This window comes from Corynebacterium sp. HMSC064E08, from assembly GCF_001811805.1.
Taxonomy (GTDB): domain Bacteria; phylum Actinomycetota; class Actinomycetes; order Mycobacteriales; family Mycobacteriaceae; genus Corynebacterium; species Corynebacterium jeikeium_D.
The window spans coordinates 114,271-171,652 of the sequence record NZ_KV806691.1; the positions used below are offsets into that span (position 1 = coordinate 114,271).

Annotated in this window: 49 protein-coding genes and 2 pseudogenes (2 of these 51 running past the window's edge); 27 read left to right on the plus strand and 24 right to left on the minus strand. The window is 58.0% G+C overall.

Annotated features, from left to right (window positions below; translation table 11 throughout):
* A protein-coding gene (locus tag HMPREF2820_RS00530) for a glutamate synthase subunit beta (RefSeq protein ID WP_070602212.1) crosses the window boundary here: on the plus strand, positions 1-366 show its end. Its footprint begins 1,176 nt before the window's first position; 366 of the gene's 1,542 nt are visible here — the last part of the coding sequence; its start codon lies beyond the left edge, outside the window; the stop codon is at positions 364-366.
* An 8-nt stretch (positions 367-374) separates the two neighbouring features.
* On the opposite strand, the gene HMPREF2820_RS00535 is transcribed toward HMPREF2820_RS00530, so the two are convergent.
* Positions 375-2,942: a multicopper oxidase domain-containing protein gene (locus HMPREF2820_RS00535; protein WP_070602214.1), complete on the minus strand. Its 2,568-nt coding sequence runs from the start codon at positions 2,940-2,942 to the stop codon at positions 375-377.
* Between the two features lie 132 nt (positions 2,943-3,074).
* The gene (locus HMPREF2820_RS10885; protein ID WP_155877870.1) at positions 3,075-3,227 is read right to left on the minus strand and encodes a hypothetical protein; all 153 of its coding nucleotides are present in this window, start codon (positions 3,225-3,227) and stop codon (positions 3,075-3,077) included.
* Between the two features lie 366 nt (positions 3,228-3,593).
* Between HMPREF2820_RS10885 and HMPREF2820_RS00540 the strand changes: the two genes are divergently transcribed.
* Genes HMPREF2820_RS00540 through HMPREF2820_RS00565 form a run of 6 tightly spaced genes read left to right on the plus strand, consistent with a single transcriptional unit; the run spans position 3,594 to position 11,326 of the window.
* Complete coding sequence (locus HMPREF2820_RS00540; protein ID WP_070602216.1) at positions 3,594-5,471, plus strand: polysaccharide biosynthesis protein; 1,878 nt, start codon at positions 3,594-3,596, stop codon at positions 5,469-5,471.
* A gap of 18 nt (positions 5,472-5,489) precedes the next feature.
* Positions 5,490-6,734, plus strand: a complete 1,245-nt coding sequence (locus HMPREF2820_RS00545; protein WP_070602217.1) for a lipopolysaccharide biosynthesis protein — start codon at positions 5,490-5,492, stop codon at positions 6,732-6,734.
* 3 nt (positions 6,735-6,737) lie between these two features.
* On the plus strand, positions 6,738-7,928 hold the full coding sequence (locus HMPREF2820_RS00550; protein ID WP_070602219.1) for a glycosyltransferase family 4 protein: 1,191 nt from the start codon (positions 6,738-6,740) through the stop codon (positions 7,926-7,928).
* Positions 7,928-9,106, plus strand: a complete 1,179-nt coding sequence (locus HMPREF2820_RS00555) for a DegT/DnrJ/EryC1/StrS family aminotransferase (protein WP_070602221.1) — start codon at positions 7,928-7,930, stop codon at positions 9,104-9,106. The genes HMPREF2820_RS00550 and HMPREF2820_RS00555 overlap by 1 nt, the downstream gene beginning before the upstream one ends.
* Positions 9,103-10,665, plus strand: coding sequence for an O-antigen ligase family protein (locus HMPREF2820_RS00560; RefSeq protein ID WP_070602223.1), 1,563 nt, complete (start codon positions 9,103-9,105; stop codon positions 10,663-10,665). Before HMPREF2820_RS00555 ends, HMPREF2820_RS00560 begins: the two co-directional genes overlap by 4 nt.
* Positions 10,666-10,675: 10 nt before the next feature.
* Positions 10,676-11,326, plus strand: coding sequence for a sugar transferase (locus tag HMPREF2820_RS00565; protein ID WP_049189802.1), 651 nt, complete (start codon positions 10,676-10,678; stop codon positions 11,324-11,326).
* Here the strand turns inward: HMPREF2820_RS00565 and HMPREF2820_RS00570 are convergent.
* Positions 11,310-12,005, minus strand: a complete 696-nt coding sequence (locus HMPREF2820_RS00570; RefSeq protein ID WP_049189859.1) for an acetyltransferase — start codon at positions 12,003-12,005, stop codon at positions 11,310-11,312. The two genes, HMPREF2820_RS00565 and HMPREF2820_RS00570, sit on opposite strands and share 17 nt — an antisense overlap.
* A 58-nt stretch (positions 12,006-12,063) precedes the next feature.
* Positions 12,064-12,591, minus strand: coding sequence for an HPP family protein (locus HMPREF2820_RS00575; RefSeq protein ID WP_049189801.1), 528 nt, complete (start codon positions 12,589-12,591; stop codon positions 12,064-12,066).
* A 164-nt stretch (positions 12,592-12,755) separates the two neighbouring features.
* Between HMPREF2820_RS00575 and HMPREF2820_RS00580 the strand changes: the two genes are divergently transcribed.
* From HMPREF2820_RS00580 to HMPREF2820_RS10605, 4 genes are all read left to right on the plus strand, one after another.
* Entirely contained in the window at positions 12,756-13,049 is a 294-nt protein-coding gene (locus HMPREF2820_RS00580; protein ID WP_005510922.1) for an RNA-binding S4 domain-containing protein, read from the plus strand.
* Between the two features lie 3 nt (positions 13,050-13,052).
* Entirely contained in the window at positions 13,053-13,934 is an 882-nt protein-coding gene (locus tag HMPREF2820_RS00585; RefSeq protein ID WP_070602225.1) for a VOC family protein, read from the plus strand.
* A gap of 116 nt (positions 13,935-14,050) precedes the next feature.
* Entirely contained in the window at positions 14,051-15,244 is a 1,194-nt protein-coding gene (locus HMPREF2820_RS10600) for a DNA cytosine methyltransferase (RefSeq protein WP_083308384.1), read from the plus strand.
* Positions 15,241-15,852 (plus strand): Eco29kI family restriction endonuclease, encoded by a 612-nt coding sequence (locus HMPREF2820_RS10605; RefSeq protein ID WP_083308385.1) that lies wholly within the window; start codon positions 15,241-15,243, stop codon positions 15,850-15,852. Before HMPREF2820_RS10600 ends, HMPREF2820_RS10605 begins: the two co-directional genes overlap by 4 nt.
* A gap of 131 nt (positions 15,853-15,983) precedes the next feature.
* Here the strand turns inward: HMPREF2820_RS10605 and HMPREF2820_RS00595 are convergent, their stop codons facing one another.
* Complete coding sequence (locus HMPREF2820_RS00595; RefSeq protein WP_049189799.1) at positions 15,984-17,168, minus strand: isocitrate/isopropylmalate family dehydrogenase; 1,185 nt, start codon at positions 17,166-17,168, stop codon at positions 15,984-15,986.
* A gap of 44 nt (positions 17,169-17,212) precedes the next feature.
* Positions 17,213-17,761, minus strand: coding sequence for a neocarzinostatin apoprotein domain-containing protein (locus HMPREF2820_RS00600; RefSeq protein WP_049189798.1), 549 nt, complete (start codon positions 17,759-17,761; stop codon positions 17,213-17,215).
* Positions 17,762-17,964: 203 nt separating this feature from the next.
* Between HMPREF2820_RS00600 and HMPREF2820_RS00605 the strand changes: the two genes are divergently transcribed.
* The 4 genes from HMPREF2820_RS00605 to HMPREF2820_RS00620 are packed head-to-tail and all read left to right on the plus strand — an operon-like array spanning position 17,965 to position 21,665.
* Complete coding sequence (locus HMPREF2820_RS00605; RefSeq protein ID WP_070602229.1) at positions 17,965-19,074, plus strand: heme/hemin ABC transporter substrate-binding protein; 1,110 nt, start codon at positions 17,965-17,967, stop codon at positions 19,072-19,074.
* Positions 19,075-19,085: 11 nt separating this feature from the next.
* A complete protein-coding gene (locus HMPREF2820_RS00610; RefSeq protein ID WP_016421808.1) occupies positions 19,086-20,165 on the plus strand; it encodes a FecCD family ABC transporter permease in 1,080 nt (359 codons plus the stop codon).
* On the plus strand, positions 20,165-20,986 hold the full coding sequence (locus HMPREF2820_RS00615; protein WP_070602231.1) for a heme ABC transporter ATP-binding protein: 822 nt from the start codon (positions 20,165-20,167) through the stop codon (positions 20,984-20,986). The genes HMPREF2820_RS00610 and HMPREF2820_RS00615 overlap by 1 nt, the downstream gene beginning before the upstream one ends.
* Positions 20,979-21,665 (plus strand): biliverdin-producing heme oxygenase, encoded by a 687-nt coding sequence (locus HMPREF2820_RS00620; protein WP_070429107.1) that lies wholly within the window; start codon positions 20,979-20,981, stop codon positions 21,663-21,665. The genes HMPREF2820_RS00615 and HMPREF2820_RS00620 overlap by 8 nt, the downstream gene beginning before the upstream one ends.
* A 44-nt stretch (positions 21,666-21,709) precedes the next feature.
* Here the strand turns inward: HMPREF2820_RS00620 and HMPREF2820_RS00625 are convergent, their stop codons facing one another.
* From HMPREF2820_RS00625 to HMPREF2820_RS00640, 4 genes are all read right to left on the minus strand, one after another.
* Positions 21,710-22,183: a hypothetical protein gene (locus HMPREF2820_RS00625; RefSeq protein WP_242458691.1), complete on the minus strand. Its 474-nt coding sequence runs from the start codon at positions 22,181-22,183 to the stop codon at positions 21,710-21,712.
* A gap of 636 nt (positions 22,184-22,819) precedes the next feature.
* A complete protein-coding gene (locus HMPREF2820_RS00630; protein ID WP_070602234.1) occupies positions 22,820-24,583 on the minus strand; it encodes a phospho-sugar mutase in 1,764 nt (587 codons plus the stop codon).
* 10 nt (positions 24,584-24,593) lie between these two features.
* Positions 24,594-25,244 (minus strand): deoxyribose-phosphate aldolase, encoded by a 651-nt coding sequence (gene deoC, locus HMPREF2820_RS00635; protein ID WP_016421813.1) that lies wholly within the window; start codon positions 25,242-25,244, stop codon positions 24,594-24,596.
* Between the two features lie 105 nt (positions 25,245-25,349).
* A complete protein-coding gene (locus HMPREF2820_RS00640; RefSeq protein WP_070549373.1) occupies positions 25,350-26,636 on the minus strand; it encodes a thymidine phosphorylase in 1,287 nt (428 codons plus the stop codon).
* A gap of 169 nt (positions 26,637-26,805) precedes the next feature.
* Here HMPREF2820_RS00640 and HMPREF2820_RS00645 point away from each other — a divergent pair, with 169 nt between their 5' ends.
* Both HMPREF2820_RS00645 and HMPREF2820_RS00650 read left to right on the plus strand, forming a co-directional pair.
* The gene (locus tag HMPREF2820_RS00645) at positions 26,806-27,225 is read left to right on the plus strand and encodes a cytidine deaminase (RefSeq protein WP_049189792.1); all 420 of its coding nucleotides are present in this window, start codon (positions 26,806-26,808) and stop codon (positions 27,223-27,225) included.
* A gap of 45 nt (positions 27,226-27,270) precedes the next feature.
* Entirely contained in the window at positions 27,271-28,488 is a 1,218-nt protein-coding gene (locus HMPREF2820_RS00650; protein WP_048732023.1) for a NupC/NupG family nucleoside CNT transporter, read from the plus strand.
* Between the two features lie 35 nt (positions 28,489-28,523).
* Here HMPREF2820_RS00650 and HMPREF2820_RS00655 read toward each other — a convergent pair whose 3' ends face one another.
* The 3 genes from HMPREF2820_RS00655 to HMPREF2820_RS00665 form a co-directional block, all read right to left on the minus strand.
* The gene (locus HMPREF2820_RS00655; RefSeq protein ID WP_224783750.1) at positions 28,524-29,717 is read right to left on the minus strand and encodes a YihY/virulence factor BrkB family protein; all 1,194 of its coding nucleotides are present in this window, start codon (positions 29,715-29,717) and stop codon (positions 28,524-28,526) included.
* 143 nt (positions 29,718-29,860) lie between these two features.
* Positions 29,861-30,862, minus strand: coding sequence for a sugar-binding transcriptional regulator (locus HMPREF2820_RS00660; RefSeq protein WP_070602277.1), 1,002 nt, complete (start codon positions 30,860-30,862; stop codon positions 29,861-29,863).
* A gap of 240 nt (positions 30,863-31,102) precedes the next feature.
* Positions 31,103-33,136 carry a M13 family metallopeptidase gene (locus tag HMPREF2820_RS00665; protein ID WP_070602237.1) on the minus strand — a complete coding sequence of 678 codons (2,034 nt, stop codon included), beginning with the start codon at positions 33,134-33,136 and terminating at the stop codon, positions 31,103-31,105.
* 106 nt (positions 33,137-33,242) lie between these two features.
* Here HMPREF2820_RS00665 and HMPREF2820_RS00670 point away from each other — a divergent pair, with 106 nt between their 5' ends.
* The gene (locus HMPREF2820_RS00670) at positions 33,243-34,169 is read left to right on the plus strand and encodes a glycoside hydrolase family 25 protein (protein ID WP_070602239.1); all 927 of its coding nucleotides are present in this window, start codon (positions 33,243-33,245) and stop codon (positions 34,167-34,169) included.
* Positions 34,170-34,195: 26 nt separating this feature from the next.
* On the opposite strand, the gene HMPREF2820_RS00675 is transcribed toward HMPREF2820_RS00670, so the two are convergent.
* From HMPREF2820_RS00675 to HMPREF2820_RS00705, 8 genes are all read right to left on the minus strand, one after another.
* On the minus strand, positions 34,196-35,224 hold the full coding sequence (locus HMPREF2820_RS00675) for a TIGR00730 family Rossman fold protein (protein ID WP_070602241.1): 1,029 nt from the start codon (positions 35,222-35,224) through the stop codon (positions 34,196-34,198).
* A 40-nt stretch (positions 35,225-35,264) separates the two neighbouring features.
* Entirely contained in the window at positions 35,265-38,663 is a 3,399-nt protein-coding gene (locus tag HMPREF2820_RS00680) for an arabinosyltransferase domain-containing protein (RefSeq protein ID WP_070602243.1), read from the minus strand.
* A gap of 118 nt (positions 38,664-38,781) precedes the next feature.
* Complete coding sequence (locus HMPREF2820_RS00685; RefSeq protein ID WP_070602245.1) at positions 38,782-40,815, minus strand: galactan 5-O-arabinofuranosyltransferase; 2,034 nt, start codon at positions 40,813-40,815, stop codon at positions 38,782-38,784.
* A 74-nt stretch (positions 40,816-40,889) separates the two neighbouring features.
* A complete protein-coding gene (locus HMPREF2820_RS00690; RefSeq protein ID WP_070602246.1) occupies positions 40,890-42,344 on the minus strand; it encodes an MATE family efflux transporter in 1,455 nt (484 codons plus the stop codon).
* Complete coding sequence (locus HMPREF2820_RS00695) at positions 42,326-43,387, minus strand: PLP-dependent cysteine synthase family protein (protein WP_070602248.1); 1,062 nt, start codon at positions 43,385-43,387, stop codon at positions 42,326-42,328. Before HMPREF2820_RS00695 ends, HMPREF2820_RS00690 begins: the two co-directional genes overlap by 19 nt.
* A gap of 18 nt (positions 43,388-43,405) precedes the next feature.
* On the minus strand, positions 43,406-44,794 hold the full coding sequence (locus HMPREF2820_RS10610; RefSeq protein WP_076772194.1) for an alanine racemase: 1,389 nt from the start codon (positions 44,792-44,794) through the stop codon (positions 43,406-43,408).
* Positions 44,788-45,780: an ornithine cyclodeaminase gene (locus HMPREF2820_RS00700; RefSeq protein WP_070429116.1), complete on the minus strand. Its 993-nt coding sequence runs from the start codon at positions 45,778-45,780 to the stop codon at positions 44,788-44,790. Before HMPREF2820_RS00700 ends, HMPREF2820_RS10610 begins: the two co-directional genes overlap by 7 nt.
* The gene (locus HMPREF2820_RS00705; RefSeq protein ID WP_070602250.1) at positions 45,777-46,745 is read right to left on the minus strand and encodes a TauD/TfdA family dioxygenase; all 969 of its coding nucleotides are present in this window, start codon (positions 46,743-46,745) and stop codon (positions 45,777-45,779) included. Before HMPREF2820_RS00705 ends, HMPREF2820_RS00700 begins: the two co-directional genes overlap by 4 nt.
* 164 nt (positions 46,746-46,909) lie before the next feature.
* On the opposite strand from HMPREF2820_RS00705, the gene HMPREF2820_RS00710 reads away from it, so the two are divergent.
* The 5 genes and pseudogenes from HMPREF2820_RS00710 to HMPREF2820_RS11110 all read left to right on the plus strand — a co-directional run.
* On the plus strand, positions 46,910-48,442 hold the full coding sequence (locus HMPREF2820_RS00710; RefSeq protein ID WP_035010183.1) for an ABC transporter substrate-binding protein: 1,533 nt from the start codon (positions 46,910-46,912) through the stop codon (positions 48,440-48,442).
* 1 nt (position 48,443) lies between these two features.
* A complete protein-coding gene (locus HMPREF2820_RS00715; RefSeq protein ID WP_070602252.1) occupies positions 48,444-49,391 on the plus strand; it encodes an ABC transporter permease in 948 nt (315 codons plus the stop codon).
* Entirely contained in the window at positions 49,388-50,179 is a 792-nt protein-coding gene (locus HMPREF2820_RS00720) for an ABC transporter permease subunit (RefSeq protein ID WP_070429118.1), read from the plus strand. Before HMPREF2820_RS00715 ends, HMPREF2820_RS00720 begins: the two co-directional genes overlap by 4 nt.
* A gap of 20 nt (positions 50,180-50,199) precedes the next feature.
* Positions 50,200-50,686 (plus strand): annotated as a pseudogene (locus HMPREF2820_RS11105) (ATP-binding cassette domain-containing protein); the annotation flags it as partial.
* A gap of 365 nt (positions 50,687-51,051) precedes the next feature.
* A pseudogene (locus HMPREF2820_RS11110) lies at positions 51,052-51,642 on the plus strand (ABC transporter ATP-binding protein); the annotation flags it as partial.
* A gap of 200 nt (positions 51,643-51,842) precedes the next feature.
* Here HMPREF2820_RS11110 and HMPREF2820_RS00730 read toward each other — a convergent pair.
* The 3 genes from HMPREF2820_RS00730 to HMPREF2820_RS00740 form a co-directional block, all read right to left on the minus strand.
* Positions 51,843-52,604 carry a decaprenylphospho-beta-D-erythro-pentofuranosid-2-ulose 2-reductase gene (locus HMPREF2820_RS00730; protein ID WP_070602253.1) on the minus strand — a complete coding sequence of 254 codons (762 nt, stop codon included), beginning with the start codon at positions 52,602-52,604 and terminating at the stop codon, positions 51,843-51,845.
* Between the two features lie 25 nt (positions 52,605-52,629).
* The gene (locus HMPREF2820_RS00735; protein WP_070602256.1) at positions 52,630-54,099 is read right to left on the minus strand and encodes a decaprenylphosphoryl-beta-D-ribose oxidase; all 1,470 of its coding nucleotides are present in this window, start codon (positions 54,097-54,099) and stop codon (positions 52,630-52,632) included.
* A 113-nt stretch (positions 54,100-54,212) separates the two neighbouring features.
* Positions 54,213-54,440 (minus strand): hypothetical protein, encoded by a 228-nt coding sequence (locus HMPREF2820_RS00740; protein ID WP_048761551.1) that lies wholly within the window; start codon positions 54,438-54,440, stop codon positions 54,213-54,215.
* 52 nt (positions 54,441-54,492) lie between these two features.
* Here HMPREF2820_RS00740 and HMPREF2820_RS00745 point away from each other — a divergent pair, with 52 nt between their 5' ends.
* The 4 genes from HMPREF2820_RS00745 to HMPREF2820_RS00760 all read left to right on the plus strand — a co-directional run.
* Positions 54,493-55,113, plus strand: coding sequence for a hypothetical protein (locus HMPREF2820_RS00745; protein WP_070602259.1), 621 nt, complete (start codon positions 54,493-54,495; stop codon positions 55,111-55,113).
* Positions 55,114-55,164: 51 nt separating this feature from the next.
* Entirely contained in the window at positions 55,165-56,148 is a 984-nt protein-coding gene (locus tag HMPREF2820_RS00750) for a hypothetical protein (RefSeq protein ID WP_070602261.1), read from the plus strand.
* A gap of 78 nt (positions 56,149-56,226) precedes the next feature.
* The gene (locus HMPREF2820_RS00755) at positions 56,227-56,760 is read left to right on the plus strand and encodes a GtrA family protein (RefSeq protein WP_070547045.1); all 534 of its coding nucleotides are present in this window, start codon (positions 56,227-56,229) and stop codon (positions 56,758-56,760) included.
* A gap of 18 nt (positions 56,761-56,778) precedes the next feature.
* Positions 56,779-57,382 carry the beginning of a glycosyltransferase gene (locus tag HMPREF2820_RS00760; protein ID WP_070602264.1) on the plus strand. 1,319 nt of this gene lie beyond the right edge of the window, so the window shows 604 of its 1,923 coding nt (coding positions 1-604); the start codon lies at positions 56,779-56,781; the stop codon falls past the right edge of the window.

Here is a 57,382-nt window from a genome sequence, read left to right on the forward strand (position 1 = left end):
GAGGTCATCGATGGCAAGCGTGTGCCTATGGAGGATACGGATTTCGAACTCGATGCCGACCTAGTTCTCATCGCGCTGGGCTTCTCCGGTCCGGAGCGCGGTGGTCTGTCGCATGAGCTGGGGATTCAGTTCAACGATCGCGGTGTGATGATGCGTGACGACGACTACCTCGCCGTGCGCAGCGACATCGAGCAGAACTTCGACGGTCCGGTGTTCGTGGCCGGTGACAATGGCCGCGGGGCCAGTTTGATTGTGTGGGCTATCGCCGAAGGCCGCGCCTGCGCCGAGGCTGTGGACCAGTACTTGATGGGCGAGTCCAATCTGCCGCGCGCTGTCGAGCCGGAGGATGCTCCAATTAAGTTGTAAGCCCTGGTTTAGTTCACCACTATGTTGCCGCGTGCCCCCATTTCGGCATGCACCATCTGGTGGTCGACAAAGCGGTACGTGCCTGGCTCCGGGAATTCGGCCTCAACATAACCACCCTGCGCGGCACCGAGGTCAAGGGCTTGGGCACCGCCCACGCCGTCGTCAAGCAAAAGCGCGCCCTCCTTGTACACGCGATGGAACTGCGTGCCGACGATATGGAAGCTCGTGCCCTTGTTGGGGCCGGCGGCAAGTACCCAGAAACGTACCGTCTCACCTGCGCGAATGCGAATTGGGTGGGTGAGATACTGGTCGGGGTAGCCGTTGAACTTGTAGATATCGGGGTCCTCGGCCATGGTCTTGTCGGCGTCGGGGCTGTCCTCGCCCCAGTAGCTTTCCGACTGCACCAGAAGAACCTCGTGGTCAACATCAGTGAGATTCGGTGGGTCGATGATGACGGCACCGTGCATACCGGCAGCGATGTGCATGGACATGGGCATGGTTGCGCAGTGGTACATCCAGATGCCCGCGCGGTCAGCACGGAAGCGGTACTCAAGCTTCTCACCAGGGGCGATGTCGCGCATTGGCTCGTCCGGCGAAACAATGCCGGCGTGAAAGTCGATGGAGTGACTCATGGTGCCGTCATTAATGAGCGTGACGACGAACTCGTCGCCCACCTTGCCGCGCAGAGTTGGCCCCAGCGGTTTGCCGTTGTAGACCCAGTGCTGCTGCTCGACGCCAGGGGCAGCGTAGCCGGTGAACTCGCTGGCTCGCAGCGTGACGTGGTGAACCGTGGCGTCCTCGGCGGGTTCTAATAGCGGGTTGATGGTGGGGGAATCCGGGCCGGGTAGCTCGCCGACATTCCCGAGTGCGCCTGGCGTTGCGAGGTCGGAGTGGCTGCTGTTCCCAGTGTGGTGTGAATGATTCGAACCACCTGCATTAACTGTGAGCGTCATGCCCATCTGGCGGTGGCCAGCAATGGTGCACCAACCGTCAATGTCGCCAGGGACGACCGGCACTTCGATGGTGGCGGAGTCGCCGGGGGAGACTCGGCCGGTGTCCTCGCCGGTGGCCAAGCGCAGATCGTGGACTTGGGAATCCGCGTTGACCATGGTGATGACCAGGCGGTCGCCGGGGTTCGCCTCAATGACGTTCGGGGTATAGGTCATATCGTTGGCAGTGACCGTGACCTCGACGGTTTCTCCGGTGGGCGCAACATCGCCGGTGGTTTCAATGCTGCTCGTACCGCCACCGCTACCGCTCAGCGCAACGCCGACGGTTACTACCAGGCCTAATACAGCCAGAGCAGCGGTAGTTTGAGCACCGAGACGACGCGCGGTTGCTTGCAGCTCGACCGGCTTCGGCGATGCTTCCTTGTTAGCTCGTGCCTTCTGGCGTTCCTTCAGCGCACCAATCTGTGCCTTTGCGGCCCGGCCGACAAGTGGCAGATAAGACACCAAGGCAAGGGAGACCATTGCGGAGACCGCCACTTTGGTCCAGGAAGGCAGCGGCATTAGCCACAGTGCCAGACCAATATTGATGGTCGACCAGCGAAATGCGCCCGCGCGGTCAAGTTCCTTCATACCGGCAGAGACTGGGCCAGCACCTCCGCCGATGGTGGCGGGCAGGAGTTGGCTCATCATGCCGATAAGCAACTGGGCGCCGAAACCGATTACCAGCGGCAGCGTGAGGGATGAGATTACGAAGCCGTCGTCAAGCGCCTTGACTGTGGCGACTGTGAGTGTGCCGATTAGCCATACGATGGCGGCCGCGACAGACAGCGCCGGGTAGCTGAGGCGGTCGCGGGGGTCTTTAGCGACGGTCATGACGTTGTGCGCCCACGGGATGGCGGCTATGACCCAGCCGATAGTGATGATGCCAAGGCCGACCGAGGCGATCCAGTTGATGCTGGTCAGTGCACCGATCGCGGTAATCGCGATACCTATGAGCTGTATTGCTAGTGCCAGCTTCGGGCGGGAATGCGGCGACATCTGGGTTCGCCACAGCGCTGGGAACATGGTGATGAGCGTGCCGCAGGCCGCGAGCCCGAGGAAGCCAATGAGGTTGACGGCTTCGTGTGCCAATAGGAGGTCGTCGTGAAGCGCTTTGCCCTTCGGAGATGCGAGGATGGCGCCGAGTGCAGCGCCGATGGGCAGTAGACATGCCGACGCGACGTAGTGCGCAACGGAAATGGCGAATGGCCGATCGCGCTTCGCCATCAGGTCGCGGCCGAGGGAAATCGCATGCCATGCGACGGCGACGCCGACGACCGCCGCGCCGACGGTGGTCACCGGCCACCAGTCACCGAGCTTGCCGACGACCGTTGCGACAATACCTACGTTGAGCAGGTAAATATTTGCCAACTGAATCTTCCGATTGCCAACGGGCACGTCGATTTTCAGTAGCTTTTCGGTGAAGTGGCGGCCCCAGATGAGGATGGAGTTGGTGACTGCGCCGAGGGTAAAGAGATGCACCAACAGCCAACGGCTATCGGTGACGAAAGGGTGAATGAGTGCTGCCACAATGATGGAGGCGAACCACCAGCGCACTGGCATACCGGCCTTGCGATGCCAGGACATGCGGCGCTTCTTGCCAGGCTTAGTAGGCGGTTTGGTTGTGGGGGATTGGGGTTCTGGTGTGGCGTGCGACGACATATATCAATAATACGCATACTGGGTGCGCATTTAATATGGGCGCATGTAAGAGTGCTTTTATTTGGTCGGGTCTTCGCCGTTTTTGTGGGCCTGCCAGAACTGTGTGGTCTTCTGTGTCTGACCCATCCGGTTTTGAATCAGCATCAGGGTAGTAAGGAAGGGCTTCCGGGTGATGAAAGCGCGTGCCCGACGCGTTGATGATGTGCTCACGGGGAAGTGTAACCCTTTTGTCAAAAACGATTGTTTGAGTATTCACGCAAATACTTCCTTGAATAAACATCTCAATAAAGAGGTGATTGTGCATTAATTGCAATCGTCAGGAAGTGGTTACGTTAGAAGCTAGTTTGTACAGCTAGTTAGACGAATGTAAACAGATTGAAGCTTCAGTAAACAGTTGGTGAAACGTTGTTTTACCAGGGAGAATGATGAGTGGTAAAGGTGGCTTTTTGGCTACCCGAACGATGGGGTAGCCCTTTGTAGTAGGGGGCTGTAAATGTAGTTCATATCGCATAGTATGCCAAGCCTGTGGAACGCATTGTGCGTAAGAAAATTTAACCAGCAGTAAAAGGCATAAGAATGTTTATCCGAGACTGGAAGCAGCTCGCCTGGTGCGTATTTGACGTACTCGCCTGGCTGATTGCGCTGTCCGCCGCTAACGGAATCGTCCGCGGTGAATTGGTATCTTTCTCTGAAATATCAGGCACTAATTTTTTGGTTGTCGCTGTCGCCGTGGCCGTCATCGTCCTGCTCGGCCTGCTGCTCGGGGAGTACACCAACCCACAACGCGTATGGCCCGGCAGTCGAACTGAAGATATTGTTCTGCTGAGCATCAGCATGGGCGGCGCTACCGCAGCCACTGGGTTAGCTCAAATCCTGAAGACCTTCCCGGAAATTGCGTGGTACGTTCCGTTCGCAGGTGGCTGTGTCGCAACTTTGGCAAGTATCTATACCCGAACTCTCGCTCGCTGGATTACCAACAACTTTGGCTCCCGTCAGACGGATGATCGCTTGATTGTTCTCGGTGCAGGCCGTCGAGCCAAGTTCTTTATTAACAGTCTTACGGATTCCGGTATCTCCCGTGAGAACCGCTTCCACTTGGTTGGAATCGTCGATCCCAAGGAAAGCCGCGAGAACCATATTTCTCGTATCCATGGTCTCCGCGTGATTCGTGGAATTGATCAGCTGGGTGAGCTCGCATCGCGCACTTCGGCGCAGTCGGTCATCATTGCTACTGATGAGCCACTGTCCACTGAGTGCATCAACGTCCTCAACCACATTTGTGAGGAATCGTCGCTGCGCCTGCTCATTCTGCCGCCGGTGGAAGAGTACTCGCGCCACCGTGGTGCTGTCGCTACCTCGCAGGTGCGCGAAATTAACATCGCCGACCTCATTGGCCGTCAGCCTCTGCACCTGGATGAATCCAAGGTCGCTTCCATAATCCGCGGTAAGAAGGTGCTGGTCACCGGCGCTGGAGGTTCTATCGGTTCCGAAATCTGCCGACAGGTTCACCGCTTTGAGCCGGCAGAACTGATCATGCTGGATCGCGATGAGGGCGGCTTGCATGCCACGCAGCTGTCGCTGACGGGTTCGGCGCTTCTCGACGGCTCCGATACCGTCCTGGCTGATATCCGTGACGCGGAAATGCTGACGCAGATCTTCACCGAGCGCAAGCCCGATGTTGTCTACCATGCTGCAGCTCTCAAGCACCTGCCGCTGCTGGAGAGCTATCCCGCAGAAGCAGTTCAAACCAATGTCATCGGAACTCAGAACGTCCTGGATGCAGCGGCTGCGGCCAACGTTTCAACCGTTATTAATATTTCCACGGACAAGGCTGCGAACCCGGCCTCAATTCTGGGTGAATCCAAGCGCGCTGCGGAACGTCTGACTGCGCACATGGGGAAAACTCACGAAGGTGTCTGGGCATCTGTCCGCTTCGGTAACGTGTTTGGCTCGCGCGGCTCGGTCATTACGACTTTCCAGCGTCAGATTGAAGAGGGCGGCCCGGTGACGGTGACGCATCCTGACGTTCAGCGCTACTTCATGACCATTCCGGAGGCATCGCAGCTGGTGCTGCAGGCTACCGTTATTGCAGAGTCCGGTGAGACTCTGGTGCTGGAGATGGGTAAGCCGGTCAAGATTGCTGAGCTGGCGGAGAACCTGATCAGGCTCCATGACGCAGACGTAGAGATTGTCTACACGGGTCTTCGCGAAGGTGAGAAAATCTCCGAGGATTTGGTTGATGACCGCGAGGTTCCCAAGATCGGTGATCGTCATCCGCTAATCACTGAGGTACGTGTTGAGCCGGAACGGCTGAATTCGCGGATTCTTCCGTGCACACATGATCACGATGCGGCACGTCGTTGGCTTGCAGAGCACGGTGGGGCGCAAAGCAGTATTGAGGCGCATCCCACCGGTGCACAATCACTTGCAACCGCTAGCTCGAAAGCAAAATAGTTAGGATGACTCCCCACCGTGACAACCACCAGCTCCTCTAACTCCGGGCAGCTGGCGCAAAGAGTTCGAACAGTTGCGACGATTTCGGCAGCTTCAGCGCTCGCCGCAGTCGTCGCCTTTGTGGTCAGTATTCTTTCCGCGCGAGTGCTGGGGCCCGCCGGTCGAGGCGAGGTCGCTACCGTTTTGCAGTTCGCCTATATTGTGGCGCCATTCGTCGGCTTTGGGGCCGATCGGCTTTTGCTGCGCCGCGATGATTACGACCACGGTCTCATTCCGAGTGGTTACGCCATGACCGTGGTCGCTCTGATTGCCTGCGCCATCGCAGGAGTCGTCTACGGACCGTGGACGGCAATGGCCGGCGTCGTCGCCTTGGTTACCGTGTCATTTTCCATGGTTCGTGCGATGGCTATCAGCCGCCATCGAGTGTCCTTCTTCGTCGCAGTATTCGTCGGTTTTCAGGGCTCAGTACTGCTAATAAGCGCTGCGCTCTATTTCGCCGGAGTCGAGGACTGGCGCTGGTGGGCTGCGGCCTATATCTTCCCGGCACTGCCACTGGCAATCTGGTCGCTAGCGAAGTCACGCAAACACACCGATTCCCGTGTTGGCGGAGTGGTAGAGACGGCACGAACAAATGCCCCATTCATCGCATCGGGTCTGGGGCCGTTGACGACCACACGCTTGGGTCGCGTTTTGCTGCCGGCGCTGGCCTCACCGGCGTCGTTAGGTCTTTTTGTAGTCGTGGCGACGGCGACGGAACCGCTGTACTGGATCGCGCAGTCAGTCGCCGATCAGCGCACCAGCGACCAGAGGGGTCGCGAACTCACCCCATCTCGTGTGCTCCGACACCTTGGCATAGTCACTGCAGCGTACGGAGCACTTGGTGCGCTCGGTGGGGTGGCACTCTACTTCCTCATCGTGCCGGTATTCGGCCATGAGTTTGAGCCTTCCCGGGAGTTGGTGCTGCCACTGACTATCGCGGCCGTGGTGCTCGGCTGCTACCGACACCTGTGCGGTGAAATTCTCGGCAGCGACAATCCCCGTCGAATTGGCCGAGTGGAGCTCATTTCCGCCGTTATCGCTGTCATTTGTTACCCGATGGGCATTCTTCTCGGAGACGCCCTCGGTCTCGCGTGGACCAGCGCAATTGTCTACTTTGCAGCAGCCGCTGTTGCAGCAGTGGCGCTGATGCAGCCAAGCGGAGGCCAGAAGAATCCATCAACTACCACCGAAGAACTCCCCGTCGACGTAATCGAGGAAGCCTAAACAATGCGAATCACTTATATCCACCAGCACTTTGTTCTCCCCGGTGAGCCGGGTGGTTCCCGACCCTACGAGTTTGCCCGACGAATGGCCGCCGCAGGCCACGAGGTGACAATGATCTGTGGTCGCGATGAGGCCATGGATAAAACGGTTGATGGTATCCACGTGCGTCGTCTAGCGATTCCGTACCGCAATGAAATGTCGAAGCGCGAGCGTATCGTCAGTTTCTTGAACTTCCTGGTGCGCGCCTCCGCGGTCGCTGCCCGTGTGCCTGCCGACGTGATCTACGCGTCCTCGACCCCGCTGACTGTGGCGGTTCCGGGAATCGTGGCGAAGTTTACCCAGCGTGCGCCGTTGGTGGCGGAGATCCGTGACCTGTGGCCAGAGGTGCCGATCAAGTTGGGCTACCTCAATAATCCGGTGGCAATTTTCTTGGCCAAGCAGCTGGAGAAGGCATTTTATGCGGCATCGAGCGAGGTCGTGGCGCTGTCGCCGTCGATGGCCGATGGCGTCAAAGAGGTCGCTCCGAAGAAGCGCGTGACCGTCATTCCGAATGCGTCGGACTTTGAGCGCTTTGATGTCCCGGCCGAGCAGCGTACAGCTTTCCGAAAGGAGCAGGGCTGGGGCGATGACGTGGTGGCGGTCTACGCCGGTGGTTTTGGCATGTCCTACCAGCTGGAGTGGCTTGTGGATCTGGCGGCGCAGCTGCGTCGTGATGGCGTGGAGAATGTGCGCTTTGTCCTGCTGGGGCAGGGAAGCGACTCGGACGCGCTGTATCAGCGCGCCAAGGACGCTGGCCTCGATCCCGATGCGATGTTCCTCGGCCGTCAGCCGAAGGAAGATGTCGCCAAGTACGTCTCTGCCGCCGATATCGCGCTATCGCCGCTGCGTGATGACCCATGCCTGGAGGGCAACTCCCTGAACAAGGTCTTCGATGCCATGGCCGCATCGCGTCCGGTGGTGTTCAACCACGGTGGCTGGCTGGAGGAAGCCGCAACCGAGCACGATGCCGGTTGGCGTCTCTCGCGCGATATTCCGACCGCAGCCAAGCGATTCGCTGAGATCATCTCCGACCGCGATGAGCTGCGCACAGCGGGACAGCGAAACCGCGAACTGGGTGAGAAGCGTTTTGCCCGTGACAGCCTGTACTCCCAGCTCATCGAGGTACTCAACCGCGTCCGAAAGGTTCAAAAGTAATGACTAACGCTGACGCTAACAAGCCCAATGAGCGGATCTTTCTTTCGCTCGCGACAGTCACCGAAGCAGAAGAACAGGCCGTCGTTCGTGCACTCCACTCTGGTTGGGTGGCTCCGTTGGGCCCCGAGGTAGACGCGTTTGAAGCGGGGATTGCCAAGCGCTGCGGTGTTGAGCACGCGCTCGCGCTGTCTTCCGGTACTGCTGGCCTGCACTTGGCGCTGCTCGCGCTGGGGATTGGTGAAGGTGACTACATCCCGGTTTCCACCATGACCTTCGCAGCCACGACCAACGCCATCGCTTACGTTGGCGCTACGCCAGTGTTTGTCGATGCGGCAGAGGACGGAAACATCGACCCTGAGCTGCTGCTCGGCACCGTCGATGAGCTGCTTGCCGAGGGCAAGAGCGTTCCCGCCGTGATGATTGTGGACCTCTTTGGCCGCTGCGCCGATTACCCGGCCTTCGCGCCACGCCTGGAAGAACTCGGCATCGCGCTCATCGAGGACGCCGCCGAGGCGCTCGGTGCCAGTGTCGATGGTCAGCCGGCCGGCAGTTTCGGCCGTGCCGCCGCGCTGTCTTTCAACGGCAACAAAATCATGACCACCTCCGGCGGTGGCATGCTGCTGTCCGATGATGCCGATCTCATCGCTCGCGCGCGCTACCTGTCCACCCAGGCGCGTCAGCCCGTCGCTTGGTACGAACACACCGAAATCGGCTACAACTACCGACTTTCCAATCTCCTTGCCGCACTGGGGCGGGCGCAGCACTCGCGTCTGGACGGCATGATTGCTCGCCGCCGCCAGATTCGCGATGCGTACATCGATCTGCTCGCCTCGCTTGACGACGATGCCCCTGGTAAAGGTACCCGCTTGCTCTCTGACTCCGACGAGCGTTTCACCGAGAACTGCTGGCTGACCTCAATTGTGCTGCCACAGGAGGCCGTCGATAAGGGCGTGTTGACCCCGGACAGCGTGATTGCAGCACTTGGTGAGGCCAACATTGAGGCTCGTCACCTGTGGAAGCCGATGCACCTGCAGCCGGTATACGAGGGCGCGCGGGCGACCATCAACGGCACTGCTGAGAATCTTTTCTCCCGTGGCATTACTCTTCCTAGTGGTCCGGCGCTGGACGATGACGACGTCGCGCGGGTGATAGGTGTTTTGAAGGAAGTGCTGGGATGACTTCTACAGAGGTAGCAGGAGAAACTGTAAAACAGCGAAAACCAATACTGCAGTCGCTGTTTATTGTGGTGGCCGCGGGAATGTTTGCTGGTGTCCTCTACGTTGGCGACACGACGATGAAGGACGTCTCTTCGGCGCTTCCTAATCTCTCTCTTGCATTGCCGATTTTGGTAATCGTTGCAATCCTTACAGCCATCGGCACCCCAGAAGCGCAGCGCCAGAGTTGGCTGAATGCGATGAAAGGCGCTGGCAATGTAAAGCAGTGGCCGATGGCCGTGTGGGCATTAGTGGCTTTCTATGCCTGGTTGTTCTGGATGATGCTGTCCGGACTGTGGGCCCCCGAAGCTGCCGAAGTTGCTCCTGTCGTTACTGCGTTGATAACGCTTGGGCTCATCGCCACGATGTCAGCAATACTGTTCTATTTGCATCCTCAGGCACTGGTATGGCTGTGGTTAGCAGTAGTCATTTGCTCGCTTATTTTTCTCTACGGTGGCATTACTGGTCCGAAATATGTCGGGCGCATGACGGCGTTCGGCGGTGGACCGAATGTCTTTGCCCGTTTCATGCTGTACGGCATCGCGGCAGCTGTGTTTTTCATGCTGTGGCGTAAGTTCATGTGGGCAGTTCTCTTGTTTGCTGCACCATTTGCTTACGGTCTCGTTGCGTCGGGAAGCCGCGGTGTACTGGTTGCTACCACCGTGGTAGTCCTCTTTACCGCAATAGCTGTGTTTTTTCACTGGGGTTGGAAGTGGGCGACTGTTTTTTACGTCGCAGTCGCCGCAGCGGTCGCGTATGGATACTCGCGGTTCATCGCAGGTACCGAGATTGAAGAATACTTTAAGACGCGCTTTATCCAGTTGACCTTCGAAAAAGAACATGATTCCGGACGCGGTTATCTCCATGATGAAGCTTTCCGAATCATGGGTGAACACCGCATCTTTGGTGGAGGCCTGCATAGCTTCGTTGTGCTGTCGACACCGAGGTCTTCACGTCCACTGGAGCATCCGCACAATATCTTCTACACAGTCGGGTCTGAAGCGGGTGTCATAGGTATCGGCCTGTTTGTGATTGTGCTGGTTGTGCTGGCAATCGCCTGTCGCCACCTATTCAAGTTTCTTCAAGCTGGTCTGACCGCAGCTGTGGCGTTAGCGGTTCTTGTGGCACAGGTTTTTTCCGGCTACTACTACGATTCCCGTTCGCTATGGCTATTTGGCTTTGCAGCAGCATTTACAATGCTGAGCCTACGGCGCAAGGACGCAGCATCGGCAGAACCAGAGCTGGATGAGCAGCCGCAACCAGAACCCGCAGCCGAGCCCGAACCAGTCATGGTCACCGATACCGCGGGGCCGGTTGTGCCGGAGCCGGAGCCAGCGGTGGCCGTCGTCAAGCAAAGTGCGCCTGACAACAAGAATGACAACAGGAAGCTGCGCGTTGCGGCAGCGTCGTTTGCCGCGGCCGGTGTAGTGGGTGCGGTTGGTTGGCTGGTCAGGAACCGTTCCAATGCGGAAGTCGATGCGCGTGCCGAAAAGCTTCTGCGCGAAATGTTCAACGAAAAGTAGGAGATGACCAATGGATTCACTGAGCATCCGCGCGCAACGGGTAATTAAGCGTGGCGTCGACATCGCGGCATCTGCAGCGGGCTTGATTGTGCTGTCGCCAGTTATGGGCGCTACGGCTCTGGCAGTGCGACTTTCCATGGGAAAGCCAGTCCTATTCCGCCAGGAACGCCCGGGCCAGGATGGTGAGCCGTTTAATATCCTCAAGTTCCGGACGATGCACCACGTCAATCCGGCAAAGGGGCTTGTCGACGATGCGTCCCGCCTCACCGAGGTGGGAAAATTCCTTCGGTCCACAAGCTTGGATGAGCTCCCGGAGCTCTTTAACGTTCTGCGTGGCGATATGAGCCTCGTTGGCCCGCGCCCGCTGCGCATGAAGTACCTCGAGCGCTATTCGCCGCGCCAAGCACGCCGCCATGAGGTGCCACCGGGAATTACAGGGCTTGCTCAGGTCTCGGGCCGCAATGGCATCACCTGGGAAGAACGTTTCGAGTACGACGTGCAGTACGTGGATAATTGGTCGCTACTGCTCGATGCAAAGATTCTGCTCGACACTATCTTGGTGGTGCTCAAGCGTGAAGGGATCTCGGAAGAAGGGCAAGTGACTATGACCGAGTTCACCGGTTCGTCGGATGAGGACGATTCGGCTAACGCAGGTTCTTAATCACACTTGCAGGAACACCGGCGACAACGGTGTAGTCATCGACATCGCTAGTAACTGCGGCTCCGGATCCGATGTACGCTCCCTCGCCAACGGTGAGGCCGGGGTTGATTACGGAGTTGGCGCCTAGGGTGCAGGCTTCGCCAAGCGTGACAAAGCCCGACACGGCATTGAGCGGGAAGATTGTGCAGTAGTCCCGCAGCACCGCATCGTGGCCAATCGTGACATTCATATTGATTTGGGCGTGCTTGCCTACCTCAATATTGCAGGTCAGGCGCGCTCCGGGGCAGATGACCGTGCCCTCTCCGAGCGAGACCAGCGCGCCAATGCTGGTGTCTGGGTGGACCAGAGTCGCAGGCACGAGCCCCTTGGAATCTGCATGCTGTGCAATCGAACGTCGAGCAGCGCCGTTGCCGATTGCGACTGTGTAGTAGACCCCCTCGGGCAAGTCCGCGAGGATTTTGGTTTTGCCCAAGAGTTGCACGCCCATTTTGTGGAAAAAGGTCATATCTGGGGTGCCATCATCAATAATGCCTAGGATTTCCCACTGCGGTGGTAGGCCGTTGGCTGCTGCGTAGTCGTTGATGTCCTTGATGAAGCTGACCACGTTTCGGCCGAATCCACCGGCACCGATGATGACAATCTTTTCGGTCGTCGTGTTGTTAATCCACTGCTTTGGCATGAGTGTCATTATCCCACTGATAGCCGTATTTAGCCGGAGTGCGTGACCCCGAATCCACCTACCACCAGTATGTGGGATAGCGGAGGCCGCGCAGTCGATTTGCGAGGATGCCAAGCATCACGATCATGATCGACGAAGCGAAAATGAAGCCTATGAAGCGGAAATCGTTGGCGAGCCCATGACCGTGTGGCATCAGCACAGTGACCATAGCGGTAGCGGTGGCAGGGGAGTGCGCCGCGCGAGCAAGAAGCATGAGCGCGAAGGCGACGCCGGCGGCAACCGCTGCAGCAATGATGGTCGAACCCAACATGTGCAGAATTGCGATGCCAGTCGTGCAGCCGATGAGGTGTCCGACCACGACATTTCGTGGCTGAGCCAGAGGCAAGTTGGGCGCACCGACAATAAGCGCCATGGCAGCGCCAATAGGAGGCAGAAATAGCAGGTCAGAGACAGAAGTTGAGATGAGTGCCAGGGTCATCAGCGGCAGGCTCACGGCTACCGAGGCGGCGATAACATGGCGTAGCGGAGGGCGAGGTGGCGCTTCGCTGGCGATCCGGGGCCACTTCGGAGACCGTGAATTAGACATGAGAACGATGTTAGGGTGTGCTGCCTCATCCGCGTCGCGGTTCGAGGTTTTTATCGAAATAGAAGTTTAAATGGGGTGGCTCCCAGGTCTCCCAAGCCTCCAAAGCCGAACCAGACCCGAACCAACCCCCGACCATTTTCACCGGATATGACACACTTAAGGGCATGGAGCCTATCGATGTCGCAATCCGGGATGAGTCCATCCGTCTCGGGCAATTCCTGAAGTTGGCAAACCTGGTGGAAACGGGCGGTCTGGCCAAGGAACTAATCGCTGAGGGACAGGTCAGCGTGAACGGTGAGGTCGACACTCGCCGCGGCAAGGTGCTGCGTCCAGGGGACGTCGTCTCTGTTGCCGGTATGTCGGCACGCGTGGCCACCGCCGATGAAGTCGATGATGACTACTTTGATGAGGCCACCGCCGACGATGACTTTGATCCTGAAAAGTGGAGGAACTTGTAACTCATGCCCGCATTTCCCGCCGAATTTGGCATGCCCCTGCGCGTAGATCTGCTTTCCGCCGCACCGCGTAAGACCGAGCGCTTCTACCGCGGCGTTCTTGGGTGGGCTTATCGCAATACCGCGCCAATCCATGAGGATGCCCGCGAGGCATCCGCTGGTCGCCGCGTTGCCATGCTGTCCGGAATGCCGGTGTCGGTGCTGCTTGAGGCCGATAAGGACGCTGAGGATGCCTTCGTCAACCAGTGGCGCGTGAATTTCCATGTCGACTCCGCCGCTGGTGCCGTCGAGAAGGCGCGTGAGCTCGGCGCCGAGGTCTTCCAGGAACCGACCCCGCTTGTCGACGGATCCACGATGGCCGTCGTTTCCGACCCCGCCGGTGGCCTCATTGGGCTGCTGGAACAGCCGGGTGAGCAGGCCTTTATCGCAGCGGGCGAACCTGGCACCCCGGTGTGGTTCGAGCTGGTCGCAGGCCCGGAGGAGACCTTTGAGCAGGTCGCGGACTTCTACCGCAACTTCTTTGGCTGGGAAATCGCAGTGCGCAACAAGAACGAGCACGGCACTTTCGCAGTCGCGATGGAAGATGGTGCTCCGTTCGCAGGTTTGGTAGCCAGCTCGGTTGCTGCACAGACCGATGCGGCCGATAAGAGCTTCGTTGGCTGGCTGGCCTACCTTGGCGTGGAGAACATCGACGCTGCTGTCGCCAAGGCTGAGGAACTGGGCGGTTCCGTGCTCGTTGCCCCGCAGGCCACCGAGTTCGGCCCGCTGGCAACCGTGCAGGACCCGTGTGGTGCGGCGGTTGTACTCTGCGAGGTGCCGCTGCCACCGGAGGACGACATCCGCGAGTCGGACCCGCTGGAAGGCATTGACCTCAGCCAGTTCCAGTAGGAGTTAAAGAGGCTGTGGTGCGTTCGGGGGCTGTGGCTGTTCATTCGAACGTAAGGCGTACGTTAGAATCGAATGTCAGTTCTATCGGAATCCGTACCTCATGATAAGTTTGGCATATGCGAAGCATTGAGCTTTTCGCCGGTGGTGGTGGATTGGCCCTTGGAACCCACTTGGCCGGCTTTTCGACTGAAATTGTTGCTGAGTGGGATCGATGGGCCTGTGATACCCTTCGCGAAAATAAGGCTGCTGGACATCCCCTTGTTGCTAATGCTGAAGTAATTGAAGGTGATGTGCGTGACATTGATTGGTCGAGTGTTGCCGAAGGGATTGATTTAGTATCTGGCGGTCCTCCATGTCAGCCATTTTCTGCTGGAGGGCGCGGCCGTGCAGCGGACGATAAGCGAGATATGTTCCCCGCGACTGCCGAAGTAATTCGGCAAATCAAGCCTCGTGCTTTCATTATTGAGAACGTAAGGGGGTTAACGCGTCCCGCCTTTTCGGACTATTATTCTTACATCCAACTTCGGCTAGGGCATCCAGAACTTTCCTCCCGCGAAGGGGAGTCATGGGGTGACCATTACGCACGATTGCAGGCTGAACACACATCGGTTCGGTCAGACCTCCAATACAATGTGCTTCCCACTCTCGTGAACGCTGCAGATTACGGGGTTCCACAGCAACGTTGGCGAGTATTTTTTGTAGGTTTTCGTTCGGATATCGATGCTGACTGGTCTTTTCCTGCGCCTACGCACTCTGCGGCAGCTCTTCGTCTCTCTCAAGATAGCGGAGAATATTGGGAGCGATATCAAATTCCAAGTTCTCAACGAGTGTCGGTCAGGGCATCATTAACGCGCACTGATCCGTCTCTCCAGCCGTGGAAGACGGTGCGAGATGCGCTAGCAGATCTTCCTATCCCCGGTGAAAACGGAACGCCAGGTGTTTTTGATCATCGTTTTCAACCTGGTGCGCGGTCATATCCCGGCCATACTGGATCGTATATTGACGCTCCAGCAAAAGCGCTAAAGGCAGGAGTTCATGGTGTTCCTGGAGGTGAAAATATGATGCGTTTTCACGACGGCTCGGTAAGATATTTCACTCTTCGAGAAGCGGCCAGAGTGCAAACGTTCCCAGACTCTTATCGTTTGCACGGGGCTTGGTCGGAAGCAATGAGGCAAATTGGAAATGCTGTCCCTGTAATGCTGGCGGAGACTGTAGCGCTGTCAGTTCGGGAGCATCTGGAGCTAGCTGGAGCAAGACAGAAATTTAGTGATGCAATATCTAACGGATCTCATTTAAAGGCAATATCATGACAGAACCATTTAATCCGCTGGCAATGGAATCGCTGGCATCGTCTATAGTTCAACAGTTACTCCGTAATCCGCCGGTTCCGCTGAGCAATATTCAAAAATTCTACGGGGCTGGACTTTACGCCATTTATTATGCAGGTAGCTTTCCTGCTTACGAAGTAATTCGTGAACAGAATATCAATGGTAAATGGTCGTTACCAATATATGTCGGTAGAGCTGTATCCCCGGGGTCCCGTCGAGGTCTGATAGTCGGTGAGGGCATTAAGTCCACAGCACTTTATAGCCGCATTCGGGAGCATGCGAAGTCGATTACCGCCGTAAACAATCTTGATATTGACGATTTTTATGTGCGGTGGCTTGTAGTTGAAGATATTTGGATTCCTCTTGGAGAGACTGCATTGATCCGGGCAACGAAACCTGTTTGGAATGCTGTCTTAGATGGATTTGGGAATCATGATCCAGGAAAAGGTCGTCGAAAAGGAGCTGTTTCTCCCTGGGACACAGTTCATAGAGGAAGGAAATGGGCAGAAAAGCATGAACCTGCCGATAAACTAGTTGAGGAGGCTCTCTTGAAGGATATCATTCAATACTTGCGTGAGAGACATCGTTAGGGTGATAACTCGCTTTGAACGACGTGCCTGAATAGGTAATCCCAGTCATCGGCGCTCTCCTTATCGGCGGAGGGTCAACGGCTGGGATTGATAGCAACCACTTTAATTGCGCTTCGTAATCGAGTCAATGCCTACAACCCCAGCTCCGCTCGCACCGCAGCCACAAACTCGCTGGTAGTCGCAGTGCCGCCGAGGTCTGGCGTCGGTGCAGTGCGCGTCGCGGCGTAGACGGCCTCGCGCAGCTTGGCAGCGGGCGCAAGTTCTGAGGTCGGTGCCCCAAGGTGCTCCGCGCACATAGCCGTAGAGAGCAAAAACGCAGCCGGGTTGGCAATGCCATGCCCCGCAATGTCAGGTGCCGAACCGTGCACCGGCTCGAACACCGCGAAGTTGTCGCCCACATTCGCCGATGCCGCCAGCCCCAGCCCGCCAATCAGGCCTGCGCCGATGTCACTGAGGATGTCACCGATGAGGTTCTCCGCGATGATGACATCAAAGCGCGCTGGGTCGGTCACTAGCTGCATTGCCACGGCATCCGCATTGGCAAAATCGAATGTGACCTGCGAATACTCCTCAGCCACCTGCTCAACTGCCCCGCGAATCACACGCGCAGAGTCCCGCAGGATATTCGGTTTGTCCGCCACCGTCACCGTCGGCGTGGCCTCCGAATCGAGGTTTGCCGCCTGCCGCGCGAGAGCCAACTTGGCCGCCTGTCGCGCAAGGCGGTGCCACGCAAAGGACGTCGTCACGCGCAAAGAAACCGCAACGTCGCCACGCTTATCGACGGCGCGGGCCACCGTCGAGTCCTCTGCCACCTCTGCCCACAGGTGGTGGTGCGGGGAGTCGGCCGGGGCGTCGTGAGGCGGAAGGAGATAGTCGTGGCTGTAGAGGCCCTCGGTGTTTTCGCGAACGATGGTGAAGTCGGCAGTCGCGCCGGGCAGGGTGACCGGGCGGATGTTGGTGAAGAGATCGAGGCGCTGGCGCAGCTGGAGAACAGGGGAGCGGTAGGTCAGGCCGGTATCGCGCAGATGCGGTGCTAGTTCTTCCTCAGCCTCGCGAGCGGGCTTGGAGGTAATCGCCGCGAGCAGAGCGGCGTCGCTGCGTCCGAGTGTTTCCCAAGTTTCCTGCGGGACGGGATTGCCGTGCGCGCACCACTGGGACCAGCCAATTTGTGCCTCTGTCAGCTCCCAGTGCGGGAAGACATCGGCGATGAGTCCTCGGCAGGCATCGGTGATTTCAGGGCCGATGCCGTCGCCGGGCAGGAGTGTGATGCGGCGCGGTGCCGCTTCTAAAGCAGTCGCAGGCTGGTCGGTTTCCATGGCTCTTAGCCTAGGACTGCGACGCCTGCGCGTGTGCGGTTTGGCTACTTTGCGAAAGTAACCGGGATCTCGGTGATGTCCTCGAAGCCCTCGCTGTGGTCACCGAAGAGCTTCAGCACGCAGTCCTGCTGGGTGCAGTCCACGGCCTCGCCGGTGGGCACAACGCTGAGCTCGAAGTGTGCGGTGTTGTCGTCGGCGATGGTGGTGGTGCCGCCGGACTTCTTGGTAATCCACTGCTGCGACTGGGTGCCGGCACTGCGGTCACCGGTGCAGTCCGGGACGGGGTTGCCTGGAGCCTTCTCGGCGGCGCAGAGTGCGGCGTAGTAGCCGTAGTCGGGGTCGAGACCAGACAGGTCGACGGAGATGACATCGCCCTCGGAGAGGTCGTTGACCGGCTCGGCCTCCATGGTTACTTCGCCGGCGCTGGCGTCGGTTTCTTGATCTGCAGCCGAGCTGGTGGTTTCCGAGGCGTTGGTAGCATCCTGCGCGGCATCGGACGCGTCATCTGTGCCACAGGCGGCGAGAAGTGGAAGTGCGGCGACGGCCGGAACAGCCAGGAAAGCCGCGCGACGCTGGAGTGTACGAGTAGTCATAGGAGGTAACGTCCTTCCGAAAAACTGTAGAGATTACTATCTTTATTTAAGGGTAGGCTAACCTAGAACTAAAAGATAGCCTAAGATTCTTTGGGTGAGTAGAGCAAAGTCCTTTCTAAGCTCTTTGTTACTAGTGTTAGTCGTTATTTAGTCATTCTTTTTGTCGTCTATCTCCGTGCAGCGTCAGCTCACAGAGGGGGAATATGTTCACCGTGCCTGCCTGTCACGTTCGCAGTCTTGCCGGAACACTGCTGAGTGTTGTCCTAGTCGCAGGACTAGTCGCCTGTGGTTCCGATGATGCCGCGAGGGAGGGGGCATCGTCGTCAAGCGCTGGCGTGACGACGGTTCCGCGCGCCGACAACATTTCCGCTCACGGTGCCGCGCATGCGAACCTGCCTTCGGAAAACCCCGAAGTGCTGCTGAAAGACCCGAAACCGGCGGCGGACAAGGACTACCAGCGTATTCTCACGCTTGACCGGGCGGGAGCACTCAGTCGTGCGGTCTACACGCTTGGTCTCGGAGGCCGTCTGGTGGGGCGCGACGCCACCTCCGATTTCCCGGCGGCAAAGGATCTGCCGAACCTCACCATCGGCGGGCATGCGGTCAATGCTGAGTCGGTGATGAAGCTGAAGCCGGAGCTCATCATTACCGATGGCTCGATCGGCCCCAGCCGCGTGTTCGACACGTTTGAAAAAGCGGGGATCACCGTCGTCCATGTGTCGGACGAGCGCACTCCCGAGACCATCAACACGCTTATCGACGAAGTTGCGGGCGCAGTCGGCCTGGCTGACCAAGTTGGCCCGGTGAAGGAGCACCTGGACACGGAGCTGGCGGCTGCGACCGAGTACGCGCAGGCCAAGGCCGATGGCCGCAAGATGATGATCCTCTACGTGCGCGGAACCGGTGTGGCCATGATTGCGGGGCCGGATTCCGGTGGGCGTTCGCTGATCACTCGTCTCGGCGGTGTTGATGCCGGTGAGGGCGTGGGTATTGAGGGTGCGTTCACGCCTATTACTCCGGAGTCCCTGATTGCTGCGGCTCCCGACACCATCCTGGTTATGTCTGGTGGCCTGGAGTCCGTCGGCGGGATTGAAGGCTTGAAGGAAATCCCGGGTATCGCACAGACCCCGGCGGGCCAGAATGAGTCCGTTGTGGACGTGCCCGATTCGCAGCTGCTGTCCTTTGACTCGCAGTCGCCGCGTGCGATTCGCGCCATTGCGGATGCTCTTTACGGTGGCGGTGCTGGTGATGGTGCAGGTGATGGCGCTGGTGCAGGCTCCCGTGTGAGTGCTGATAAGACTGCGGGGAAGTGACTGGCTGAGCAATGCAGACAACCGCGAACAAAACTAGTCCGTTCAGACAGGCGGCCGTTTTCATCGGGCTCGCCCTAGCGCTGGTGCTGGCAATAGGTTGGTCGGCCTCCGTGGGGCAGTTCGGCGCCACCATCGGCGAATCACTGAGCTCAATGGTGAGGCTAGTGTTCAATGGCGGTCTCGGTGACGCGCCAGAGCCCATCGACACCGTGCTGTGGCAAGTGCGATTGCCGCGCATCGCGCTGGCCTGCCTCGTTGGTGCGGGACTAGCCCTCGCAGGTGTGGCGCTGCAAGCGGTGTTCGGCAACCCGCTTGCCGAACCCGGCCTCATCGGCGTTTCCTCCGGCGCCGCCGTCGGCGCTGCCACCGCCACAGTTTTGGGCACCGCCGCCGGGCTTTCCGGAGTGCTCGGCGGAGTGTTGAGTGTCTTCGCCAGCAGCTGGGCCATTGCGGTCTCAGCTTTTATCGGTGGTGCTGTGGCCACGGCTATTGTGGCCGCCAATGCGCACGGTGGCCGCGATATCGCCCGAATCATTCTGGTCGGTGTGGCTGTGAACTCTATCTGTGGTGGTTTGGTGTCGCTTCTGACATTCGTGGCCTCCACGGCTGCCCGCGACCGCATTGTGTTCTGGCAGATGGGCTCGTTTGCCAGCGCCACCTGGACGCAGGTTGTCATCATTACACTGGTGACAGTTCCGGCCGTAATTGCCATGTGGGTCAGCTACCGCAAGCTGGACATTCTGAGTCTTGGTGAAGCGCAAGCCCGCCACCTGGGTATTAACGTCGTCACGCTGCGTCGCGCCATCATTTTTGGCACGTCCCTGGTCGTGGCGGCTGGAGTGGCATTTTCCGGCATCATCGTCTTCATCGGCCTGGTCGTGCCGCACGCTGCACGACTGCTGCTGGGACCAGCGCATCGCACGCTGATTCCCGCATGCATCCTCGGCGGCGCGCTGGCCACAACGCTGGCCGACCTCGCGGCCCGCACCATGATCACCGGTGCGGACCTGCCGCTGGGAATGCTCACCTCGATTGTCGGTGGCCCGCTGTTCTTCTGGCTGCTCCTGCGTTCGAAGAGGGCGGTGCACTAATGGAAATTCACTCTGGCCTGGGTATTTCTGCCGAAAATGTCAGCATCACCCTGGACGGTCACCGCATTCTCAACGATATTTCCGTGGTCGCCGAGCCCGGAAAAGTCACCGCGCTGGTCGGCCCGAATGGTGCTGGAAAGTCGACACTCCTTGCAGCGCTTTCCGGCGACCATGAGCTCAGTGGCGGCAACGTCCGGATCGGCGAGCACTCCATTACTGAGCTCTCCATCGCCGACCTGGCCCGCTACCGCGCCGTCCTGGTGCAGAGCCAAGAACTGTCCGTGCCATTCACCAGCCGCGAAGTCATCAACTTCGGACGCAACCCCTGGGGCTGCCCGAACGAAGAGCTGCTCGCGGAAGTCATCACCGAATGCGACGTCGCGCACCTCCTTGACCGGGAAGTCCCGACCCTCTCCGGCGGCGAGCGAGCCCGCGTCCACAGCGCGCGCGTGTTCTACCAGGACACTCCTGTCGTGCTTCTCGACGAACCGACCGCAGCCCTGGACCTCCACCACGCAGAAAAAATCATGGGAATGATGCGCGCCCGCGCGGCGGCGGGCAAAGCCGTGGTCGTGGTCCTGCACGATTTGTCCGCCGCAGCGGCGTATGCCGATCACGTTGTGGTGGTGGCTCAGGGGCGCGTCGTAAAGCAAGGCCCGCCTGCGGAAACCCTGGATGCACAGACCGTCAGCGAAGTCTACGGCATCGGTGTGGAAGTGCTTCAGGACTCCGCGGGCAACCCCGTGCTGGTTCCTCAGCGCGGACAGTATCTCTCACCCCAGTCTCCGAACCTCACAGAGAAAGAAGAAAATCATGGTTGAAAACACGATTAAAGAAGGTGACAAGCAGGCTGCTCAGCCCCTGGCAGAGCGACTCAAAGTGGAGACTGCGGGTGTCCACAGTGAAGCGGAGAACTCCGACTTCATGTCGAGGCTGCTTGCGGGTGAACTGAATGCGCAGGCGGCCATCGATCTAACTGGTCAGCTCTACTTTGTGTACGAAGCGTTGGAGCAGGCAGTGCGGTCCACTGCGGAGTCGCCGCAGGTCAGAGCGGTCTACGATGCGCAGCTGGAGCGCCTGGAGGCTCTGGCGGCCGACCTTGAACATTTGGTGGGGCCTGACTGGCGGGAAAAGATCTCGCCAGTGGAGGCGACAAAGAACTACGTGGCCGAGCTTCGTGAAATCGAAAGCAACGGCAACGCCAACGCCGCATTGGCACACCATTACGTTCGCTACCTGGGCGATCTTTCTGGTGGTCAGGTGATTGCGTCCATGCTGGCCAAGCATTACGGCATCGGTGCGGAGGGAACCCGATTCTATGACTTCTCCGCGATCGGAAAAATTAAGCCCTACCGCGACGGCTACCGACAGAGTCTGTCTGAGCTGGGCATTTCGGATGCCGACAAAGATGCCGTGGTTGACGAGGCGAAAAAGGCATTTCGTCTCAACCGGGCCATTTTCCACGACCTAGCTGGCGGCCTAGACGACGCAGTGGCGTAGGTCGCGGACTGGAGTGCTGTGACCGTGGCGGTGGGCGGTATGCGTTAGCCGATGTACACCACTGCGTTACGGCCGCCCGTGCACTTGATGTTGCCGCCAGCAGGACGGCACCACATATTGTAGGTCAGGCCAGTCGTTGGGCTGTAGGCCGTGATGGTGCCGGATTCCGCACCAGTGGAATTGCGATAGCGGACGTAGGCGCTGTGTACATTTCGAACGAACGGATCGCTCGTTGAGGACGTGCCCTTCCATGCGCTGGAGAGGTTGCCGCCAGCCAGGCCCGATGAGCGAGACGAGCCCGAATTACCGGATGAGCCACTCGAATCTTGAACAACCACGGTCTCAGTCTGCGTGACCGGTGGGTTGGGCTGGCTCGAAGCATCGGCAGCGGCCTGTGTAGTGGCAGCCGTCTGTGTGTCGGCCGCAGTTACCGAGTCATCTTTACTCAGGGTGACATAAAGTACCGCGCCAACCAGGCCCAGCAGGACCACGACCAGCACTGAAATGAGCGCAATCATTGCGCCGGAAGTACCTGATCTTTGCTGCGGATACGCCGGGGCTGCGTAAGCGAAAGTTGGTGCCGGCTGCGCAGCGAATTGGGGCTGCGGCTGTGGTTGGGGTTGAGGTGCCTGGTTCGGGTACACGGGGCCGAAAGAACCGGTGGAAGGATTCGAATTGTAGTTGGGGTCTGAGCTGGGGGACTCGTTATGCGACATGCTGGACGACCAATCACGAGGAGGAAGTGTTCCCCCTGTGATGAGCCCAACCCGCGTAGCGAATGGTGTTCCATCCCCTGGGGACACGGTTAACGGCTTTTATTGTATTACTGGGAAAACTGTAAAGCATGTTAGGAGACGCATGTCTTGCGCAAAATGCGGCAAGGACGGGTTTAGCTAGACCCGAAATGAGGTGGTGAGCTTCAAATGAGGTTGTGACCATCGAGAAACTGCCTAAGTTTATGTCAGTTTCGGCACTAATTTCTGCTTGTTTTTGTCATAAACCTAGTCAGTAACTCATGAGCCGGTCCAAGACTCCGGGCTGCATATGTGAAACTGGGGCGCGCGTGAAACCCCACGGCCATTTTTCGGCCGTTTCGTTCATGCGCACCCCAGTTTGTTGCGAGGTGTAGCTGGTAGCTGGTAGCTGCTTAGTGGCTACATCCCCAGGATTTCCTTGAGCTCGGCCTTAATCTGGTCGAGCCGCTCGGCCGCGGCCACGTGTGGAATCGCGGACGAAGCGACCGGCAGCACGACTTCCAGGTAGCACTTCAGCTTCGGTTCCGTGCCGGAAGGCCGGGCAATGACGCGGTCGTTGGCCTCGGTGAGGATGAGAATGCCGTCGGTAGGCGGGATGTGATAGCTCTCGGCCTTGGCGTCGACCATGTCTAGGCCATCATTCATGTCCGTGACCTGCGTGACCTTCGAACCAGCCAGTTGTGCAGGCGGGTTGGCGCGCAGAGTGTCCATGCCCTTGGTGATCAGCGAGCGGTCCTCGACACGGAAGGTCAACGGTGCGGTCTTGTAGAGACCATGGGCACGGGCGACATCATCCAGAAGGTCCTGGATGCCAAGACCCTGGCCCTTCAGTCGCGCCACCGCGTCGGCGACACGCACCGCCGCAGATACGCCGTCCTTGTCTCGAACGACTGCCGGGTCAGTGCAGTAGCCAATGGCCTCCTCGTAGCCGAAGACGAGCCCGTCCACACCAGCAATCCACTTAAAGCCGGTCAGTGTAGCGCGATAATTCAGTCCGTGACCTGCGGCAATCTTGCCCAGCAGGCGCGAGGACACAATCGAGTTAGCCATTGTGGCCGGAAACTCTGCGCCCTCATCATTGGTCACGGTCGCAATCCCACGGGCCTCGGCATCCGCAGCGATGACTTCACCCAGAAACGCACCGATGTCATCGCCGGAGAGCTGTCGCCAGCCGCCATCGACGCCGCTGTCCGGAATAGCTACCGAGCAGCGGTCCGCATCCGGATCAGCCGCGATGATGACATCCGCGTCTTCAGCACGTGCCAGCTCAAACGCAAGATCCAGCGCCCCGGCTTCCTCCGGGTTCGGGAACGATACCGTCGGGAACTCCGGATCCGGCGCGAACTGCTTCTCAACCACGCTGACATTCGAGAAACCTGCCGCGTTCAGTGTGCGCACGATGGTCTCGCCACCGACACCATGCATCGGGGTGAGAACAATCTTCGCTGCCTGCTTCTCTTCGCTTGACGACGTCGTTGCGAGCGCAGCCGCCCGTTTCACATAGGCGTCCAGTAGTTCAGGACCAACCTGCTCGACGGCATCGAAGTCACGCGGAACCTCATCAGCTGGTGGAGCAGCGGCAATGGCGTCCGCAATTTGCTTGTCATGGGGCGCGATAATCTGGACGCCTCGGCGGGAATCAGACTCCACCGCGCGGCCACCGAGGTAAACCTTGTAACCGTTGTCCTTCGGCGGATTGTGGCTGGCTGTGACCATAATGCCGGCATCGGCATTGAGGTGGCGTACGGCAAAGGCGGTCACCGGTGTGGGCAGCTGCTGCGGCAGGGCCAGGGCCTTGCCACCGGCTGCGGCGACAACCGCGGCGGCATCGCGGTGAAAATCAGCGGAGCCGTGGCGGGCATCGCAACCAATGACCACGGTGAAGTCATCGCCGACAATGTTCTTCAGATGCGCAACCAGGCCAGCGGTGGCACGGATGACCGTGGCACGGTTCATGCGAGACTGACCAGCGGCAACGACACCGCGAAGACCTGCAGTGCCGAATTCGAGTGGCCCGGCGAAACGGCTTTCCAGCTCGGCAATCGCATCGGGGTTGGCGGCCTTGGCTTCGTCGTAAAGCGAGGAGAGCTCAGCGGCGGTGGCCGAGTCCGGATCGTGGGCGATCCAATCGGTGATGGTGGCTTGTAGCTGTTCGGAGAGCATCGGGGTTAGCCTACTTCAGACCGTCGAGGACAGCGGCGGAGGAAGAAAGGCCCAGGCGAGAGGCGCCAGCGGCGATCATTTCCTCAGCGGCAGCGGCATCGCGGATACCGCCAGAGGCTTTGACTCCAAGGCGGTCGCCCACGGTTTCGCGCATGAGTTTCACGGCGTGAGCGGAAGCGCCGCCAGCTGGGTGGAAACCTGTGGAGGTCTTGACGAAGTCTGCGCCTGCGGACTCGGAGGCCTTGCAAGCTGCGATGATTTCCTCATCGGTCAGGGCGGCCGACTCGATGATGACCTTCAGAACCTTGCCCGGAATGGCATCGCGAACAGTCTTGATTTCGGCCTCAAGGTCGTCGAAGCGGTGCTCCTTGGCGAAGGCGATGTTGATGACCATGTCAATCTCTTCGGCACCATCGACCACGGCGCGGGCGGCCTCGGTGGCTTTGACCTCGGCCTTCACCGCACCGGAGGGGAAGCCTACGACAGTGGCGATGTGCAGGCCCTCAGGCACCTCGACTGGGAGCTGCGAGGGGGAGATGCAGATGGAGTAGGTGCCGAGCTTGGCGGCCTCGGCGATAAGAGCCTTGACCTGGTCAGAGGTGGCTTCTGGCTTGAGCAGGGTGTGGTCAATCATCTTGGCAACATCAGCGCGGGAAGTCATGGGAGAAATCAAGTCCTTTCGGAAATTTGGGAGAGAGCGTCAAAGTAGGGAGATGGCGGGCTCGGGGCGGGGAAGTGGCGCCGGCGCGAGCCCGTCAGAAATTTTCTAGGACACGCGATCGAGGATAATCTCGCGCTCGGCTGTCGGCGCGGTGTCGCCGATTTCAATGCCCGGCTCGATGGACTCGAGAGCGCGCTCGAACTTATCCGGAGTTTCAGTGTGCAGCGTGAGCAGCTTCTGACCCTTGACCACCTTGTCTCCCGGCTTGGCGAAAATCTCAATACCGGCAGTGGCCTGCACCGGATCATCCTTACGAGCACGTCCTGCGCCCAAGCGCCAGGAACCAACGCCGAGAGCCAGTGCATCCAGCTTGGTCAGGTAACCGTCAGCCTGCGCAACCACATCGTGCGTGTGAGGTGCCACCGGCAACGCGGCATCCGGATCGCCGCCCTGAGCGCGGATCATCTTCTTCCACGAATCCATTGCGCGGCCGTCCTTCAGAGCCTGCTCCACGTCAGCATCGTGTACGCCGGCCAGCTCCAGCATGTTTCGGGCCAGCTCACAGGTCAGCTCCACGACGTCCGTGGGGCCACCGCCAGCGAGAACCTCCACCGATTCGCGGACCTCGAGGGCGTTGCCGATGGTCAGGCCCAGCGGAGTGGACATGTCCGTTAACAGTGCGCGGGTATTCACGCCCGCGTCGTTGCCCAGGTCAACCATGGTGCGGGCCAGTTCGCGGGCCTGATTCAGATCCTTCATGAAAGCGCCTGAACCGACCTTGACATCCAGCACCAAGCTGGAGGTGCCCTCCGCAATCTTCTTGGACATGATCGACGAGGCAATCAGCGGAATGCAGTCCACCGTCGAGGTGATGTCACGCAGCGCGTAAATCTTCTTATCCGCAGGTGCCAGACCCGCACCGGCTGCTGCGACGACCGCGCCGGAATCCTCCAGGATCTGCATCAAGCGGTCATTCGGAACATCAGCCTGCCAGCCAGGAATGGATTCCAGCTTGTCCAGGGTGCCGCCGGTGTGGCCGAGGCCGCGGCCGGACAGCTGCGGGACGGCCACGCCGTAGGAGGACACCAGTGGGCCCAGCGGCAGCGTGATCTTGTCACCGACACCACCGGTGGAGTGCTTGTCCGTGGTGGGCTTGCTCAGCGATGCGAAGCTCATGGTCTCGCCCGAGTCAATCATCGCCTGAGTCCAATCCACAATTTCGCGACGGTTCATGCCGCGGATAAAGATGGCCATGTTCAGCGCCGCCATCTGTTCATCGCCCACGACGCCGCGAGTGTAGGCGTCAATGACCCAGGAAATCTCTTCCGGACTGAGTTCACCGCCATCACGCTTTACCTTGATGACGTCAACTACATCGAACTTTTCAGCCATTGTTCGCTCCTTTTATAGGCGATTGTGCTTAGCGATATTGGTCTTGTGAACTCTGCTGATTCCGATTATCATCAGCACTAGAACAAATGTCAATAGTTAACTTTCCATTTGTACCCACATAAGTATGTTTGCATAAACACCTCGCACAGGCTCGGGGAGGGAGAGCACAATGTCCCACATCTCAGACGAAGAACTACTGGCTAAGGCCTACGCAGCCACGGAAAACTCGTACGTCCCCTATTCAGGTTTTCCGGTCGGTGCCGCACTTCTGCTTGACGACGGCACGGTGGTCACAGGCTGCAACGTGGAAAATGCGTCCTATGGGTTGACCAACTGCGCAGAGCGCACAGCCGTGTTCCGCATGGTCGCGGAGCACGGCGGCAACCATAAGATTGCGGCCTGTGCCATTGTCGGGCGAAAGGCGGCACCGTGCCACCCCTGTGGTGCCTGTCGGCAGGTCCTGCACGAATTTGGGTGCAAGCGTGTCATTGTGGAATCCGAGCGCCCGGAAAATGGTGGTTTAGGCGCTCCGGCCAGCATCGACTTCGAAAAAATTCTCCCTTACGCCTTTGGTCCCGAGGACCTGTAGGCATCATCACCACAGCCTCTTTTATCAAGAAAGAAGACCTTAGTCATGGATAGACTGCAAGGCTTACTGGGCATCATCCTCGTCATCGGATTTGCCATTGCTATCTCAAAGAACAGGAAAGCCATTAACTGGCGCACGCTCGGCGTTGGCCTGCTGCTGCAAGCGGTGTTCGCGCTGGTAGTGCTGAAGTGGGAACCCGGCTTCCAGGCGTTGAAGAGCGTCGCCGGTGCCATTGAGAAGATGATCGACTTTACAAATGAGGGCACCTCATTTGTCTTCGGTAATCTTTTCGACGGCACGGGGAAAAACTTCGTCTTCGTGCTCAACGTGCTGCCAGTGATCATCTTCCTGGGCGCAGTCCTCGGTGCCCTCTACTACCTGCGGGTAGTGCAGTACTTCGTTGAGTATGTCGGGTCCGCACTGAAGTTCATTATGGGAACCTCGAAGGTAGAGTCCGTCTTCGCTTCCACGGTGATTTTCCTCGGGCAGTCGGAGGCTCCGCTCGTCGTTAAGCCGTATATTCCGAAACTGACCAAGTCGGAGCTGTTCGCATGTATGTCGGGCGGTTTTGCTTCGGTGGCCGGATCGACGTTGATTGGTTACTCCCTGCTCGGTGCGCCATTGGAGTACCTGCTGGCGGCATCGGTAATGAACGCGCCGGGCTCGCTGCTGATTGCGAAGACTTTCTGGCCGGAGACGGAGGAATCCGATCTGGATGCGTCGGTGAAGGATGTCCGCGACACTGAGTCGAAGAACGTCATTGACGCGCTAGGATCGGGTGCGTTGGCCGGCGGTCGTATCGCTGTGGTTGTGGCATGTCTGTTGATTGCGTTCATCGCTGTGATTGCGATGCTGTCGGCCATGATTGGCGGCATCGGCGGCTGGTTCGGTCAGGAAAACTGGTCACTGGAGGGGCTGTTCGGCCTAATCTTCGCGCCGATTGCCTGGTTGATTGGTGTGCCGTGGGAGAACGCAGGGCTGGTCGGTAGCTTCATTGGTGAGAAGACGATTCTGAACGAGTTCGTCGGCTACACCTCGTTCTCGGAGCACGTCGACTCGCTGGATCCGAAGTCCATCATGTTGGCGACCTTCGCCCTGGCTGGCTTCGCCAACCTGTCTTCCATTGCAATTCAGATCGGTTCCTTCGGTGCGCTATCGCCGGAGCGTCGCGGTGAGATTGCCAAGAACGGTCCGCTGGCGCTGATTGCGGGTCTGTGCACCAACCTGCTCAACGCTGCAATTGTGGGTGTGATTGCGCTATAGCTAGGTGCTTGCTGTGTGGTTAGTTACTGGCCCTGCTAGTCGATCTTCTGGAACGGATCGGTAGCAGGGTCAGTCTCAGCAGCGGGCTGCGAGGAAAAATCTTCAGTTGCTTCTGCTGGCATTTTATCCAGGCGGTCGGGTTCCTCAGTTCGGAATTCGGCCGCCTGCTTTTCTAGATTCTGATGGATTTTCTGCTCGCCCTCGGCGGCCGCGGTAGCTCGGGGTGGAAGCTGGATGTATCGCTCTGCGGGCAGGCCGGCGCGCAGTTGGCGCATCCTCTCAACCTCGGCATCCAGCTTGAAGCCGAAGACCACGACGACATTAATGCCCCAAAGTGCAGTCATGAGAGCAATGACGGCACCCATGGCGCCGTAGGGGTTTGAAGCCGCAAAGTTGAACAGGTAAAGCTGCAATGCCTTGCCAATACCCAGCGAGCTGATAATTGCCAGTGCCGAACCGGTACTGAGCCAGCGGAATTTGCGCATGCGCACATTCGGTGTGAAGTAGTACAGCGAGCCAATCAGAATCATCGACATGACGATAATGACCGGCCAGCGCAGCCAACTCCAGACGGAGATGCAGAAGTCAATGACCTGTCGCGTGGTCGATTCAATACCCAACGGGCGGGCAACCGGTTCGACGATGGTGATAACTAGCTGGTCATTGACAACAATCGCAATGAGCAGTACCACCGTGCCAATGAGCAGCAATAGCGTAATGGCGACCATGAGCAGGTGGTAGCGAATAAGCGTGCGGCCTTCGGATACGCCATAGATGGAGTTACCCGTGCGCGAAAATGCGCGCGTGTAGGCCGACGACGAAATCAGCGCAAAGACAATACCGATAGTCAGTGCGACAAGACCGCCCGTGGCGGAGCCGATAATCGTTGAGATGACATTGCGAATCGGTTCGGCATACTCAGCTGGAATGTAGCTGCGGATGAAATCCTCGGTCAGTCGGTTGAGGTCATCGGTGTAACCGGCCAACATCAGCGTGGCAATTGAGTAAATCGCAAGCAGTGCGGGTGCGAAGGTTAGCACCGTGTAGTAAGTCAACTTCGCGGCGGCGTCGAAACCGAGCTCCAAGAAAAACTCGATACCCGCACGCTTGAGAGCGTAGAGCGCTCCTTTCCACCCCACGGGTGGCAACTTCTTCGCGGACTGAGCAAAAGATGCGTCCGCCGACTCGTAGGCCTGGAGTGTGTGCTTGATCTGCTGTGCTGGTGACACCTAAAGAATCGTCCTCTCCGACCGGACAGCGGCTGCAACATATATGCGGACATCTGCGCTCGCTTAAGTCTATCGGTCGAAGAGAGCAGAGACGCTTCTCGGGCCCGGGTGTCAGTTCTTTGTACTGATGCGTCCCGAGACAGCTAATCCGTGGCAGAGGGAGGGGTGGAGCTAGTGGGTGAGTCTGGCGAGCCCGGTGAGTCCGATGAGTCGAGCGAAAGTAGGCGCTCGGCGGTGGCATCGTCAATGACCAAGTGAGTGGCCAACTTTGTTCGAAGGGCCACATCGATAGCCTCGGCCTTGTGTGCGCCACCGGCCACAAGTACCCGAGTGGGGATCCGGCGCAGGTCAGAGAGGCTGATACCTACCGTGCGGGCATCGACCTCTGGCAGCGCAATGCCACCGTCCGGGCGGTAGAAGCGTGAGCAGGCATCGCCCACTGCGCGCTCCACGAGTAAGTCCTTTTCGGTTGCCGACAGCTGCCCCAAGTTCAAGGCCAGTGAATCATGGTCGACTGCGCCGACAGTGAAAACGGCAATGTCCACCGTCCGGCCAAGCGCCAATACGCTGGCGATGAACCGATCCTGTTCCACGATGCGCTTGGTCTCGACCGAATCGAAAATCACCGGCAGCGGCAATGTGCGGGCATAGGCATGGAAAGCGTGGCAGAACCCGCCAATAGTGCGGATGTCGTTCGTGGACTTATCAGAGTGGCTCATTCCTCCCTTGAGCTGCACAATTTCCACGCCCGAGACATCCTTGGACTTCAATTGCGTGGATACGGAGTACATGGTCTTACCCCACGAAACACCGACGAGGGTACCGTCGACCACCAGCTCGTCGAGAAGCTCGGCGCCCACACGCCCCAACTCGCGGAGTAAGACTGCGTTGCCAGCGCGTGCCGGTTGCGCCAGGCGCACATCGTTGAGCTGGTAGCGATCCCGCATCTGCGTCGCGGTCTCTGAGGCTTCCTCGCGCGGGTCGTGGATTTCAATGCGCACGTAACCGCGCTCACGGCCAAGGTTGAGCAGTTTAGAGACCGTTGGGCGGGAAACCCCGAGTTCGGTTGCAACCTGAGACTGTGTGAGCCCCTCGCCGTAATAGAGCTTGACGGCGGTGAGTGCTTGGATGTCGCGGGTGTCCACAGCGGCCTCCTCCAGCAAGAGCACTTAGTAAGCGCACTTGTAACAGGAACCTCGCTTGATTGGGACCCTGCCCGACTTGGTCATCGGGAAAGCGTGCGCCTCACCTGTGATTTTAGTTCCACGTTTGCAAAAACAAAAAGTCAGCTTTTGCATTTGTAGTAAACGGTGAGGCATTTGCTGTCCCCGGAGGCTGCGGAAGGCATCGGAGGGTATCGCAGCGCAGGTTGAGTTCCCGCAGAATTACCAGATATTCACGCGCTCATTCGGCTCACGCCACATGCCGTCCCCCGCTGAAGTGCCGAAGGCCTCATGGAACTCATCGATGTTGCTGGCAATGACGTTGCAGCGGAACTCCGCTGGTGAGTGCGGGTCGATGGCAAGCAGCTGGCGTGCAAACTCCGGACGAATCTTGGAACGCCAGACCAGTGCCCACTGCTTGAACAGGTCACGGTAGGTCTCGGGGGTGTCCTCCAGCCCGAGCTCCTTCCCGCGGGCAGCGAGGAAACGTCGGAAAGCGACGACGGCAATACCAAGCCCGCCCAAGTCACCGATGTTCTCGCCCAGGGTGAAGCGACCATTGACGCCGGGCAGGTCAGCGCCCTCCTCGGCCTGCTCGCGCAGAGCCTGCGGAACCAGGCCCTCGTACTGGTCCACCAGCGCGGAGGTCAGCTTCTCAAAAGCTGCACGATCCTCATCGGTCCACCACTGGTGAAGGTTGCCGTGACCGTCATACTGCGAGCCCTGGTCATCAAAACCATGCCCAATCTCGTGACCAATAACCGCACCGATGCCACCGAAGTTCTCCGCCGGAGAAGCGTCCGGTGAGAAGAACGGCGACTGCAAAATCGCAGCCGGGAACGTGATGTCATTGACCACTGGATTGTAGAAGGCATTGACCGTCTGCGGAGTACCATGCCACTCATCACGATTGGCCGGGGTGCCCAGCTTTGCCACCTCATAATCATGCGCAAAAGCGCTGGCAGCGCGAGCATTCTCCATCAGTGAATTCCCGAGCTCCATCGCCGAGTAATCACGCCAACGCTCTGGGTAACCAATCTTGGCCTTAAATAGCGACAACTTCTCCAGCGCCCGCTCCTGCGTCGCCTTCGTCATCCACGGCAGCTCCGAAATGCGCTCCCGGTACGCCGCCAGCAGGTAGTCCACCAGTTCCAAGACCTGCTCCTTGTACTCCGGTGGGAAATGCTTTTCCACATACAGCTTGCCGACGTCATGTCCAACCGCCCCGTCCGCAAAGGCAACACCACGCTTCCAGCGTGCACGCTGCTCGGTCGAGCCCTGCAGGGTTCGGCCGTAGAAGTTAAAGCTCTCCGCAGAGAAGTCATCCGACAGGTAGGCGGCGCGCTGGTGGAGGACGCGCCACAGTGCCCACAGGCGCAGATCTGCCAGGTCAGTGTCCTGCCACAACTTGCTCAAGTGCTCGAAGTACGACGGCATCATCACCACGATGGTGTCGATGGCAGTCTGGTTCGTCTCATTGACACCGGTGGCCGCGAGCCACTCCGCGACCGGGAAGCCGGTAGGGAGGTCAGCAATGGCCGTCTTGTTATAGGTCTTCAGTGCATCGCGGGTATCGACCACATTCCAGTGACCAGCGGCAATACGCTTTTCAAAAGCCACGATGCGCGCCGCCGCAGCGGCCGGGTCCACCAACTCGAATGCAGCAAGCGCGGTGGAGAGGTTCCCCGCGCCGTCGTCATGCGAGGAGAGAAGCTTCAACATAGCGGCAACATGCTGCTCATAGGCAGCGAGGGTGTCGGCGTGACCAGGCTCGCGGTAGTAAGCCTCATCCGGGAGGCCGAGGCCCGACTGCAACAGATAGAGAGCATCCAGGTCCGAGCCGGAATCCTTCTCTACCCAGTACCCGAGCGCACCACCGACACCGAGGCGGTCGAGGCGGCCGAGCGCCAACGCCAGCTCATGCGCGTTCTCGGCGGAGGCAATCATTTCTAGATCCTGCGCGAGAGGAGCTGCGCCGGCGTTATTAATAGCGGCTTCGTCCATAAAAGAGTTGTACAAGCGAGCGACGCGGGAATTCGGATCCGCATCGGCGGCAGTGGTGATGAGCTCGCGGACGTTTTCCTCCGCCTCATCCCGCAGCTTGTAAAAGGCGCCATCGATGGGGCGGTCAGCCGGGATGACGTGATTGCTAATCCACTCACCGTTGGTGGCCAAGTAGAGGTCATCCTGCGGGCGAGGAGTTGTTGAGAATTGGGACGTTGCGGACTGGGTCTCAGTATTAGTGCTATTTGTCATGCCGCCAGTCTAGGGGCAAGGGCGGATTGAAGCTGTGACTGGAGGGGTGGAATAAGTTTAGGCTTACGAATGGGGCTGAAGTGGTTTAGGGGGTAAGGTGCAAACCATGAAATTTCTTCCACTTTCCGCGAACGCGGTGCTGAAGCGGCGCCCGGGACGCGCCACTTTGGCAAGTATCGTGGCCGTTGCGCCGCTGACCTTGGGTGCTATTGCACCGGCAGACGCACAAACACAGGATGCATCTGCACACTCCAACCCGTCCGCTGCTGATTCCAAGGGCTCGCTCGACTTTTTGACTGTTCAGGAGTCGCAGGGCTCTGACGCCAACGGTTCGTCAACTGGTCCGGCTACCAGCGCATCGTCTAACTCGGCTCGCTCTGGCTTCAACATGGGGCCGACCGGCGTGGACGTCTCCAAGTGGCAGCGCCCAGGTGGCGTCGCACTGAAATGGGACGAGGTCGCAGCCAGCGGCCAGAAGTTCGCTTTCATCAAGGCCACCGACGGTGTCGAAGGTGACCAGAAGTACTTCCTCGAGGACTCCATCGCTGCAGCGAAGGCCGGTCTGTATGTGGGCAGCTACCACAAGGCACACCCGGATCGCTCTGCAATTGCGCAGGCTGACCAGTACGTAGAAGCACTGCAGCAGCGCGATGAGCAAATCTCCACAGACAAGACACTGCCGCCGGTGCTGGACATCGAGCTGGATAATGGCCTCAACCCGACCCAGCTGCAGAAGTGGACCAAGGACTTCCTCGAGCGCGTAGAGGAAAAGACCGGCGAAACCCCGATGATTTACACCTACCGTTGGTTCTGGCAGAACCCGATGGGTAACTCGACCGACTTCACTGACTACCCGCTGTGGCTCGCCGCCTACGAAGACAGCGCTCCGACCTCACTGCCGGGCGGTTGGGAGAGCATGGCCTTCTGGCAGCGTTCCTCCACCGGCCGCGTCGATGGCATCCCGACCAACGTGGACGAGGACGTCTTCAACGGCACCGACGCTGAGCTGCAACAGCTGGCTGCTGCTCACTAGCAGTATGTTGTGGGGTCTGGGGCAGGCTAAAACTTCGTCCGACCCGCACGCCACGCAATCAACGCAGGCAGGAGCTTGTCGACGTCGTCGACGACAATAAGCGCATCGAGAAGCTCCGGCCGCACAAAACCCGCATCCACAACGTTGCGGAGCAGAGCCAACAGCGGCTCCCAAAAGCCCGAAGGTCCCAGCAATGCCACTGGCTTGGCATGAATCCCCAGGTGCTGCTGGGTCCACACTTCGAAGAACTCCTCCAGCGTGCCCGCGCCGCCGGGGAGCGCAACAAAAGCATCGCCAAGCTCATACATGCGCGACTTGCGGTCGGGCATAGTCGCAACAGTTTCCAGGTGAGTCAGCCGCGGATGGGCAATTTCCTTCTTGACCAGGACCTCGGGGATGACACCGGTGACACTGCCGCCGTCGTCAAGCGACGCGTTAGCAACCGTGCCCATAAGACCAATCGCCGCGCCCCCGTAGACGAGCTCCACCCGATTTTCCGCGAGTGTCTGGCCGAGGCGTTCGGCGGTGACGCGCCAGGCGGGATCGTTGCCGAAGCCGGAGCCGCAGAAGACAGTCAGTGACGACAGTGCGCGCTGTGGCTGCTCACGGCCAGCGGCAAGCTGGGGCAGCTCTTCGCGGAGCTTCGGCAGAGTGGTTTCGACCAGCATAGGGGCGATTTTCCCGGTCGGTAGCCAGGGGTCGAGCCAGCGAACCTCTTCAATTTCGGCGTGGGGCTGAACGTTCGCCAGCTCATCGGTGAACTCGCCGACATAGCGCACATGGTGGCCGACGACCTCGAAGCCCGCCTCGTTGGCGGCGGCCGCACGGGCGATATTCCACGGACGCAACAGCGATAGGTCGATGTCCACGCCGAGCTCCTCGGAGACCTCGCGAGCGGCGGTGACCTCCGGGCGATCGACGGACTCACCCGGCTCGAACTTGCCGCCGGGCAGCATGAACGTATCCGTACCCCGCTTACGAACGCACAAAACCCGCCCCACCGGGTCAGTCACAACCATTGCGGCGACAACGATGGAACGGGTTTGTGCAGTCACTCGGGCTCCTTAGGTGAAGGAGGCACCGAGGCTCTTTCGCCTAGGGATCCTTCACAATCATCTTCCCGGGCGAGTATAGACCCGAGCGAGTGATATCTTCATACTCAATTTCGGCGACATCCGGCTTGACCTTGTCCTTATTCGGACGCGGCGAGAGCTTCTCGACGGAACCCCAGTCGCGGCGCCAGTCGTTCTTGAGGTAAGTCGGTACGGACGTAGCCTCATTCACAGCGTCGGAGAATCCGAGCGGACCACCGCCATCGACCGACTGCCAGACATCTGCACCGACGACCTTCAGGCCACGGTCCGGAGTGATGCGGTACTCCGGAAGCTCTGCGACACCTGCGTAGTGGTCGAACGGACGCTGGCACGGGAACTGGAAGGCAACCGGCCAGTCCGGGATAGTCGCAGTTTCCGGCGAAATGACATCAGTCATCGACTGCAGCTCGGCCAGGCGCGGCGGGGTCAGTGCCAGCCACTGATCCTCGGAGACGTCATTGTCCTCCGCGACCAGTCGCACAGCGGTCGCTCCCTCTGGGATCTCCTCGGTCAGGAAGCGCAGGTTACGCCAGGTCGGAGCAGGGCCGATATCAATCGGCTCCGACTCGGAGAGGACCTCGAAGCCATCCTCGTCGCCGCCCTTGCGACCGTACTCTGCCACCAGCTTGCGACCCTGCTGAGCCACACCGTTGATGTCGTGGTGGAAGATACGGCCAGCCGCCGATACGACGAGTAGCGGGTGGTCCTCGTCAATCTCAGGCAGCTGGAACCAGGAAGTTTCCAGGCTTGCAGGACGCTGAATGTCCTCGGAGTAGGAGCCAAGCACCGGCACCTTATCCGGATCCAAGCCAAATGGCAGCTCGACCTGCGAGCCGTTGACACCCTTGTCGGCGCGCTTGCCGCCGTCGGTGCCCGACGCGGAACCGCCCTCAACTGTGGCTTCCGGATCAGTAGATTGATCATCAGTGTCGGCAGTACTTGCCTGGCTCTGGCTGGTGTCCACAGCTTCGGCCTTCATGTTTGACGGGACGCCGTTCGGGTCGAAGCCACGGTTCTTGCCGCCACCGCGCAGCGATTCCGCTAGCGGCTTGCCATCGACGGTATTCAGGAAGCCATCGTTCGGATCGGTTTCCATCAGCACATCGCTCGCCATATTACATGTCTGACCAGCCAAGGAGCGGATGTTGCCCGCGGCGACCGAGTATGCCGGGTACTGCGACACTGCGCCCTTGCCCAGCGAAGCCACCATGAACATCGTCACCAGCAGCGTCGTCACCGCAATCGGGGACGATGCAACTGCATTGATGCGGCGCGCGCGTGCCGACTTTTCCTGCGACTTCGGCTTGGTGCGGAACTCCTGGACGAAGTTCATTACGGCACCAGCCAGCAGCAGTAGCAAGGCCAGAGCCAATACTGCTGAACCCAGCTGGTGGCCGCGCAACTGAATAGTCTTGTCGAACCACGGCACACCGTAGGACGACACATACCACCAGCCGTTAATACCCATCAGCGAGAAAGCGAGGATGAAGGTGATACCACCGGCAAAGAACAGCTGGTTGCGCGGGTTACCTGCTACCCAATGGCTAATGGCCATGGCGGCAAGTGCTGCCAGGGAAGCCGCGATGCCCGCGTATACGCCGAAGTGGTGCGTCCACTTTGTCGGCGTGAAGGTCAGGAAGAACATGGTGCCGATGAACATGAACACCAGGCGTGCCGACGGGCCGGCCAGAGCCCCCGGAACGGTGCGGTGACGAAGCAGCGCGGCAATCGTGATGCTCAAGCACGCCAGTGCAATCAGAACCGGGAAACGACGCGGGAAGGCGCCGTCGACCGACTGCAGCACCAGCCAGTAGTAGCGGACGTACTCGTTGTACCAAGGCTCCGACGGGCCGATGATGCTGCGGACGCGAATGGACTCGCGGACCGTGGCCAAAGTCTGGTCGCCGAAGACACCGACCAAGATGGCGGTGCCGGCAGCCAGGAACGGTGCAATCTGCATCAGTGGGGCCTGCCAACCACCACCGAGAGCCTTATGGCGCTCAACGACAATGCGCACCAGCATCGGGATGCCTGCGAGCAGGGCAGCAACTGCCATTAGGCCCGTTGGGCCCGAGCCCAGTGCCAGCGTGGCGATAACCACTGCGACTGCAGCTGGCAGCAGGCGTCGAGTCAGAATTGCGCGCTCAATGAATACCCAGGTCAGCAGGGATCCCAGAGCAATGACCGGCTCCGGGCGCAGTCCGTTGTTGTACGGCAGCCAGAAGGCCAACAGCACACCAGCAGCAGACCAGTAGGCCACCCGGCGCTGGGCAATCTTGTCGCCGAGGCGCGGGATAACCATTCGGGAAATAATGAACCACACCAGCAGTGCGGACAGCAGCGCCGGTAGTCGCATCCACAGAGATGAGGTGGACACCTTCACCATCAGCGACAGCAGGTCGTAGTAAGGGCTGCCGAACGGTGACTCAGGAGCGCCGAACCAACGGTAGTAGTTCGCCATGTAGCCCGACTCGTCGGAGACGCGCGCCATGGTGAAGATGTAACCGTCATCGGAGGTGTTGCCACCGATGAAGTGCCAAACAACCAAAATCGTGCCGACCAGGATGTCCAGCGGAGTCGGCTTCAACGCACCGCGCTTGAACAGCGGAGTGAAAGGGGAACCGTCGATACGGTCAATGCGAGCCAACGCGACCAGGGAAGCCAGCGTCAGAAGCAGACCCAAGTACATGACGATGTACTTCACCACTGTCGGGTGTGAGGTGTAGCGGGAGTCGATGTTCATGTGGACATCGAGTCCATCGGCTACGGCCTTGGCCGCGTCACCGTCAGCGGGCAGGTCAGTGTAGATACCGGTGACCTGCGGACGGTAATCGCCGTGTGTGGTGGCGGTGAGCTTCTCACCATCTGAGTTCTTGGCGCCGTCGATGTTGACGGTGGTCTCATGCTCGTTTGAGCGGATCTCCAGGATCTTGCCCTTGTTGCTGGCAAGCTCCTTCTTATCCAGGCTCATCACCACGCTGTCGCGCAGAATGACGTCGAGGCCGTCCTTGCCCGAACGCACCATCAGGCCCCGTTTGGTCGGCTTATCCGCGGTCGGGGGGATAGTCGACAACAGGGTCGTCCGTTTGTCGGAAAGTTCATCCGTCAGGGACAGAGGCAGATCGACGCTCAGATCCAACGGTGCCTGCGCCATAAGCGGTGCATCCACTGAGTTCAGTGTGTCGCGCTGAGGCCAAGACACGGAGGACTGAGTATTCACGACCGGGAGGAACGGTGTGATGACAAAGCAAATGAAACCGACGATTCCAGCGATAATCGCTGTCCAACGAGTCAGTGTCGTAGGAGAGGGGCCGTCCATAGGCGGTCTCTCCACGCGGTCGATGGTCACTTCGGGTGAGCCGTCGACACTTTCTTTGATTTCTTTAGTTTCGGCAGTCACAAGGAAAGATACTACGGTAATTGGCGTTTTTCTTTGAGTTTGCAACGCGAAAGTTACATCACAGTTTCCACATTAGTAACAGGAATCACGTTTACAGCAGGGGATAGCCGCCCAATACCTACTTGCGAACCGCCACTACGAACGGGCCGACCTGGTTTAGCTCCCAGTGCTTCTCAAATGCAGAGCGGGCAAAATTCAGGCTCCGGAAGACCACATTCGGATTGTTCGGATAGATATCATCCGCGATGTCCAACGTCAGTGGAGCGGCATCCTCGCCATCAGGTGTCTCAACCTCGCCCCGCAGCACAATGGCATCCGGTCCGCGCCACGGCGTTTCATCCATGGCCTGTACGAGCTCATCGGGATCGCGAATCTCCGACCATTCCTCCAATGCCTGATTACGGCGGTCGAACTCACCCAGAGGGTTAGCGTAGTGGCTGGTCAGTGCCTGGAATCCATACCAGGGATAGAGTGCTTGGAAATTCTTCTCATCCGTCAGCACCACTGTCTGGGCCGGATCGAGCCCGGCCTCCTTCAGCGTTTGGTCCACCGCTGAGTACCACGCCCCGGCATTCGGTGGGAAGCGGTCCGCGCGCTCGCCGTTACCGTCGGTGTCGGTATGCGCCAAGTCGATGGCGCCATGCAACTTATTCGGAATCGACTGCGCGTAGCCAATGCCCGCCAGCAGCAAGACTGCCGCCATTACCGCGGAAACGCGCTTGGCAATGTGAGCTGGTGCCGCCTGCGGCCAATACTTCTCGATGCCGTTGAGACGGGCGTCGGCAAGCGCGACCACACCAGCCGCAATCAACATGAACGTAATCGGTGCGGTGAGGCGGAACCCCAGCAGCGTGCGTCCGAGCAGCGTCGCCACCATCGAGGCAACTACCCAGCCATAGAGCACCAGCGTGCCCAGGCCGAGCGCGCGGGCATCCGGCTCCGTGGCGCTGACCAGCATGCGCACGACGCCGATGAAACACAGCACACCGATTACGCTGGCGGCGAGCATCGGCAAAGGCAGCTGCGCGCCCTCCGGGGGCAGGTAGTGCGTCGCTGTCGCGCCCGAGCGCGGTGCCCCCGTCGCAACCGCCAGCATGTACGGACCCCACACCGTCGCCGCAATCAGCATCGACCCCACGCCCATAATGATCAGGCGCACTACGGGCATCCAAGAGCTTGACGACGTCCACGCGACCACGGCCAACACGACCACAATAAGCGCGCCTACGGCAGTGTAAAGAGTGTAGAAAGTCGCAGAAATACCCAGGAAGACGAGCACGCCAAACATGGCGGACCAGGCGCCGGTGAGACCGCGCCAGGCCATCACGGTCATCGCCGGAAGACCCATAGCAACGACTGCGGCGTAGGGCTCATCGGCGACAGTGGCCAGGGCGACGGCCGTGGTTGTCAGCGCAATGCCAGTGGCTACTGGCAGGGAGCCACTCAGGCGTTGCCACACCGGAACCAAAACACAGCCAGCAGCGGCGAGTGTCATCAACGCCCAGGGCTGGAAGACCTCCCAGCCGGCAATGCCCAGGATATTGGCCAGGCGTCCGCCCAGGAAGAACCAACCAGCGGGGTAGAAAGACGGGATGTCGATGTACGACATGTCATGCAGGCCAAGCTCCGCGGCCATCCTGGTGAGGTATTCAGTGCGGAACTCCTGGTCGACAGAAAGGCCGTCCAGCCACAGCCTGGTCGAGCCCAGCGGCAGGCCGACGGCAGAGACCACCAGAATGGCCGGTGACATGTAAGCCATCAGGTACGTCAACCACGTTAGCCACCGGGGGCGATTGTCTTTGCCCTTGGTGGCGAAGAAATACAGCAGGACGGTGGTGAGCGTCAGCGTGATGACAATCAGCGCTGTTGCGACCGCCCTGGTCAGCTGCGAGCCGCCGAAGGCCGGCAGCGACAGGCGGTGGAACACAAACCAGGACGCCAGAGCGATAACCGAACCGCCCACAAGCGCTGCGACCAGGTAGAGGAGGGCAGCCTTGAGGGAGAGCTGGTCATCATTGAAGATCTCGTAGCGATCTTCGTCGGTGAACTCGCCTGCGAGCCGGTTTGTGGAAAACTCTGTAGTTTCGTCAAAAGCTGGCGAAGCCTGTTGGGCTTCGCTGCATGATGAGGTGTCGGCCTGCTTGTCAACCATGCTTTTAAGTGTTGCACACGAACGTGAACGACCGGATACCTGCGACGTGGATATCGCTTTGAGGGACGAGTTCTTTAGAGTTTCACGGTAAGGTCTTTACGCGTCGCGAGAAGGAAAGCTCTCCAAAGGATTATTGAAGAACTGGCAAGCCCGATGACCAATCCCCACCACACCCCGTGAGGCCCTAGACCGATGGGAAAAGCAAGTACTAAAGCAGCTGGCAAACCTATAATCCAATAACCAGTGAGGGATGCCTTCAAACCAGTAGTGGTGTCGCTAATCCCGCGCAGGAGACCGATAGCTATGTTTTGTGCAGTATCGACAAATTCCATCACTGCGCCAATAGCCAACAACCCCAATGCGATGCTTAATGTCTCGGTGGCATTGGATTTCTCGGAGCTGTTTATAAATGGGGAAAGTACGAGGCGGGGAGCGCAAAGAAAGCTGACGGAAGCAACAGCAACGATGGCAGCCATCATCGTTTGAGTTCGAATGCCGACTTGGCGTGCAAGGGAGTTGTCATTCAGACCCCAAGCGCGACTCACAAGAATAGAGCTGCCGTGGGAGAACCCAACACCAATCTGGAAAACAATAAAGGTTATTTGATAGACGACGTTGTGCGCTGCGAGTGCTTCTGTGCCAAAGGATCCCATGACCATCGCCAGCACAGAAAACATGCCCGCTTCGGCTCCGTAGGTTGCTGAGACTGGAAGCCCCAGACGAAGCTGAGTGCGGACGAGGTGACGGAGCCTTCCGTGCATCGTGTCTCCGTCGGCACTCCAGAAATCGAGGGCAAGAAAAGTTGAGAGGTCGGGATCTCGGATGGTGATTCGCAGATAAATTAGGGCCGACAATAAATGAACCAGTGTGGTGGACAGTCCAATGCCTAGCAGACCCAATGCAGGAAACGGCCCGAATCCAAAACCGAGCGCGTAGTTCAACGCTGCATTCACTACGATCATCGCCACGGTTATGTGTAGTAGCGATTTTGGTTTGCCGAGGCCTACACAAAACTGACGGGAGACTTGGAACCACAAACAAGGAACAAGACCTGGCGCGAGCAACCACATCATGGAAGTGGCTGCGGAACTAATCTCAGCGGACTGGCCGAAAAATGGCAGCGCGTAGGCAATCCCGATTAGCACTAGTGCTCCCACGAGGCCACTGGCAGTTGCTAGGAACCAGCCGGTGCGTGAAAGATTGCGAATTTCGCCTTGCAACGTAGTAACAGATAGTTCAGAGTCCGCTCGTTCGCGAGATTTGCTTTCGTACAGCGCATGAGCCGACGCAATCCTATTGCCCAGTGGTGTTAATAGGCCCACAGCCATTGTGCGTACTTGGTTAAACCACACCACTGCCAAGCCTCCGCCAGCCAGAGCCTCGAGGCTAAGTTGACCCATCATGAGAGTGTCCGTGGTTGAGATTGCGATGTTCGCAAGCTGTGTGCCGGCGAGGGGAAGAGACATCGCCAAAAGCTGACGATTTAGGTTCTGTGAGGTAGTACCGGGCACTACTTTTCCTTCGACCATGAAATTCGTGTTGAACCTAGCGGAATTGAACTTTTCCCAGCGCGCAATGACGTAATTTGTGCCCAAATTTTGTCCTCGAGGGCGACATCGAGTAAACCACGTTCGGACATCCACTCATCGTTGAATACGGTATCTAGATACTTTTCCCCTCCATCGCACACCATGGTCAACGATGTAGAGCCAGCGGGAAAGCCCGGCAGGAGCTCGAGGGCTGCTATTACGGCTCCGCCAGCAGATCCTCCCAGTAGAAGCCCCATGTGCTTTCCGATTGTTCGGCATGCAGCGAAAGCTGCTTTGTCGGATACCTTTGCTCCGTAGTCGAGTAAGTCGTAGCGAACTGAAGTGCCGATAACTGCACCTTCGGGGGTGCCCGTTCCAGATTGCCAATAGTCGTGTCCAGGAGCACCGAATGCAATGGAACCTTCCGGTTCGACGCCTATAATAGTGGGACGGTGTCCCAATTGATGGAGACGTTCAGTAACTCCAAAGAGGCTTCCACCTGTGCCTACGGCACTAATGATATGAGTCGGACTTTCCCCAAGATCATTCAAAATTTCATCAGCTGCAGGGTAATAACCCATCGAGTTTGCGACATTGTCATGCTGCTTCATGAATACCCAGCCGTGTTGTTTGCCGAGCTCCTCAGCATGGTTTTCTCTAGCCGATGTGGCGAGCGAATCGTCATCTTGATTGGAAACGAAGCACATCTGTGCATTCATTGCACGCATGGAGTTCAATTTATCTTTACAAGAATGATTATCGACGACTGCTACGAAGTCGTATCCGCGCTCAAGTGCAAGAAGTGCTAAGCCCTGTCCAGTATTACCGGAAGTCGATTCAACGATAGTGCCATGCTCTTGAAGTCGGTTATCCTGCTCTGCCGCCTTAATCATCGACTGGGCCATCCGGATTTTCGCACTTCCAGTTGGGTTGAATTGCTCGAGCTTAAGCAAAACGCGACTTTTCTGGGGAGTACAGACAAGCTCGAACAGAGGAGTATTGCCAATGAGTTGAGACATCTGCGTATAAATTCTTCTTGGCATCTTTATTTGGCCTCTGTTCTAGCGATCTTCCGTGATGGTCATGGTGACAGGATTAAAGGCGTATTTCTGAGGAATCCGATATCCGTGGAAAGCAGACTCGTTCGAGTCCATTTGATACCCGGCTGTGTCGGGATAGACTAGGAAATCTCCAGGTCGAGGCCTGTCGGGGAGTTGAATCATTCTTTTGCTGAGATAATCGCTGTCTAAGCACGTTGATCCGGAAACTGCTGTTGCGGTAGCTACTCCCGAGTCGATAATGACTCCGTTACGCACAAGATATGGGTCCGGATAATACTCCGAGTTGAACCATTGCTCTGAGAGGCTGAGACTAGTTCCACGTACGACAGTTACTGTCCGTGCAGCATTGGGCAATGCGTGACACGAAAGAACAGGAAAGAAACTAGCACCCGCGAACTGGCATAAAGACCGTCCAGGCTCTGCCAAAATCTTTATGTTGTGACGATGAGCGCGCTGAGCCATGGAGTCCGAGCTGCGTCGAGTGGACTCCATATCTCGACGTGTCAGTGGGCGATGTTGATTAGCTATAAACCGTAGTGAGTATTGTCCGGATAAAGGTGATCCGAACGGATATTGGTCTTTAGGTTTATCCGAATCTATGAACATTTCGTTTTTTAGTCGAGATTGCAGGTTTCGCCAGACTCCATACTCGACTGAGCTTGTGGGAAATCCACCTCCAATGGAAATAGTGTCGGCCCGTGGAGACAGGGAGCGCACCTTGAGTAGGGTGTCGATTGCCAGATGCGACATGTTTATCCTCTCGTGGAGGTCATAACCGTTGCAGTGGAAACTTAGGCCGGTAATTTCGATGTTGGCACGGCCTTGGCTAAGACGAGCGGTTAGAGACAAGGCGGTATCGATGCTCATACCAAACCGTGTGGAGGGGGTTTGGTTCGCAATCCGGAGAAGAACTCGGAGCTGATTAGGCGTATCGATTTCGTCGACAAATTGGGAAATTATTCTTGAATCTACTTCATTGGAAATAGTTAGAGTTGCATCGTGGCAAACTGCCAAATGGATAAGTTCTCGACTCGGTGTAGCACCAGTAATGATTAATTTATTTCCTGGTACACCAGCGGCCAGAGATGATTGGAACTCTTCGACGCTGGCGACATCGATTCCACTGTCGAAACCACGAAGAGCACTCAGTGCTATCTCGCGACTGAAGTGCGCGGACTTATTTGCCTTTTTGCCAAACCGGATACCGAATTTAATGCCGACTTCCTTAGCGGTTGTATGCCAGGCTGAAAGTGTTTGAGCAAATTGGTTTGGGCAAAGGACATGAAAAGGGGTGTCGGAAAGCTCAGCAATGAAGTCAAGTTTCCCTGAGCCAATCAGAGCCGTTTGCCAGCTTGGAACATCAATCTTGCATGATATGGCACTTACCACAGGGATATCTCCGTCCCGAATCCCTGCTTAAGACCTTCCTTGGCGAGGATTTGGCCGACAGCGATATCGGTTAGAACTAGTCCGCTGTTATAGCAAAACGTAGTTTCGTCAATACGAGGCAGTTTGCGCCCTTTGCGGAGCAAATCGGATAGTTCGGCATGGACATTCGGCAACCGACCATCGGTGTCAGCGTAATCGCGACCGGTAACATTCATCTGTTCGATACTCGTCGTGATGACTCTGCTCGCTTGATGACAGATATCAGGGGCGATTCCGTAGCCCACAACAACGACGGTTGCGTGCCGGGGAATATCGGATGCTGTGACAGTACAACGAGTCTCAGGTCCAGCGGCCCCGATAATGAGATCACAGTTTGAACTCACAGTTGTAGGATCGTCTACAATCTTGATTTTTATTTTTCGGCCAAGCTTCACTGCTGCTGTTGATGCAATCTTGGCGCCTTTCTCTAGTCCCACGCTGTGGCTGCCGGCGAGATAAATCGTGTTTAATGTTTCAAAGGTTTCAAGGAGAAAAGGGGCTGCGTTTTGTCCTTGGGTTCCCGAACCGATGATGAGAGCGCTCTGAGGAATTGCACCAGCATACTGTGCCAATAGCGCTGAGACTGCCGGGGTTCTGAGAGTTCCTGCCGCAGCGCCGTCGAGAAGTGCAATAGGATATCCGCTGGAATCGTCGTACAGTGTGAGGGTCGTGTAATAGCTTCTATCCCTGGCGCTTTGTTGGTGAGTTTTGCTCCAATGGGTATAGGAAGTCTTGAATCCGACGGAATTTGAAGAACGACTTCTGCCGACCATCGAGTAACTCACGCTTTCAGGTACTTCAACTTTGATTTTCCCTGGGCACAGAGTTCCTGGCTGGTCGAGCTCGATGAGAGCGGATTTCACCGACTCGAGTACGGACTCGGGTGAAATTTTTATTTGAGCTAATTCTGATCTGCTGAGGACGGTCAGGTTAGTTCGCTGTTTCATAGGATTTCACCATCCATAAATCGGATGTGTTGGCCGTAGCCGGGTTCGTTGATTTCATTGATGGGGCGTGTGTTTTTGGTTCCCATAATGTTGATGCGTAGCATCCAGCGGTCGGTCCCGTCGTAGTTGGCTACGAAAGGTACTCGTCCGTGGGCGCATCGGTCATTGTTGATGATGACCATCTGACCTGGCTTTATAGGCACCGTATAGGTGACAGTGTGAAGAGCCTGTTGAAGCTTCTCAAATGCCTCCCACCACTGTAAGGTTCCAGAATTTTTGTCTGTGTAGGCGGGGTCAAACCTCATGCCTAAATTGCCATCAGTTTTCCAGATTGATGTCATGGCAGTAGGAGCTGCATATTCGTAATCACCGTAAGATGCATCTGGAATAATGATGGCTCCGTCCCCGGTTAGAATTTTTTTCGAATCTACATCGAGTAGATGCCATGCTTCATCGATGGGGGCCAGCGTAGTGCCGACATTTTTGGGGTTACGAAGACCAAATAAAGCGAAGTGCGTCGCGCGCCGCGGATGAAAAGCATCTTCTGTGTGCAGGGTCAATGTGGTGTTGCTGCTGGCGCCAACTTGCTGGTTCTCCTGGCCGCGGGTCGGCACCAAGTCTGTGGTGATACGGCCTTTCTGCTGTCCGAACCATCCGAATGGGCGACCGACAGCGCTAGCGATGATCGCAAGAACGAATCTCCAGGTTCGGACCTTGCCAACGCATTCCTGCCACGTGGCTGGGGTAGGTCCGTGAACTGCAGGGAAGGGAAGTCCATGGATGGAAGTGGCATGGGCAGTAGGGGAGAGCAGAATTAGTTCTTTCAGTTCCTCCAGCTCATCAGTCAAAAGATGATTGATGGCATTGTACGAGTCGGGAGAGCTAATCTTCTGTGTCGCAGCCAGTTCGTCGGCAGCTTTAACGATCCTGTGTGAGAGTTCTTGGCTCAGGTGCAAATGCTGCATGACAGAGAGATTAGGTGAGGGTAGCCTATGCTGTAAAGGGTGGCCTAGGTAATTATTCTTAAAAGAATTTCGTTAGTAGGCTTGCCTAAGCTTTACTGCTGCTGTAGTTGTTAGCTATGTCTTTTCTCCTGTGGGCAGTCTTTCTTAGAGATTAAGGAACCATCATGACCAATTTTTCTCGACGCCAATTCCTCGCTGCAATGGCAGTTATTGGGACAGGCACTTTTCTGACGGCGTGTACGTCACGAGAGTCGACGGCAGGGGATGGGGCTGCCAGTGGGGATGAAGTCGAAAACGTTAATGTGCTGCGTGTTGGGGCTCTCGGGAAAGCGGCAAGCGCTCAACGAGACCCTTACCAGCTTTTGCCTAATGATTCAGATATGCTTATTAGCTCCCTGATCTGGGAGGCTCTGACGGTGCCGGGCGAGAAAGAAACTGTAGTGCCACGCCTGATGCAGGAATGGAAACAGAATAATCCGACTGAGTGGGAATTTATGATTGCCGACGGTGCTACCTTCCATGATGGTTCCTCGGTCACATCTGAAGATGTCGTGTGGTCGTTGAAGAAGATGCTTTCGGATGAGGAAAACTCATTCCGGCTTCCAGTGATGCCTGATAGCATTCGTGCTGCTGGAGCCAACGTCGTTGTGATGGAAACTGCGGAACCGAATTCACAGCTTCCGATGCTTGCGCGATTGATGACCTTCGTGATGAAGAAGGGTTCCTCTGCTGAAAAGCCCATTGGATCGGGGCCGTTCCAGCTGGTCAGTTGGGAAAATGGTTCTGCTAAGCTCAAGCGTTTCGATAACTATCACGGAACAGTAGCAGGAGTTGCTGAGGTCCATGTCATTCCATTTGAAGACTCCACCGCAATGACTAATGCGCTGTTGTCCGGGCAAATTGACTTAGCTCAAGCTGCGGGTCCTATTGCGGCCCGATCCGTCGAAGGAAATGAAGATATAAAGATTGTGCGCCGGATGAATGACTCGGTTATTCCACTAATCATGCGTACCTCAGATGGGCCTTTCTCAGATGTGAAAGTTCGTCAGGCGCTGCGCCTTGCAGTTGATCGGGAGCAAATCATCCAACGAGCTCTCTCCGGTTATGGAACCCCTGCAAACGACATTCTTGGAACGGCAGATTCGAACCTGGATTCTTCGTTAGTGCGTAAGCGTGACGTTGTGAAAGCGAAGAATCTCCTCCAAGAGGCAGATTTTGACCTTGAGAAAACGTATGACTTGTACGTTACCCCTGAGGCTCCGGGTCAAGTAGAGGCGATGAAGGTTATCGCTGATCAGGTGAAAGAAATCGGCATGACTCTCAATGTAGTGGAGCAGGATTCGGGTACTTTCTACGACGAGACATGGACCAAGGCAGACCTATATTGTGGCTATTGGGGAACTAATGATTCTGTGCTCTTCTTCGCTGGGAAGGTTCTCGACGGTGACGCGGCCTCTAATGAGACCGCATTTGATGATGCTGAATTCAACGAGATCTATGACCAGGTACTGGAAAGCACCGATACTGAGAGAATTAACCAGCTAAGCCGCCAGCTGCAGAAGATTGAGTTCGAGCGATCCGGGTATCTGGTCTGGGGTGCATCTGACGGAGTCGATATTGCGAGAGCTAATTTGAGTGGTCTGCCTAAGGCTCCAGGCTATGGTCGTGTCCTTCTTGAAACCGTCCAGAAGGCTTAGTGTGCCAGCGGAAATCGCGCGTTGGCTTATTCCTCGGCTGATAATTCGTGGAGGCTTACTTTTCGCAGTTCTCGGACTTGTTTTTGTAGCGATTGATTGGCTGCCCGGTAATGCTGCCTCCGCAATCTTGGGCGCAAACCGGACCCCGGAAGCTCTGGCAGCGCTAGAAAGAAACCTGAATCTTGATAAGCCGCTTATGGCCCGCTTCCTGAGCTGGCTGGGAAGTGCGTTTGCGGGCGACTTTGGTACTTCCGTAAACGGAGTACCGATTATTAATCTGCTGAGTTCAGCGCTGCCTGTGACGCTGGCAACAACTGGTATGGCATTTTTAGTCACTGCTGTTCTTTCGGTAGCAATCGCCATTTTTTGGGCTTCACGTGCTGAAAGACCCTGGATTTCGCACATTATTGACCGATCGACAGTGGCATTAATTGCGCTACCAGAGTTTGTCGTTGGTGTGTTTCTGGTAGCGGTATTCTCTCTCTGGCTTGGTTGGTTTCCCGCGGTCACTATAACCGCGGAAGGCTTGCCAACCCAGATAAGTATGTACGCATTACCGGTTATGGCGCTGGTAATTCCTCAGGCGGCCTGGAATTCGAGAATGCTTTTCGCAGCGTTCGAGGATGCTTCTCACAACACTGCGGTCCGCAATGCTGAGCTAAACGGAATCGTGGGAAATCAGCTGGCACTTCGACATATCCTGCCGCTATCCGCACCGACATTTGCTACTTCAATGGCTACAACAGCAGGTGTTTTGGTAGCAGGGACAGTCACAGTCGAAGCGTTATTTAACCATCCTGGAGTGGGGCTTTTGGTGTCTAATGCAGTCGCGCAACGGGATATCTCGGTGATTCTTGCCGTACTTGCTGTAACAGGGGCGATCATATTGGTGTTTCTGACTGTGGCAGATGCAATAAAAGTCGCATTCACCCCGAAGGTGCAACTATGATTCGAAGGTTTTTAGCGGGGGCCTTTATCGCCCTAGTGTTAGGCGGACCGGTCGCTGCTGGTTTGTTTGGCATTGAACTGTCGGCGCATGGCGTGCCCTTCGCTAACGGTAACGAGGAGGGTTTCCTAGGAACAGAACACCTGGGGAGAAGCGTGGGCGCTGCAGTGCTTGTCGGTGGCCGGTCCTTGGTCGTAACTGCAATTATCGTCGGTTCTTTGACCACGGCATTTGGCGCTCTATTCGGTATCTTGGGGTCGCTAAAGCCAAAACTGGGCTTCTTTATTGAAGCAGTGGCGGATGTCACCATCTTGGTGCCCGCAGTAATTCTTTTGCTTTTAACCGCAGTCTTGTATCCCAATGGTGGGCTACCAGCGCTTATTGGTGTTTCGGTTGTGGTGGGTACGCCTTATGCTGCCCGTGTGGTCGCCGCCGCCACCTATCCCGTTGCTAACGCTGGTTATGTTCAGGCTGCGCTGGGCAGTGGCGTATCGACCGTCTCGATAATCTTGCGGGACATCATTCCCAATATTTCCGCAGTACTTCGTTCGGTATGGAGTCTTCGCATTATCGAAGCGCTGTATGTGCTGGCTACGGCGAGCTTCCTTGGGGTCGGGAGAAGCCTCGGTGAGTTTGCATGGTCAGCGATGGTGCGGGATAACGCGAGTGGAATATCACTGAACCCCTGGTCAGTACTTGCACCAGCCGCCGCGTTGGCAGCGACATCGATTGCTGTAGTGGCCCTGATTAATGGGAGGCAGAAGGAACCGAAGGATGTGCCGAGCTCGTGATTGATGTAGATATTTCCGTGATGCAAAGCGGGCACGTTATCCTACCCCGCACAGTGCTCACTGCCCGAGCGGGTGAGATTACGGTTTTAACTGGGGTGAGCGGCTCCGGGAAGACGTCACTTTTAAAGGCATTGATTGGTGCGGTACCGGAGAGATCGGAAGTAATTGGTGGGGTTTCTGTCGAGTCCAGTGAGTGGCGAGATGTAAACCCGCTGGAGCTTCCATCATGTGAATTAGCTCATTTTCGCCGTGAGCACATTGCTTTCGTAGGACAGGATCCGGGCGCCGAGTTGCCACCATTGATGTCAGTAGCCCGGTTGCTCCGGGAGTTGGTCCCAGGCACCGACGTTGCAGCGTTGCTGCAGCGTGTAGATCTTCCAGCCAGCATTGCTTCCCGGCGGATTCACCAGCTTTCTGGTGGACAGCAGCGACGGGTGGCACTGGCTCGGGCACTATCGCGTTCGCCTGAAGCCATCGCTCTTGATGAGCCCTTCGCCGGCCTTGACTCCGATACTTCGACGGTAATCGCTAATCTGCTAAGAGGCATCGCGGATAGTGGCGTTACGGTCATTTTCACCGCCCACCAGGTTCCTAAGCTTGCGATTTGCATTGACTCGGTCGTGGCTGTCGGGAATGGAACGGAAAAAAGCGATTCGATCACCCAGCGCGTGGAACGCCAGAGTGTAGAGACGACTTCTGGCCACAGCCCGCGTTCAGTAACGAAAGGCATCCAGGTCACAGAACTCTCCAAAGCCTCGATTGGTGAATCTATGCCGGGGGCGGGGGCAGGGGCGGGCGCGTCTCCAGTCTTAAGAGTTTCCAACCTGAGCTGCGTGAATAATGAACGCGTGACTCTTTTTCAGGGCCTCTCTTTCGCTGTACAGCGTGGCACTATGGTTGGGGTCAAGGGACCGTCGGGAAGCGGAAAGTCGACACTACTTCGGTGCCTAATCGGGCTAAACCACGCAGAGTCGGGTGAGATTGAATGTGCTGGTGTAACTCGTGAAGCTAAGCGTACATGGCCACGGAAGAATCGTTTGATGATGCAGATAGTTCCGCAGGATCCTGCCTCTACGTTGAACCCGAAAATGACCGCGCTCGATGCCGTAGCGCGTGCAGCCCGGGTGTCGGTAAGGGGACGCCGTGACGCACGCCGAGCGGCAATAGATTTGCTCGATAAAGTCGGTATCGATAAGCAGCTCGCACAGCGTAAGCCAAGTGGACTCTCTGGAGGGCAGAGGCAGCGTGTTGCAATCGCACGTGCTCTAGCCGTGCGCCCAAAGCTCCTGCTCTGCGATGAAATTACCTCGGCGCTTGATTATCAAGCAGCGACCAAAGTGATGAGCGTTCTGCAAGAACTCAACAGCGAGGGAATGGGCATAGTTCTAGTCAGTCACGATGATGAGCTGCTGCAATCGTATTGCTCCACGGTTATCCCAATTGGAACTGCAGCTGTGGGTTGAGACTAATACACGCTTGGTTGTCTGAGCCCAGGCGCTAAAAGTGGGGTCAAGGATGAAAAGGGGGCCTAAGTGCAAGAAACTCTCAAGTTTCTTGCACTTCTCGCCCTCCTCAGAAAACAGCCCTGGGGTTTTATCGAAACGGATGCAAGAAACTTGAGAGTCAGCGCGGAAATACCCTGTAAAGCTCTGCTGTTCGAGTCTTAAATCGGCAGCTTCTTGAAGATTGGGCGCGGAATGTGCTTCAGCACCATCATCACCAGCTGGAACGCTGGCGGAGCCCAGACCAGGGTTTTACCGGCCTCGACGGACTTCACTACGAGCTTGGCAACATCTTCCTTGTTTACAGTCAGCGGCGCCTCGTCTACGTCCGCGGACATGCGGGTACGGACCTGACCTGGGCGGATAACCAGGGTCTTGACACCGTACTCCTCCAGCGCTTCGCCCAGGTTCAGGTAGAAACCATCCAGGCCGGCCTTGGTGGAACCGTAGACAAAGTTGGAGCGGCGCACGCGCTCACCAGCAACGGAGGACATGGCAATGAACTGACCATGGCCCTGCGCCTTGAACTTCTGACCAACCAGAACACCCATAGACACCGCGCCGGTGTAGTTGATGTTCGCAGCCAGGACGGCCTTGCGCTGGTTCTGCCAGAGCTCCTCGGCGTCGCCAAGCATGCCGAACGCGACGATGCAGATGTCCACGTCGCCGTCGGCAAATGCCTTATCGACGACCTCCGGGTGGGAGTCGAAGTCCGTTGCGTCGAAGTCGAGGGTGACCACCTCGGAAGCGCCGGCGGCCTTCATCTTCTCGGCGGAGGCTTCGCGCAGGGGGTCGTTTGGCAGGGAAGCCAGGATGACCTTGGCCGAGCCCTTCTTCAGGAACTCGGCGGTGATCGCCAGACCGATTTCACTGGTGCCGCCGAGCAGCAGGATGGACTGGGCAGCGCCTACAGCATTAATCATTGGGGCTTAAATCCTCTCGGTTGTCTTAGTGCAGTTCCAGTCGACGCGACATGTCAGAGGCGAAGACACCGTGCGGGTCGATCTCATTGCGGGTGTCCAGCCAGCTCTGCATCTCGGGGTACATCTGGTGGAAGTTAGCGGCGGAAGTGCGCGACTCCTTAGCCAAGTAGAGGCGGCCGCCGAACTCCATGACGCGGCGGTCGAGGTCGTCCAGGAACTGGCCGAGACCCGGCTTAATCGGGAAGTCCACGCAGACGTTCCAACCTGGCATCGGGTAGGACAGCGGAGCGCGGTTACCCTCGCCGAACAGCTTGAACACATTCAGTGCCGAGTAGTGGCCGGAGCGCTGGATATCGCGGACAATCTCCTTGAACGGCTCGACGGCCTCGCGCGGAACAACGAACTGGTACTGCAGGAAGCCCTTGGAGCCATAGCCGCGGTTCCACTCACCGATGAGATCCAGCGGCTGGTAGAACTGCGTGAGGTTCTGCACCTGGTTCCGGTAGGTACCGGACTTCAGCCACCACAGCTCACCAATGCTGATCATGGTCAGCTTGTTCATGGTGAAGGACGGGAAGATATCCGGCACGGTCACCAGCTGCGGAGCGTTGAACTTCAGCGGGTCCTTGGCCAGCTTCGGGGCGTATTCCTCCAGCTGAGCCAGGGTTGCCAGCGAACCGCGGGAGATTGCGGCGCGTCCCAGCTTCGGCTCCGGCGAGATGGCATCGAACCACGCGGAGGAGTAAGTGAAGTTTTCCTCGGAGCCATCGGAGTGGAACTCGATGGTTTCGTCCAGAGTGTGGGTCATGTCGCCATCGGCGATGAAGTAGGCCGTCTCGGTCTTGGTCATCTTGATCCGAGCGCGGACAATAATGCCGGTCAGGCCCATGCCGCCGACAGTTGCCCAGAACAGCTTGCCGTCCGGGTCATCTGCGGAGCCCTCCGGCTCGAGGTGCAGAATACGACCGTCGGCGACCAGCAGCTCCATCGACAGCACATGGTTGCCGAAGGAACCTGCGGAGTGGTGGTTTTTACCGTGAATGTCCGGGCCAATGGCACCACCGATGGTGACCTGGCGAGTACCCGGCAGTACCGGCACCCACAGGCCGTAGGGCAGCGCGGCCTTCATCAGCTGATCCAGTGTGACACCGCCGTCGACATCAACAATCGCCGACTCCTGGTCAATGGAGTGGATTTTGTTGAGCTTCTGCATGTCGATGACAAGACCGCCCGAGTTCTGGGCGGGGTCGCCGTAGGAGCGGCCCATACCGCGGGCAATCACACCGCGGCGCAGGTGGGCAGGCTTGGCGGAGTTCTGGTCTGCGACAGCCTTGACGGCGTTAACGATTTCATCCAAGTCCGGCGTCGACAGCACCTGGGACTTAGCGGGGGCGGTACGACCCCAACCGGTCAGGGTCCTGGCTTCTGTGTGTACGGCTCCGTAGGCACCGTTCGAAGCATCGGTGCTGGACTTGCCGTTAGTGTTAGTGGACATCAAGGCTAGGCTACCCCTTTGCACTGGCTCCGTCGCCCGTGACGCTCCGAGGTGTTGGTCACGCTTGGGGCCGCGCACGGGTCGTCGGAAAGCGAGCGAAATGTACGGAGAGGCTATAGATCCATAATTTTTCGGATCTCTTCCGGCAGCATTTCCTGCGAGGTGATCTGCGGGCCGTCGTACGCCTCAAGTGCGCGGTAGACCTGTGCGCGCTCTGCGCTGTCGAGGATGGGCAGTTCCTCGGCGAATAGCATGACCATCTGGTTCGACAGCGGGGTGTTGGTGTACTCGGCGGCCATGTTGATGGTTTCGCGCGGCTTCTTCTTGAAAAAGTCGAACATGCGATAAAGGCTACCCCGCTTCGAATCCGTCACTCGCGATACCATCAACCTCATGATGTCCACGCCTGCTGCTACTCCGCAGACCCTTGCCGTATGTAGTTCCACATCGCCCGTTGTCATTTGGCATGTGGAGCTCTCGCCGTCCTTTGCAGGGGAGAGGTTGTCGGGTGCATGGCTGGTGGATCCGCTTGACGACGGAGCCCTGGAGACCGCCACTAATCTGCTCACCGGTTGCTTTGTTGCGACTGTGACTGCGGGCGATGGTGACGGTGACGCTGCGGCAGAGAGCGCTGAGGGTGCTGAGGGTGCGGACTTGCTATCGCAAGCGATTGAGCAGGCGGGGGCCACGGTGATTGACCTGCCGGCATCCGTGGCCGGCATTCGTGACCACATCGGACAGCTGCGCGCCGCCGCGAAGGAAGAGAAGGCCAAGCCCGGCAAGGGAAATCTGACGGAGCCGCGGTTTCCCAAGGTCAACGACGTGGAGGTTATTGATTTTCCGCATGTTGGCGAAAAGGTCGCAGGGCCGGTGCTGGGGCTTGTCCGCGGGGTAGAAGAGCTGGTGGCGCAGTGGACCGCGGTGGAGTCGCAGCGCCTGCGTCGCAAGTACTTGGTAGAGCCGTGGGGTGCGGAGCCGCGCCAGATTCCGCTGGTAAAAACGCGCGCATTGTAGCGAGTTTTTGCCATCCAGGCCACATTGTTTTTCCTGCGTACGCTGTGAGGTATGGCAGCACAGACCGATAACGTAGTCGCCTTCCCAGGCGTTCGCGTGGCCACGGAACCGGCCACGCTCATTATCGGTGCCTCTTTAGGGGAAGAACCGTGCAGTGCCCACCGCGTCTTCGGGGTCAATGACCAGATGGATTTGCGAAGCCTGTCCCGCGTGTTAGCGGTCATCTTTGGGTGGGGCGAGGAAAGCGTGCCGACGAAGTTCCATTTGCCCGGCTCTGCGGTGGAGTCTGCGGCGCAGCTGGTGACTGGCGGCAGACCCGCAGCGGTCGGAGTCGTCGATGTTCCCTTATCCACCACAGTTGCCGAGGTGCTGCAAAGTCCCGGCGATACTCTTATCTGGCAGTGGGGCCTGTGGGAACATACCTTGCAGGTCAGAGAAGCTTTTGCCCGCGATGAGGCCACCCCGGATGCCCTGTGCATCGGTGGCTCGGGTTCAATCCGCGCACTGGGGGATGTGGACGCGGAGGAGCCGGTAGATATTGCCGCAATCAATAGGGAATTGACTGGACGGGACTCTATTCAAAATACGCTGGCCACCGCTCGTGCCGATATCGTGGACATCATCGAGAGGTCGGGGGTGTTTGAATTCGTGCCCCTGTTACAGGCTCTGGACCTGCAGAGGTCGGAAGCAACCGCGCTGGAATTGACCGGGGAGGCGGGGGAGAGCGTCGTTAAGCGATTGCGCGCATTGCCTATAGAGGACGCCGAGAAAGACCCAGCCGGGCACGATGCGGCATTGGTGGAGCTGCTGTGCTTGGCGGCGCTGACCTCGGATGAGCTACGGCATGATGTGGCGGCGCATGTCATGGAGCGCCTCGGCTGGGAGAGCGACGAGGGCATCCCGCTATCCGGCGAGGACGTGGAGGAATTGGCAGCGGCTAGCTGGGCGGAGATGAGCGCGCTGGGGCTAGCTGGGGAGGATACGCTCTCGCCGGTGGAGCGGCTGGATCTACTGCGTGAGGCGCTGCGACGTTAGTTTTTTTCTCCTCTTTATTGCTTGTTTATGTTCGCGCTGGCTGTTTGTTAGCTGGCCGGTGGCCTAGAATTCCTAGGCGTGTCAGCGAATGAAACAGCAAATGAAAACCCGAACCGCGACAACGGCAAGCTCGGAAACGGCTCCCACGAAAACGGTTTTGTCGTAGAGGACTCGGCCGCAGTGCCAATGGCGACGGAGGCCAAGGACGAGCACGGACTGAAAGTGCAGATGATGCGCTTTATTATCTCCGGCGTCATCGCGGCGGTGGTGGACTTCGGCCTGACGTTCATCATGCTCAACGCCTTCGGGGCGACCAACTTCTGGGGCAAGACGGTCGGCTGGGTTTTCGGCACGATTACGGCGTACATCATTAACAGCCGCTGGACCTTCAAGTCGAAGTCCTCGGCGAAGAAGGTGCTGGCAGTTGCGGTGCTGTACCTGATTACCTACGCCACCCAGGTCGGCATCTTTAATGTGTTGCAGCCCTGGCTTGTCGAGGCCTGGGATTGGAACGCGCAGTGGGCACAGTTCGGCGCATTCGTCGTCGCACAGGGCGTTGCGACGGTAATTAACTTCATCATTCAGCGTGTATTCATCTTCCGTGTGAAATAGCGCGATACGCTGGGGGACGTGACTTCGACTGCTTCTAATAAGGAATCCACTCAGCTGACCGCCGAAACCGATGTTGACATGCTGACTATTCAGCGCGTGCTGTTTGCTCCGCCCGCAGACTGGGTGGAGCCGGATTTGTACTACCGAGTCGAAGGCGTTGGCGCCTACGACAGCTCGGTGCAGGCCACCCGTAACTCGATCACGCTCGGTCGCCACACCGTGGTGCGCACTGACACCTACTTCGGTCGCTTCCGAGCTTCTTACTGGCAGCGCTGGACCTCAATTAAGCAGGTCGAAATCCGTGCGCGCGTGGTCGGTTCCGCGCGTGTGCTGGCCTACACCGAAGATATTGGGGGCCACCTCCGCTTGGAGGACTCCTGGGCAGCGGGCGGCTCGGATGCCGACGGCAACTGGACCGGTGAGCACTCGCCGATGTCAGGTTCTGCCAATGAAGAGGTGCGCCTGACCGTCCCGCTGGACCGCTTCGCCGATGGCGGTGCCATTCACTTGCGCTTCGACACCGAGGACGCAGGCGCAAAGATTTCCGATGTCCGCTATGTTGTGCCCAAGTCGGCTATCAAGCGCGATATTCCGACTGACCTGGTCATTTGTTCCTACAACC

Excerpts from the sequence above, each read along its gene's own strand:
- HMPREF2820_RS00535 (WP_070602214.1), bottom strand. The coding sequence starts at position 2,942 with ATGTCCTGGCATCGCAAGGCCGGTATGCCAGTGCGCTGGTGGTTCGCC.
- HMPREF2820_RS00540 (WP_070602216.1), top strand. The coding sequence starts at position 3,594 with ATGTTTATCCGAGACTGGAAGCAGCTCGCCTGGTGCGTATTTGACGTA.
- HMPREF2820_RS00550 (WP_070602219.1), top strand. The coding sequence starts at position 6,738 with ATGCGAATCACTTATATCCACCAGCACTTTGTTCTCCCCGGTGAGCCG.
- HMPREF2820_RS00555 (WP_070602221.1), top strand. The coding sequence starts at position 7,928 with ATGACTAACGCTGACGCTAACAAGCCCAATGAGCGGATCTTTCTTTCG.
- HMPREF2820_RS00560 (WP_070602223.1), top strand. The coding sequence starts at position 9,103 with ATGACTTCTACAGAGGTAGCAGGAGAAACTGTAAAACAGCGAAAACCA.
- HMPREF2820_RS00565 (WP_049189802.1), top strand. The coding sequence starts at position 10,676 with ATGGATTCACTGAGCATCCGCGCGCAACGGGTAATTAAGCGTGGCGTC.
- HMPREF2820_RS00570 (WP_049189859.1), bottom strand. The coding sequence starts at position 12,005 with ATGCCAAAGCAGTGGATTAACAACACGACGACCGAAAAGATTGTCATC.
- HMPREF2820_RS00575 (WP_049189801.1), bottom strand. The coding sequence starts at position 12,591 with ATGTCTAATTCACGGTCTCCGAAGTGGCCCCGGATCGCCAGCGAAGCG.
- HMPREF2820_RS00580 (WP_005510922.1), top strand. The coding sequence starts at position 12,756 with ATGGAGCCTATCGATGTCGCAATCCGGGATGAGTCCATCCGTCTCGGG.
- HMPREF2820_RS00585 (WP_070602225.1), top strand. The coding sequence starts at position 13,053 with ATGCCCGCATTTCCCGCCGAATTTGGCATGCCCCTGCGCGTAGATCTG.
- HMPREF2820_RS10600 (WP_083308384.1), top strand. The coding sequence starts at position 14,051 with ATGCGAAGCATTGAGCTTTTCGCCGGTGGTGGTGGATTGGCCCTTGGA.
- HMPREF2820_RS10605 (WP_083308385.1), top strand. The coding sequence starts at position 15,241 with ATGACAGAACCATTTAATCCGCTGGCAATGGAATCGCTGGCATCGTCT.
- HMPREF2820_RS00595 (WP_049189799.1), bottom strand. The coding sequence starts at position 17,168 with ATGGAAACCGACCAGCCTGCGACTGCTTTAGAAGCGGCACCGCGCCGC.
- HMPREF2820_RS00600 (WP_049189798.1), bottom strand. The coding sequence starts at position 17,761 with ATGACTACTCGTACACTCCAGCGTCGCGCGGCTTTCCTGGCTGTTCCG.
- HMPREF2820_RS00605 (WP_070602229.1), top strand. The coding sequence starts at position 17,965 with ATGTTCACCGTGCCTGCCTGTCACGTTCGCAGTCTTGCCGGAACACTG.
- HMPREF2820_RS00610 (WP_016421808.1), top strand. The coding sequence starts at position 19,086 with ATGCAGACAACCGCGAACAAAACTAGTCCGTTCAGACAGGCGGCCGTT.
- HMPREF2820_RS00615 (WP_070602231.1), top strand. The coding sequence starts at position 20,165 with ATGGAAATTCACTCTGGCCTGGGTATTTCTGCCGAAAATGTCAGCATC.
- HMPREF2820_RS00620 (WP_070429107.1), top strand. The coding sequence starts at position 20,979 with ATGGTTGAAAACACGATTAAAGAAGGTGACAAGCAGGCTGCTCAGCCC.
- HMPREF2820_RS00625 (WP_242458691.1), bottom strand. The coding sequence starts at position 22,183 with ATGATTGCGCTCATTTCAGTGCTGGTCGTGGTCCTGCTGGGCCTGGTT.
- HMPREF2820_RS00630 (WP_070602234.1), bottom strand. The coding sequence starts at position 24,583 with ATGCTCTCCGAACAGCTACAAGCCACCATCACCGATTGGATCGCCCAC.
- deoC (WP_016421813.1), bottom strand. The coding sequence starts at position 25,244 with ATGACTTCCCGCGCTGATGTTGCCAAGATGATTGACCACACCCTGCTC.
- HMPREF2820_RS00640 (WP_070549373.1), bottom strand. The coding sequence starts at position 26,636 with ATGGCTGAAAAGTTCGATGTAGTTGACGTCATCAAGGTAAAGCGTGAT.
- HMPREF2820_RS00645 (WP_049189792.1), top strand. The coding sequence starts at position 26,806 with ATGTCCCACATCTCAGACGAAGAACTACTGGCTAAGGCCTACGCAGCC.
- HMPREF2820_RS00650 (WP_048732023.1), top strand. The coding sequence starts at position 27,271 with ATGGATAGACTGCAAGGCTTACTGGGCATCATCCTCGTCATCGGATTT.
- HMPREF2820_RS00665 (WP_070602237.1), bottom strand. The coding sequence starts at position 33,136 with ATGACAAATAGCACTAATACTGAGACCCAGTCCGCAACGTCCCAATTC.
- HMPREF2820_RS00670 (WP_070602239.1), top strand. The coding sequence starts at position 33,243 with ATGAAATTTCTTCCACTTTCCGCGAACGCGGTGCTGAAGCGGCGCCCG.
- HMPREF2820_RS00685 (WP_070602245.1), bottom strand. The coding sequence starts at position 40,815 with ATGGTTGACAAGCAGGCCGACACCTCATCATGCAGCGAAGCCCAACAG.
- HMPREF2820_RS00690 (WP_070602246.1), bottom strand. The coding sequence starts at position 42,344 with ATGGTCGAAGGAAAAGTAGTGCCCGGTACTACCTCACAGAACCTAAAT.
- HMPREF2820_RS00695 (WP_070602248.1), bottom strand. The coding sequence starts at position 43,387 with ATGCCAAGAAGAATTTATACGCAGATGTCTCAACTCATTGGCAATACT.
- HMPREF2820_RS00700 (WP_070429116.1), bottom strand. The coding sequence starts at position 45,780 with ATGAAACAGCGAACTAACCTGACCGTCCTCAGCAGATCAGAATTAGCT.
- HMPREF2820_RS00705 (WP_070602250.1), bottom strand. The coding sequence starts at position 46,745 with ATGCAGCATTTGCACCTGAGCCAAGAACTCTCACACAGGATCGTTAAA.
- HMPREF2820_RS00710 (WP_035010183.1), top strand. The coding sequence starts at position 46,910 with ATGACCAATTTTTCTCGACGCCAATTCCTCGCTGCAATGGCAGTTATT.
- HMPREF2820_RS00720 (WP_070429118.1), top strand. The coding sequence starts at position 49,388 with ATGATTCGAAGGTTTTTAGCGGGGGCCTTTATCGCCCTAGTGTTAGGC.
- HMPREF2820_RS00730 (WP_070602253.1), bottom strand. The coding sequence starts at position 52,604 with ATGATTAATGCTGTAGGCGCTGCCCAGTCCATCCTGCTGCTCGGCGGC.
- HMPREF2820_RS00735 (WP_070602256.1), bottom strand. The coding sequence starts at position 54,099 with ATGTCCACTAACACTAACGGCAAGTCCAGCACCGATGCTTCGAACGGT.
- HMPREF2820_RS00740 (WP_048761551.1), bottom strand. The coding sequence starts at position 54,440 with ATGTTCGACTTTTTCAAGAAGAAGCCGCGCGAAACCATCAACATGGCC.
- HMPREF2820_RS00745 (WP_070602259.1), top strand. The coding sequence starts at position 54,493 with ATGATGTCCACGCCTGCTGCTACTCCGCAGACCCTTGCCGTATGTAGT.
- HMPREF2820_RS00750 (WP_070602261.1), top strand. The coding sequence starts at position 55,165 with ATGGCAGCACAGACCGATAACGTAGTCGCCTTCCCAGGCGTTCGCGTG.